We start from the raw sequence: 57,671 nt of genomic DNA, 5'->3' as shown, positions 1-57,671 counted from the left end.
GTTTAAGAACGTAAAGCAAGTTGAACAAAATCTCCAAGCTATTCATACTAAGCCATTTACTGAAAAAGAACACATACGGATAGGAAGCTTTTATGAAAACAGTGTGAAACGTTATATTCGGGGAGCTTATTAAGAGGAACTACTTTTTCTTGTTCATTTGAACCGGAAAAAGTAGTTTTTTTTGTTTTCTCTAATAGGACAGGAGAAATGAAAAAGTAAGTCCTTTTTCATATAAAAAATCTGAAATAATATGAATGTATCATACTATTGGTATAGAAAAAATGTAGACATTTTGTGAATTATAAATACAAAACGCTCTATAAATGCTGATGTATCAATGTTTCTTAAATAAAATCCAGAATGGAAATTATTTCTTAATAATATTCTTTGTTTACTTTTCCTGATCATCTATTGTACTATATAGATGTTGGAGGTTAGAGGTCAGACATCTTAAGCCCCCATGATAAAAATATATTTTTTTAAATGTAGTGAAAGCGTTTCCTGCTGTTTTGAAAAAATGTTAAAGAATGGGGAGTTAATTATGGATAAACAAATGTTAATTAACGAAGCAATTACGGCTCGTACACAAGCGTATACACCTTACTCTAAGTTCAAAGTTGGAGCGGCTGTGCTGACAGAGGACGGACGTGTGTATCAGGGGTCAAACATTGAAAACGCTTCATACGGTCTAACAAATTGTGCGGAGCGGACGGCCATTTTCAAAGCCGTTTCAGAAGGTACAAGAAAGATAAAAGCAATAGCAATTGTTGCAGACACTGAAGGACCTGTTTCACCATGTGGAGCTTGTCGACAAGTTATTGCTGAATTCAGTGATAACGATACAAAAATCTTTTTGACTAATTTAAAAGGTGACACAGTAGAGACGACGATCCAAGAAGTATTACCTGGGTCTTTCTCAGCTTCAGACATGGAAGTTTAATATCGGTATTTTATATTTACGTAATAGGTAGAAACTAATAATTATACACCGGGGGTAACTCATGAGTTATTTAATAGCGATTTTCGGACTAATTGTCGTTTTTGGACTTGCTTTTCTTGCTAGCAGCGACCGTAAAAAGATTAAAATAAAACCAATTATTATTATGGTTGTTATCCAGATCATTTTAGCTTTCTTGTTACTGAATACGAAGTTTGGATATGTAGTCATTAAGGCATTTGCAGGTGTCTTCGGTAAGCTTTTAGAGTATGCAGCAGTTGGTGTCAACTTTGTATTTGGCGGGATTGCCAACGGGGGAGAAGCTCCATTCTTCCTAACGGTACTGCTTCCTATCGTATTCATTTCTGTATTAATTGGTATCTTCCAATACCTAAAAATTCTTCCTTTCATTATGAAATGGATTGGATTCGTACTTAGCAAAGTTAATGGTATGGGTAAACTTGAATCCTATAACGCTGTAGCATCTGCTATGGTCGGGCAGTCTGAAGTCTTTATCACAGTGAAAAAACAACTTGGTCAACTATCAGAGCAGCGTCTTTACACCTTGTGTGCTTCTGCTATGTCAACCGTTTCTATGTCAATCGTTGGTGCTTATATGACCATGATTGAACCCAAATATGTAGTTACAGCTATTGTTATTAACCTGTTTGGTGGTTTCATCATCTCTTCAATCATCAATCCGTATACCGTTTCTGAGGAAGAAGACATCTTAGTTGTTCAAGACGATGAGAAACAATCGTTCTTCGAAATGATTGGTGAATATATTATGGATGGCTTCAAGGTAGCGGTCATTGTTGCTGCGATGCTAATCGGCTTTGTTGCCTTAATGGCAGGAATCAATGGTTTGTTCGATATGATCTTTGGAATCAGCTTCCAAGAAATTCTTGGATATATCTTCTCTCCTTTTGCCATGTTGATGGGTATTCCAGCAGCAGAAGCAGTTAAAGCGGGGGGCATCATGGCAACGAAACTAGTAACCAATGAATTTGTTGCGATGCTAGACTTAACGAAAGCAGCTTCAGAACTAAGTTCAAAATCAATTGGTATCATCTCTGTGTTCCTTGTCTCATTTGCAAACTTCTCTTCAATCGGAATCATTTCCGGTGCAGTAAAAGGATTGCATGAAAAGCAAGGTAATGTAGTAGCACGCTTTGGTATTAAACTTCTTTACGGTGCAACTTTGGTAAGTATCCTAACATCTATCATTGTTAGTCTGATTATCAAATAATAATAATTGACAAACTTTAGTAGATAATAAGAGCATCTCTCTTTCGAATAGAAGGAGAGTGCTTTTTCTTTTTTAATTCATCTAGAAAATTCATCATAAAAGGGGGTATTTGTGAAAAGTATTCTTTTCACAAAGCGCTATATGGGTACAATAGGATTATTTTTATCAGGAGCGGTGTTATTTTTAAACGGACTATTTCTGATTGGTAAAGCAGACGGAAAAAGTATTGCCTACTTTAATTTATTCGTAGGTGCGATTCAAACGATTTCTCCTTTATACTTGGTATTCGTGTCAGACCAAACGAACTGGACACTTTATAATTACTCCAGTATCTTCTTATTCGGATTAACGTATCTGTTTTTAGCTGTAACAATTATTAAAGATCTTAATGGCAATGGACTAGGTTATTTTTCATTATGGGTAGCGATTATATCTGTCGTTTACACATTAGTATCGATTATTCAATTTGGTGATATCGCTAACGCCATAACATGGGCATTTTGGGCGTACCTATGGTTCCTGTTCTATCTTTCTATGTCATGCGGGAAAGACATTGACGCATATACAGGCAAAGTTGCTATTGTTCTCTCGTGGGTGACCCTGACCATTCCGTCTATGTTTACCATGACCGGAATTTCTAAAGAGCCAGCAGCTCAGTTTATCTGGTATGCACTCGCAATCGCGTCCATTCTATACTTCCTAATCTTAAATATAAACAAAGGCCGTGAGAAACAACTGGCTTCTAAATAAAATAAGGCTGTTACATGGGAATTCCCATGTAACAGCCTATTTTTTTCGACATATTTACCTTTATTCTATTGTAGGTGCTGTAGGTGTTTAACAACAAATTAAGGGGAACGTAGGAAAAGATGAGACATGAGTGTCCGATTTTCGACAGGCACTAGCAAATGCTGCTGTATTGACTAGGGATAAGAAGGGATAGTACTATTTTAATAACTACTTGACCAACCATACATGTAAGCGCTTACTAAAAAGGAGGTATGTTATGAGAGCATTAGTAATGGAAGAACTGAAAAAACCGCTCGTAATTAGGGATATGCCCGATCCAGAATGTGCAGACGATGGTGTGGTTATAAAGGTCGAAGCAAATGGGGTTTGCAGGAGTGATTGGCATGCATGGCAAGGAGATTGGGATTGGATTGGCATAAAGCTGCCATTACCACATATTTTAGGTCATGAATTTTCAGGAATCATTGAAGAAGCAGGAAAAAATGTTAAGAATTTTAAAAAAGGTGACCGAGTAATTGCTCCATTTACCATTGGGGATGGCACCTGCCCTTATTGTCAAAGCGGTCATCATAACATATGCGAAAATATCCAGCTGCTAGGTTTCTCGACTTGGGGCGGTTACGGCAGGTACACGGCTGTTCCTAGTGCGGATATTAATTTAGTAAAGTTACCCGATTCGATTGGCTTTGTTGAAGCTGCAGGTATGGGGTGTCGGTTTATGACGGCATTTCACGGGATAACAGATCAAGCGAAGGTTACTGGAGGGGAATGGGTAACGGTACATGGCTGCGGTGGTGTAGGACTGTCTGCAATCCAGATTGCGAGCGCATTAGGAGCCAATGTTATTGCAGTCGATATTGGAGAGGACAAGCTAAACCTTGCTAAGCAGTTAGGTGCAGTTGCAGCGATTAATGCCAAAGACGGTCATACAACAGAAGCTATACGTGAAATAACGAAGGGAGGAGCCCATGTTTCCGTAGATGCTTTAGGCATTACACAGACTTGTCAGGCAGCAATCAACGGGTTGCGTAAAAGAGGACGACACTTGCAAATTGGTCTTACATCTCGTGATGAGGAAGGAATGATTCCACTTCCAATTGATTTTATTGTTCAGTCTGAGATCCAGTTAATTGGTTCGCTCGGCATGCAGCCTTCACGATATCCGAGCATGCTGAGTATGGTAGAGTCAGGTAAATTGAAACCAGGTTCATTAGTTACCAAAACCATCTCGCTTGATGAAGTACCAAAAGTATTCGATGAAATGGATACATTTCAAAACCTTGGCGTGACTGTCGTCGATAAATGGGAAGTTAAAGCGACCGTTTAATAGGCAGGCTTAGAATAAGCAAAGGGAAGACACTTTGCTTATTCTAACGTTTTGATAAGTATTCAAATATACTATTTTTTTGGTCTAACACCGTGATTTTTGGCATATTTGCTTTAATTAACTATATCAATATAGTTAATTTTCCATAAAATAGTGAGGTTAATGACCCGTGTTATCATTTTATCTCCCTAATTAGAGGATTAATTCTTTCTAAGCCTATCAATGTCTTATATAATTAAGTTGTTAAAACGATCTAACTGTAAGGAGCGAATAAAATGTGGAAACTGGTCAATGGTCACTTAACTCAGACAACCGATACATCTAGAGTGAAATTTAGAACGAATATTAGCAAATCCATATTAGAGGAATTAGATACGCTGGCTCAAACACATGATACGCATGTTAACTACTTACTAGAAACAGGCTTGCAGCATGTTTTATCACAAGGTGTAATCACGTATAATAAAGAACTGCGTCCCAAGGACCGTGTTCAATTTAAAACAACGTATGATCAAGAACTATTAGTGAACTTGAAAGAATTCGCGAAGAGCCATCATGTATTCATCAATGATGTCATCGAATATAGCGTTAATTACATTGATATTGAAAAAAGTAAAAATAGCAGTTATAAACATAGAATAGAGTAGGAGAATTACTTCATTTATTCTATTTCATACAACGCCCCGAACATAATATATATTATAGGAAGTTAATTTTTTTATCTCTATAATATCTCATATCACAAGAATACTCTTAATATTGAGACAGAATGAAAATTTTGAGATGTTCAGTCTTTATGCAAACTTACTCAGCAATTTTAATTACCTGTTATTCAGCAGCTAAAACGGATTTAAGACGGTTTGATTATAATCAGCATTCCTTCATTCAGTAATTGATACATTTAAGCTGACAAATAATTGGGTTGCCATACTTATCAGCATTTAATATCATTGTATGCCGCTTAGATATACCTTTAAATTCTCATAGAGCTCTTTTTGGCGTATTTCGGATACATTTAGAACATTTACCCTAATTTATCTTTAAAACGTTCTATGCGCCTGTATTTAACGTTTCTTGATATTAACACACCATTTGGTTGCGCTCTTTTTATTTTTTTTAGGCTTAGCCATTTGCCTTGGCAATTCTTCTTAAGATTCATATGTTATACATATACTGTCTATTTTTAAGGAGTCGATCTATGTGACTACACGATATCTTGGCATCGTTATTCCTAAAAACGATTATGATAAGATGCTTAACCCAGATAAAGATACCGCTGTAATGTTTTCAATATTTGAGCAAACAGCTAAACGGATTGGGATTACTCCCTGCTATTTTAAATTGTTTCAAATTAAACCGAATCAAGATACGATTGATGCCTATGTCTTGGGTGAAGATGGGTACTTTCTTATGAACGTCCCTTCCCCCAAGGTCATATACACACGTGTTTTAGACTATTTACCGTCTTCTAAAAAACATATCCGCTCTCTGCAGGAAAGTGGGATTAAAGTGTTTAATGTCCCCAATTATGATGTAGAAAAATACACGATTCATCAGATTTTGTATCGTGATCCCTCCCTCCGGCCTTATCTGCCTCATACTGAATTGCTAACGCCTGAAACGCTGCTCATGATGATGCAAAAGTATGATAAATTGTTTCTAAAGCCGAATTACGGAGAATGCGGCCGAGGTGCGATGAAGCTGGAGAAGAACAGGGATGGCTGGGTGCTATCTTATAAAATAAAAGGTAGTATAGTGCTGAAAAAGCGTTTTTTTAAACACACTCCTTCGAAAATTATTTTTTCTCGTATGGAAAAAACGCAGTATTTGATTCAGGAATATATTCCGCTTGCAAAATACTATAACAAACCTTTTGACATGCGAGTCGCCGCTCAGAAAGATGAACACGGGATCTTTCAGGTATCGGCTATCATGTGCAAGGTTGCAGGTAGTGATGATTATCTAACAAATGGCGCACATGGCGGCAAGACGTATCGACTTGCTGAAATCGCTGAGGTCACGAATCCATCTATTCCATATGAAGTTCTGGAAAGTAAAATTACTTCGTTTGGGATTTATATTGCTGAATACATGAACACAGTTTATCCTCACATTGCCGATTTAGGATTCGATATTGGCGTTACCAAGAAAGGTAAACCGTATTTTGTAGAATGTAATTTTATTAGTGATTATGTTGGCGGCCTAATTAAAAACGGAGAGATTTTACACAAAGATTTTCTTCCGATCTTTTCGACGCCGATCGAATATGCCGGTTATTTGTTTACTAAGTATGATTTAACATAAAAAAACTGCCATTTTTCCCTTTGGCAGTTTTTTTACTATTCAATGATTAAGCAGCTGCTTCATAACATCCTTATAGGAACTTCGCATAGAGGTCTTCATTAAAATGATACTATCTTCAGTAGCATGTCGGATTAATAGCTTCATGAGCTCTTTTTTACTGCGGGCATGATGAATGTGTGATTCGTTCATTCCTAATTCTGCAGCTTTTTCTCCAATTTGATTCGCATCTTTACCGACAGTGATCAGGACATTAGTCTGATTGGCAACAACTAGTTCACCAATTTTCTGATGTTCAATTAGTGTGTGTTCCCCCATCTCGGCGACATTACCTAATACAGCAACTGTCCGTTTTCCATTTGAGGTTTCCCTCAGTACTTCAAGTGCTGCCTCAATAGAAGTAGTATTTGTATTCCAGGTATCATCAATTACTAAACAATTGCGTATGCCTTTATGGAACTCTAAGTGACTTCTGACGTGTCGAAAATCATTTAGCCGTTCAATGGCCGTTTCGATCGGTACACCGGCTTCTGTGACCGCTGCAAAGGCTGCAAGGGCATTATACACATTATGAGTCCCATACCCTGGTACAAAACAAGTGAATTTCCGTTTTCCATAAAAGAGGATAAAGTCCATCCCGTGTCTTTCATGGTTAAAGTCTATTTCGCCAGCCCGAAAATGAGCATTGGTGCTTTTTCCAAAGAAAAGAATACGGCCTTTAAACTGTTTGAGCGGGATGCGTTGACTATATTCGTCGTCGGTGTTCAAGATGATGGTCCCGTGCTCTCCAACTGCATTAAGCATTTGGATTTTTTCTTTAAAATACGCATCTTGACTTTTAAAGTCCTCCATATGATCCGTACTTATCTTTGTAATAATCCCAATAGTGGGTCGGAAATGTCGAGCGGAATGCCAAAGTTGATTTGGTCCGGCAACGCCCATTTCCATTACGGCAGCATCGGTATCTTCATCAAACTGTACTAGATAATGAAGATTCCGCTCTAACGCATTATGACTAAGAAGCGTTTTCACGACTTTTTTATCTCCAAGCATAGAAGCAATCATTTCTTTTGTTGTTGTTTTTCCTGATGTACCTGTGACACCAATTACCGGGATGGTAAATTGGCTGCGGTAATACTTTATAAACGCCCAATAAGCTTTCATAACGGCTCCTACCTTTATAAGGGTTACCCCCTTCCCCATATACTTCAGAACGGAAGCATGTGAGGATACTAATGTACAAGTACTTAAGTCTTTTGGAAGAGTAAAGTGCTTTTTGGGATCAAAAAAAATTAAGGAGTGTTTTTTTATTTGGTGCCTCGGGTGGCTGACAACATGTTTAATTAACTGATGAGGATTTCCTGATACCACAGTTCCCTGCAAAACCGGAAGCACCTGGTCAACTTGCAACGTTTTCATGAGTACCCAACTCTCTTTTTTATCATTTGGTATTATCTTATTTCCAAGCGATAAAAAGCGTTTCATTAAAACCACCCATTTTACGTTTTGATTCATACCTGCACAGACCATTTATTGTTACTTACATATACTAGTCAGGAAACTACTGAGATTAGGTCTCCTCCAAATAGGATGACTTTATATAAAAGCGAGGGAAAACGGATGTATCGGATCTTACCCATTGAATCAGATAAAAATACGATTATCCTGCCCTACCATTCTGAACTAGCTGCTGAGTTAACGGATGGTCAAGAAATCCTCCTCGAATATGGACAAAAAACGCATTCTGTACATGTGAATCCTTCTAAAGCGCTTGAAGCAGATCATCTTCTGGTGTCAGCCGATATACTCAAACAAATGAAAATACCGCTTACGTCTGCTTATTGTTTACGTGTTGAGCGAAATAAGCTCATTATTGGACCTTATATCGGGATTTTAGCTGACTTATCAGGTGAAGTATTAGCTGAATTAGTTACGACTCTCTCAAGCTTTTTAACTTATTATCATAGAATTGGTGGTACAGTCGTAGCATTTGCTCTAGATGGTGTGAATACAAATAAACAGGAAATCCAAGGGTATATTTATGAACCTGAAACAAAAAAGTGGATTCCTGGTACGTATACCTACCCCGCTTCTGTTCTTTCTATAACCGAAGCAAGCCTTACTAATAAATGGGATAATTTCACCAAGGTCATGCTGCATTTTAAACAAGGCCTAGGATCAGCCGTTTTCAATTACCCCATATTTTCGAAATGGGATATGTATAAATTGCTTAAACCTAGGTATGAAAATCATTTGCCTGAAACGAAGGTCTACATGGATCCGCAAACGATAAAAGAAATGATTGAAAAGCATCAGACCATCTATATTAAGCCTATCCATGGACGGCTCGGCAGGTATATTTTCCAAGCAGAAAAGAGTTCTTCCGGGTATACGATTCGCTATAAAATGAAACGGAAGCCTAAGGTACGTTCATATCGGACTGAAAAATCCTTTTTATTATTTTTTCAGAAGCTGATCAACCCAGGAGACTATTTAATTCAAGCAACGATCCCGCTGATGCGCCATAATCAAAGCTTAATTGATTTTAGGGTAATGATGGCTAAGAATCATCAAGGCGAATGGCAAACCAGCGGCATTTTTGCTAGATATGGTGCAAGCGGCAGCATTGTGAGTAATATAACAGCAGGCGGGCGAGCGGAACTAGCGGATAAGACCTTGAAAAAGGTTTGGAAGTTAAATAACAAACAAATCTCAGAAGTAAAGCAGACGATTATCGAACTATGCAGAAATGTATTAGCTGTAATCGAAGCTGAAGGCTATCATTGCGGCAATATTGGGGTCGATATTGGGATTGATCAAGACCTAGCTTTATCCATTATTGAAATTAATAATCAAAATCCAGATCCGTATATTGCTAAACGAGCAAAACGTTCACCTGAATTTTATAAACACAGGTATTTAAATATGATGTATGCTAAAAAGCTGGCTGGATTTTAATTAGTAAAAAAGCTTGAGTGACTGTCACTTAAGCTTTTTCTTACTCCCTCCCTTCTTTCAAACAAAAAACGCCTTTTACAGTAGTCTGCAAAAGGCGTTTCCACTACATATTACTCTTCAGACGCTTAAGAATTCGTTCATAATCGTCTCGATCAATCCCTGGAGCAAATTCTTCAGGTACTGCTGGCAAATCTGGCGGCGGAGCACCTTTAGGCATCCCATCAATGACGATTAATGGTTCACCTGTTTCAGGATTCGGCCCTTTCCAGATTTGTTTCATATCTAAATACTCTTTTTCTCCCCATGTATATAGGACATTATAGAGTCCTTGGTCCATAAATTTCTTTGCATGATCAAACTTATTGTTACTTAGATCAGGTACGGGCAGCATCTTCCCTACTTCCACGCCTGTTGCGACTTCAAGTGCTTTGGCATACGCAATAATATGGGTGCCGCCGCGGACTAACAGATAACCAATCATTTCTCTTGCCACTGGATGGTCTGTCATTTCATAGACCCGCATTTTATGTGTTCGAGCCCCAATTTCTAATAAATAATTCGCAAGTAAATCGGATACGAGATTCCCTGAGTTATTGACGTACTCACCGTTCCATGGCCGGCCCATCGCATCACCAGGGTATGCTGTTTGAGCTGTAGCGGTAAAATGAAGCGGATAATTAGAATGCTTCCCATTTTGCAGTGGTGCAATGTCAGGATCTCCAGGAAACGTATTTCCATATGAAAGTAAATTAATCGCCGTGGCTACTAATTCAACATGGCCGAATTCTTCTGCTGTAATACTGGCAATGATGTCGTAGAAGGGCTTGAAGTTTTTTCTGTCACGAAAATTGAACGATTGGAACATATAATTGTTCAATGTAGACATTTCTCCGAATTTGCCGCCCATTAGATCCTGAACGGCTGCGGCTGCTTTCATGTCGCCGTGTTTAGGCATTGGCAATTCTATCGCAATTCGATTAACACGCTTAATCATAACTTCCCTCCCCAAATAGTAACCGGACACTCGTTCCATACATATGCAGGGAAAAGTAGGACTATGACTAATTTAACTTGGTGAAACCCATACAATTTGCTGTGTTCTAATAAAAAACGGCGATCCACCCATATTGACTACAATATGATCTGGTTTAACATCCTGTAAGACACCAGTAACAGAACCTTTGGCCGTTTGAACAATCACATTTTTTCCTATAATACCCGTCAATGTTTGATACACATAGGGATCTGTAAGGGTCCACTTCATATTATCCATAACGCTCATCTCCTTTGGGCTGCTTCGTTTCTGAGTCAGTATATGCAGCACAGAGGTAAATAGGTATTATTCTTTTTGCGGAAGTTGAGCTAAAAATTGTTGACAAACCGAAGGGGAATCCAGTCTAGCCGCTACATAAGGAGGTAAAATATTTTCTCCTTGATCAAGCGGCAGGCCTAACCAAAAGTATTGACGGTCAATCATGATAAATGGAAAAGCGATGCTCGAGTGAACAGCAAAATCCGGTGTTAAACGTGTTTGCTGATCGCTGATAACGGTAAGTTTGACCGATGGCTTTCTGCTGTTTATCGCTTGTATCCAATCTGGTGTCAGAACAGATTGATTTGGAAGTGAAATCACGATGCTTTCTCGGGCATTTTTCACATCAATAAAAACAGGTTCTAGTTTTCGGGCATGCATCCAGTTAAGTTTCGGATGATGGTGTTGAATCCACTTTCCGATTTCAACGTTCGTAATGCTTTGTCCAGCCGCTTGTTGATAGTCAACGAGCTGCCTTAGTACCTTTCCTTTGTATACAGTTTTCTTAAGGAATGACGTGTCACTAACTTGAATGAATTTTCCTTTTGTTCTAGTAATCGCTACATTGATCAGCCGCTCACTGTCTTTACCAGTCAGCAGCATACCTGCTCGTTGTTCAGGATAACTATCAACCGTGTCAAAGATCATCACATCCCGCTCACTCCCTTGGAAACGATGAACCGTTGCCGCAATAATATCGGCATGAGATCGTTCTTCCTGGTATACATCATCAAGCAGCTGAGTCATTAAAGCCGCTTGTGCGCGATAAGGGGAAACATAGCCGATGGATCGTGCGCCCCCCATATACGCTTCATGAATCAGCTGAAACGAAATAAATAACTGCCATGGATTCATTTTGGACTTGGAGGTCCGTTCTGAAAGACAATGAGAGCCAGAATGGCTTGTATCAAGTAAAATGGCTGCTTGATTTGGGAACGGGCTGGCTGTCATGATGCCGCCGCGTTTTTTAGCGGTATCCGGATGGTCACCGACTAAATTATTATAAATATATCGATTGGTAAACGCTGAAATGTCTGGATGCATCCGCCGCTGCTCCTTGAGTAAAAATAAATGTGGATGAAGCGTACCGGTTTTGACCGATTCCGCTACGCCTGTACTGTGAAAAATATCTTCTTTGAGCCAGGTAGTGACTAGCGGATGACGTCCTGAAGCAATCGGGGGCAGCTGTTTAAAATCTCCACAGACGATAAGGTTTTTAGCCAGTGACGAAGCAAAAGCAACCTGTGGGACATAGGCCATACTCGCTTCATCCAGAATGACTATGTCGAATTCCGTTTCATAAAGTGTTTGGTCACTCGCCGCTTTCGCAAGCGTGGTACCAAGGATCTTCGCCTCTTTTACTAACTCCATCTCTTTTTGACGAATCTTCTCAAGGACTCGAACCAGTTTTTTCTCTAGATCGATTAGCTTTTCTGAATCACGTTTGCTAAATGAACTAGAAAGATCTTGTTTTAAGTGCATTTTTTCGTCGACTAAACCTTCTTTATCATCTATTAAATCAGGAGCGTTCATTTTCAGAAGCTGTGAAGTAATGATGTCAGGATGTCCTGATAAAACGTCGCCGACTTGCGTACCATAGCGAAGAATTTCTCCTTCTTTAAACCGCTTTTTTTTCTTTACAAAGGCTGATAGTTCTTCCATTAACACATCGACCGCTTGATTGCTGTGCGATAAAAGCAGAATCCTTTTTCCTTTAAAGTAATGATTGGCTGCAACTCGAGCCAGTGTATAGGTTTTTCCTGTACCCGGAGGTCCCCAGACAAACGTAATCGGATTGTATTTCGAGCGGACAAACAACTCACGCAGACTGGTTGAGTCTTCTTCTGCAATCGGATGCTTAGGAGGCATAGAGGGATCCATTAATCGTTTAACTCGAATCCGTTTTTGTTTGCTTTTTTTTATTTCATCAAGGCGTGAGATTAAATGATCGAGAAGTTCCCATGGATCGTGATAAAGAAAGGCTTCACTAATTAAATCGCCTAAAGACTTCTCGAAGGAGAGGATGATGCTTTTCCCCTCGGATGAAAGGACACGTCCCTCCTGTTCTATCCCTCCCCAAACCAATCGAATTTGGGAGCCTACTGGTACACGAATAGAGACAGTCGATTCAAAATAATAACTGAACAAATCGCTGCTGGACAGCAGGTGGCCGTTACTGATTCGATAACGAGTACTGCCATACTTCTTCACATGTTGTATTTCAATTTGAAGGGCTTTTTGCCATTCTTTAATATATTCTACAGTTGAGTTCATTTTTTCTCTTCCTTTACAAAATCAAGGCTCAATCACTGTGGATTGAGCCTTTTGGTTACTACACTATACCATTATTTTTACTGCTTCTCTTCCATGAGTTCGGAAAATTCATTGACGAGTTCGTTGAAAATACCCATTGCATGTTTAATGGTTTCCGGCTTCGTTAAATCAACACCTGCTTTTTTGAGTAAGTCAAGCGGGTACTCAGAGCTTCCACTCTTTAAAAAGTTCAGGTACGACGTTAATGCTGCTTGATCTCCAGAGAGAATTTTGTCAGCAATGGTTATAGCAGAGGCATAGCCTGTTGCATACTTGTAAACGTAAAAATGCCGATAGAAATGCGGAATCCGTGACCAGCCGTATTTGACCTCTTCATCAAATATCATCTCATCCCCATTGTATTGTTTAAAGATTCCTGCGTAGATATCATTAAATACTTCCACTGTTAACGGTTCATCATTCTCCGCCTTTTCATGGACAATTTTCTCGAACTCGGCAAACATGACTTGTGTAAAGAACGTTCCTTTAAAACTGTCAATGAAATGATTAATTAAGTGTTTCTTCTTTTGGGCGTCCGTTGTCGTGTTAAGCAAATAACGAATTAATAAAATTTCATTAACGGTTGAAGCAACTTCCGCAACAAAAATAGAGTAGCCCGCACTGATTTGCGGCTGGTAGTTTGAACTGAAATAAGAATGCATGCCATGTCCGCACTCATGTGCCAACGTAAATAGACTATCCAGGTCATCGTGGTGATTTAAAAGAATAAACGGATGAACGCCATAAAGGCCAAGGTTATAAGCGCCTGAACGCTTACCTGGTGTTTCACGTACATCTAGATAGCGTTTTTCTCTAAATTCAGCAAGAGTTGCTACATATTCTTCACCGAGTGGTTTTAACGCTTCAAGCATGATTTCATACGCTTGATCATAGGAAATCTCTTCTTTAGCATCTTGAACAAGTGGAACATTCATATCATATTGATGCAATTCAGCTACGCCTAAGAGTTGCTTCCGAAGCTTAATGTACGCATGCATGGGAGCAATATTCTCTTTCGTTGCTGCAATAAGGTTATCATAGACTTCTTTTGGAACTTGGTCAGAAAATAATGATTTTTCTAGGGCAGAAGGATAATTTCTCGTTTTAGACAACGCAACATTATTTCGTACCGATGCAGATAAAGTTGATGCAATCGTATTTTTAAGCTGGACATAGGGCTTGTAGTAAGCATGATAGGCTTCCTTTCGTTTAGCCCGATCTGGATCTTCAATTAATTTTGTATACATACCACGGGTAAGTTCGATTTTTTCACCATCATCATTGGTTACTTTCCCAAATTTAATATCCGCATTATTAATCATGCCAAATGTTTTCTGTGGAGCCCCAAATGCTTCGCTGATTTGAGAGAGAATCGCTTCTTGATCTTTGTTTAGGACATGGGATTTAAACCGGTAAGAATCCAGTAAATCATCTTCAAAATATTTTAGACCTTCTACTTCCGCAATATAGCTTTTTAGTGTTGATTCCTCAAGACTTAATAAAAACGGCATGAAAAACGAGGAAGCCTGGCTGATTTTACGACCCAATTGCCCTGCCCGCTCTAACAAAGCTTGGCTCGAGGAGGAACGTGTATCCAAATCAACAGAAAGCATGGCATAGACATACACTTTTTTATAGGTATAGCCTAACTCCTCGCTTAATGATAAATAATCAAATAAAGCTTGAGCAGACGGAATATTGTCTTCATATTTACTAAGTTTCTTTGTTAACGTACTAATTTGGTTGAAATCTTCTTCCCAACGGATTTGGTCTGGATAGATATCTTCTAAACGCCATTTCTCAGCTGTATTTACTTCTTCTCTTGTTTTATATGTAGTCATTTTAGTGTACTCCTCCATTCATTAATCTACTTTTATTATAAAGCACGAAAGTTAGCCCTGCCTAATTTTCATTCTGTCCTCACTTCCTTAATAGGTAAAAAAAGGATTGATTAATCAAGAAAATGGTGTAAAATTACACTATATTAGATATAAGGAGATTCTCATTTGAAAAAAATCGTACTGATTAGCTATTTAGTAATCTTTGCTTTATCGGTCACTGCCTATCAAAGCAAGCTTTCATCACCAATCGTAGAGGATAAGGGTCGTCTGCTTCCCGTAGCATTAAAATCGATTACTTCAGGAACGACGGATCAGGAATTGCAGCAGCTCGTTAAAAAAGCAGGAAAAAATGACGATAAACTGTCTATCGCAGGGATGCAGCACAGTCAAGGTGGTCAAACGCTGTATCCTGACGCCGTAATGATTGATATGAAGCCCTATAATAAAATCCTGTCTTTTAATCCCGATCAAAAAACCATTACTGTGCAAAGTGGAGCCACTTGGGATGATATTCAAACGTATATTAATCCTTATCATCTCGCTCTTAAAGTTACACAATCACAAAATATTTTTACTGTTGGCGGCTCACTTAGTGTGAATGTTCATGGCCGGGATATTCGTCATCATGCCCTAATAGAAACCGTTCAGTCATTTCGACTCTTGACGGCAGAAGGAAATATTCTTCAGGTTAGCAGACAGGAAAATCAAGAATTATTTACGTCTGTGATTGGCGGGTATGGACTGTTTGGGATAATTCTCGACGTGACGCTTGAGTTGACGGACGATGAACTTTATCAATACGAAACGAAAAAGATACATTACCGGGAATATGATTCGTATTTTACCAAAGAAGTGCTCGCAAACAATCAAGTGAAAATGCATTTAGCCAGACTATCTGTCGCCCCCGAGAGTTTTTTGACTGACATGTATCTAACCAATTATCTGCTTGCACCTGATCAAACAGTATTAAAGGAATACGATTCCTTAAAAAGAGATTCAATCATTGCGTTACCAAAGTTCTTTCTTGGACTTGCTCGATTAAGTGATGCTGGCAAGAATATCTTTTGGAATGTCCAGCGTACGTATACGTTGAAAACAGATGGAAAGTTTATTTCGAGAAATAATAGTATGCGCTCTGATTCAACATTTATGGATTACGACCATCCTGATAAAACGGAAACCCTGCAAGAATACTTTGTTCCAGTGGATGAGTTTGCAAATTATATTGATGACCTGCGAAACATGCTTGAAAAGGAGAAAGATTTTAATCTGCTTAATATCACCGTCCGCTATGTAGAAAAAAACGAAGAAGCCGTGATGTCCTATGCGAAAGAAGATATGTTTGCACTAGTTATGCTGATTAATCAGGGAACCTCAAAAAAAGCTGTTAATGAAACAGAAGCGGTGATTCAAAAGATGATTGATCTAACACTCGCTCATCAAGGCAGTTATTATCTCCCTTATTACAGCTATCCTTCTTCCTCACAATTAAGAGAAGCTTATCCAAGAACGGAAGAATTTTTTACATTAAAGCATAAGTATGACCCGGAGGAACGTTTTATGAATCTGTTTTATAAGGAGTATCAAGAATGAATTATCGTCGTTTTGTCTTATATCAGGGAACGATTAGCATGGCCAGCAGTATGATCTTCCCTTTTTATATTTTGGTATTAAAAAATGCCGGAAACAATTATGCGCAATTTGGCTGGGCTTATGGGTTATTTGCCTTAACTTCCGCTTTAACTTATCCATTCATCGGTAGACTGGCTGACCAGGTGGGCGATAAAGTACTTCTGCTTGTTTATTCTTGGGCAATGGCACTCGTGTTATTGTTCTTTCCCCTAGTTGAAGAGGTTTGGCAAGTCTATCTTTTACAAATAATGATGGGCGTTCTCGGCGCGGTTCAGAAGAATTCCGAAAAAACGGTCCTAGCACGTCATGTTGATAAAGAAAAGGCCGGGAGAGAGATTGGACGATATCATGTCTGGACTTCGGTTGGAGCAGCCGCAGCGGTAATTGCTACAGGGTATCTTGTCGATTTTCTGACGATTGGAACGATCTTTTATCTTGCTTCACTTGTCTATTTATGGAGCGGTTTCTATATCCTAAGAAAAGAAAAAGCAGCAACTGCATCTTGAGCAGTGCTGCTTTTTCTTTTCTTAACTGTCTTTATGGTGGAAGGGACACTTCCCTTGGATTGGCTCACTGTCATCTCCAATAAAGAATTGCTTCCATTCGTTATGTTCAGGATCACCATAATGAGAAATATCAGGGTGAGTCGGTAAATGGTCCCACTTCTCTACTCGTTCTCTTACTTTTTCCCGAGACATGATTCCGCCTTTTTCCGTTCCTTCTAGACCCTCAAATATTTTTCGAGGTTGAAAGCCGAGAACAAGGCTGTTCCCAAGGTCACGTGTTTTTCTTTGTTTATAGGCCGGTGCGTTACCAAAGATAAAGATTGGCTCGCCATCAAAGTGGAAGTCCCATAAAAAGTGCTCCGGGTCTTTTGGTTTTTCTTCAGGCCATTCTTTCGGATCATGTTCGTGTAAATATTGAAGAATGTCCCAAAAGTTTTTTCGATAATGTTCAAGATCCCCTTCTACCGGTTCTGGTTCAACAAATACGAAAAGACCATGCCGTATGTAGGGTGGTTCATTAAAGAGCTTAAGAAAGTTTTCGACTGCGCTAGGGAGGTTAGAGTAATCATCACGGGTAATATAGGCGTAACGAAGCTCTCCCTTATTTTCCGCTTTCATGCCGAAGTAGCATGGAAAAGTTTTATCAGTCACTGTATCATGAAAAGTTTGGTACTCTTTTATTACCCATTCGGGAACGATTTCTGGATTAGTCATATCTTCTTTTCGTAAAAGTGTATTTTTCATTGTAAGCATGCAATCTTCTCCTTTTGGTATCAGATAATTTTAGATACCCGTACTTCCGATGTTTGAAACAGCCAAAAAAAAGGACTCATGGATGCGAGTCCTTTATCTTATGATATGAGTTGAGTAATATGATTATACTTCTACTTCTTCCTGTACACCATAATCGGAGATTTCTGATTTGTAAACTTCTTCGATCTTTTTGCCTCTTGCACGCGAGAGAATCTCCATACGCAGAGAAAGCTGACGCATCGTAAAATTCATACTGGCATCAGGATCCGCTCCAAATGGGTGTTCTTCGCTATTTTTCGTTCCTTCTTTATTTAGTTGTATGGCATAAGGAGTCAGTTCGCCCATCTTTTGAGCAACTAAGTCGTAAATATGCGGATGCTCACAGATGATCCGCTGAATTAAGAACGTTCCGTAGGCAATATGACGTGACTCATCTCGTTTGATTAGACTCATTCCTTTAGTCAGCCCAGGCATCAACCCTGACTTTTCAAGTGAGTTATGAATACCGAAATATGCTGTTTCAGCTAAAACGGCTTCGATAAACATGTTATAAACAGTAGAAGCTTCAGCGATTGCCTCTGGAGATGTGTCTGTCAGAAGTTTTTCCATAGCGGTTGGCAGCATATCGTAAAAAACTTCTTTAAATTTATCAGAATGATGAATGGTTAAATCTCCTGTTTCCCCAATCGTATTTAAGAAAATTCGAAAGAATTCAGTGTGTTTAGCTTCTTCAAACAAAAAGGTTGTGAGGTACATTTCTTCTTCAATCCGTCCCTCTTTAGCAATTGCCATAATGAGCGGCAGGAGATCAAGTGTGACTGCTTCTTCCCCAGCTTGAAACTGAGAAATAAGTTGAAGAATATTTTCCCTTTGAGGTTCCGTCATTTTTTTCCAATCTTCGATATCTCTGCTGAAATCAATATCACATGGATTCCAGATTCCAAATTTCTTGGCTTTTTGATAAAGTCTGAAGGGCATTGAATCTTCACGTAATCCTAATGCGCTTGTGGTTTGCATTTTTTCATGTACCATATTACTAATCCCCCTTTGAATTCCTACCTACCAGAAAATTGTAAGTGCTTACAATTTATTGTACTATTGAATTAGCATGTAACCAATTACTGAAAATGTAGGGAGGGAAACTGTCGAATGATGGAAGGTCATCTTCAGGATTTTCTAAAAAAAATCCAAATCCAATCGGATATGAAAAAGAAATCCGAATTAATTGTCTGGGGATGCAGCGTCTACTTCCCATTCCAGCGTGCATGTATTTTTAGTTATTCACCATTTTCGTCATCCATTGAAGGGATCTACCTCGTTGAAAAAAAGCAAATTTCAACCCTCAATCGCATAAAAACAGATGTTCATAGTATTCCACCTATTTATCGAGCTGTTACCCAAAACACCCCTTTGTTTATTAACTCACACGAAACACAAGCCGCTTTTCCTGAACAGATTATCAACGAATATAATCTTACTTCTGTGATTGTTATTCCCATTACTATTTTAAATGTTTCAACAGGGTTTCTTTTGCTCGATGGATTTGATGGATCGACAGAATTACTTCATCAGCTTATCAGTCAATTATCACAGTATGCTACGTTAGCTGCAGCGCCCTTGGTCGTAACATCAGGAACACTTAGCAAACGAGAATCAGAGGTCTTACAATATCTTGCGAACGGGTACGACATTAATGGAATAGCAGAACAGCTTTTTATTAGTAAGTATACCGTTCGCGATTACTTGAGTTCTGCCGTTCGGAAACTGGGTGTCCGTCACCGGTCTGAAGCAGTTGCTGTCGGTATACGCAGCGGTATGATTGTGTAAACGAAAAAAGAAGCCTGCAAAGCAAGTGCAGGCTTCTTTTTTCACTTTTAATTTTGTATTACTTTTTGCTCCACCTTAGTGATCCAGTTAAACGGATCATCACTTCTTCCATTTTGGATATCTGTTAAGGTATCATAGAGTTTTTTTGACAGCTCGCCAGTTTTCCCATTTTGTACAGATAACTTTTCTCCCTGCCAGAGGAATTCGCCGATTGGTGAGATTACAGCAGCGGTCCCCGTACCAAAGGCCTCTTCTAAAGTGCCCGCTTTTTGTGCTTGGTACACTTCATCCATAGATACTTTTCGTTCAGAAACAGGAATGTTCCAATGATGAAGTAATTCTAAAATGGAATCTCTTGTAACACCCGGAAGGATGCTTCCATTAAGGGCCGGTGTTACCACTTCTCCATTAATTTTAAAGAAAACGTTCATACTGCCTACTTCTTCAATATACTTCTTCTCAATTCCATCGAGCCATAAAACTTGTGCATAGCCATCTTTATCAGAAACTTCTTGGGCTTTTAAACTAGACGCATAATTGCCGCCTGTTTTAGCTTCACCGGTTCCTCCATTTACAGCACGAGTAAATGCTTGTTCAACTGCAATTCGAATTGGATGAATACCTTCTTTATAATAAGAGCCGACTGGTGACATAATGACGATGAATTGATAACGGTCTGAAGGCGCTACACCTAAATACGGTTCAGTTGCAATCACAAAAGGACGAATATAAAGAGAGGTTCCTTCTGCATCAGGAATCCAATCCTGGTCAACACGAATCAATTCTTTCAATGCTTCCAAGGCTTTATCTACATCAATGGGCGGAATACATAAACGTTCATTCGATTTATTTAACCGCTGGAAGTTCTTCTCGGGACGAAAAAGGAAAATCTCTTTGTCACTCGTCAAATATGCTTTAAGTCCTTCAAAAACGGACTGACCATAATGAAAAATCATAGCTGAGGGATCTAGCGTAATCTTTTGATACGGAACGATTCTCGGATCATGCCATCCTTGGCCAGTTATGTAATCCATAATAAACATATGGTCTGTAAAAACCTTGCCAAACTCTAGTTTGTCAGCTTGCGGTTTTGTTTTCTTAGTTGTACTTAGCGTGATCTCCATATCGATTTCCTTCATTACTAAAACCCCTTGTTGAATAAATTTAGTAGTGCTTTTAAAACTATAGTTTATTTTACTCCTTCTTTCAACGATGTTTCAAGTGCTAATCACAAAATTTTCGGAATTTTTTAATCTTTTATCAAAAATATCCAGTTGTATAAAAAAAAGAAACCCTTGTCTTACTAGACTGTGGTCTCTTTTCTCTGTATTACGTCAAAAATTCCATTAATGCTTGATATTGATGACTGGCTTCCTTATAGCCTTGATCATATAATCGGTTAAGTTTACTTGGATTTCGTTCAATTCGAGCGACCTCAATTTTCTCTGACGGCCGAATGACAAATACGTTTCCCTTTCTTTCTTGTTCTTCTATATATGACACGGTCTCATTATATACTTGATGACGACGGGCAATGGCTGTAAGCAATCCTTGATAAGGAGCATATTTACGTTTTAGATACCAGCTAAAGGATTGCGGTCCTTTCATATACCCTTTATTTCGCGTTAAAATGACTACATTCTTTTTATAGTCATCTTTTTCAGCTTTTAAGAGCGGAATAGGATCAGCAATCCCTCCATCTAATAAACTTAGACCTTGATAAGAGATAATTGGAGCCATAAGCGGCAACGAGCTAGATGCCCTGATAATCGTTAGTATATCCTGATGATAGGTAGTTTTATCAAAGTAAACAGGTTCTCCTGTCATACAATCCGTCGTGCCGACAATAAATTCGTCTGAAGCTTGGTTAAAGGTAGTGAAATCAAATGGGACAAGTTCATTGGGCAGCTTGTTAAAGATAAAATCCATCCCAAGCAATTCACCTTTACGTAATAAGTTTTTCACAGACATATATTCAGGATGACGGATATAGTCAATATTTACGATCTTATTGCGATCGATTTGTCGTGCAACATAAGAAGATCCATTGCAGGCACCAGCCGATACTCCGATGACATAAGGAAGATAGATGTCCTTTTCCATTAAGAATCGAAGGACTCCTCCAGTAAAGACTCCGCGCATCCCGCCGCCTTCTAAAACCAATCCTGTTTTTTTCATTTTTTTTCGCCTCTTTTAATGATAAATAGTAGGAATAAATTGTATCATAGATCTTCTTTTTATACTGAATTCAGGATTGTAGGGATGAAATCTCTGTATTTCTCCTGCTTTCAGGCTATTTTTCAGGGTTAAAGTTTACCATGACGTACAGAAAGGGAAGTATGTAAGACAAACATCATTTTTGTGGAGGGCATGCCAAGTGTGGATACATAAACCGTTTTTTCAATATGCAACAGGAATTATTTTAACCATTTTAATTATCCTTTTATTTGGGAAAATAGATTACTTTCTCTGGCCATTTCAAAAAACAATTGCCACTATTTTCTTTCCCGTCGCGATTACCGGCCTTCTATATTATATTAGCAGACCGATTGTTAAATTCTTAGGGCGATACATGCCTAAGCTGGCAAGTATCATTCTTGTTTTCACGATTGTTTTAAGTTTACTTACGCTAGGCACCTATTTCGCTGGTCCTGTGCTAAGTGATCAGCTGGGGAATTTATCAGAAGAATTCCCGGATAAAATGGACAAATTTACAGAAACATCAGAAAAGACGCTGAAGGACCACGATTTTGGTTTGCTTCAAAATGAAGATCTACGGCAAAAAGCAGTTGATTCTGGTCAAAAGCTGCTAACAAGTATGAGTGGGAACTTAATGACTGTCTTCTCTACCATAACTAGTATCGCGACTGTTCTCATCATCGTCCCTTTTCTGCTGTTTTACTTTTTAAAAGATGATGACAAGCTTCGCCCATTTCTACTGAAGTATATTCCTAATGAAGTTGAAGATGAAGGAAACGTAATTTTAAAAGATGTCGACAAGACTCTCTCCGCTTACATCATCGGGCAAACAATTATTGCGCTCGCAGATGGAATTATGATGTATATTGGTTATGTTATTATTGGTCTTGATTACGCGTTGATACTAGCGCTGTTTGCGATGTGTCTAATTATTGTTCCTTTTTTAGGACCATTTCTTGGTGTCATCCCCGCTGTACTCGTTGGTCTTCAACAAGATCCAATGATGGCTGTAAAGGTATTAGTGATTCTATTGGTGGTCCAGCAATTAGAGGGAAACCTGATTACTCCTAATGTCATGGGAAAAAGATTAAATATTCATCCCGTGACGGTTATTCTTCTCTTACTCGCAGCGGGAACCTTATATGGCTTTATTGGTATATTAATTGCCATCCCGCTTTACGCAGTGATTAAAACGCTTGTGAAGAACTTCCGCAAATTCTATCGACTGCGGCAGGGACCGCATAAAATATAAAAAAAAGAGGAAAGCAATTTGCTTTCCTCTTTTTTCTGTTAGTTTGCCTGGATAATCCGTTCTGGACATGTATATACATTTAAAGATGAATGACGGACAAATCCAATCGTTGTAATACCAAGTTCTTCGGCCGCTTGTAAGGCAAGCTCTGTCGGCGCTGATTTTGAAACGACGATTTCACAGCCAATCTTAGCTACTTTCAAGAGAATTTCTGAAGAAATCCGACCGCTGAATACTAACACTTTATTACGGATTTCAATGTTGTTTTTTAAGCAATAGCCGTAAATTTTATCAAGGGCATTGTGACGGCCAATATCCATACGGGTAATCGTATTACCTTCCAAATCACATAAGGCTGCATTATGAACACCGCCGGTTTTTTTAAAAACGTCAGCAGAACCTTGAAGATTATTCATTAAAGTAAAACAATCATCAGGCGTTACTTTAATTGTAATCGCATCCATTTTTTTCGCCGTTAGGGCATCATTTACAAAGACGAATCCCTGTCTGCTCATCCCGCAGCAAGAGGTGATGTAGCGCTTGTTTTGGAAATTTTGATAAAAGGGATTAATTTTGGAAATGGTCACATGCACATATCCCTCGTTTTCTTGTACCCAAATATTTTCAATTTCTTCATATCTTTTAATAATTCCTTCGGATGCAAGGTAGCCTATCACCATATCTTCAATATATTCAGGTGAACAAACCATCGTAACAAACTCCTCACCGTTTATTTTTACGGTTACAGCGTATTCCGTTACAATTCGGTCTTCAATCCACTCTCCATTCCCATTTTCAAAATGAAGGACATTCCGTTTAATCTCGATAGGTTTCATGACTGTCCCTCCTTAGAACCGCTAATAGGTCGATCAAATACAAAAACCGATACGCCAATATCTTCCTCAATTTTAATATCAGAAAATAAATGGACAAGTTTTGCCTCCATGAGCTCGTTCATTCCCTCTGGCGTCTTATCTTTATAGATATCCTGTATTAATGTGGTCCTAGCGGCATGAACCATATTACGGCCATCATCAGAACGTGCAATAAATTTTTCAGTAGGTGTTAGATTTCCGTAGAGTGTAGAAATCACCATGTTATCGACAAACACGGTCTGAATTCGTTCGGGACCTTTTCCGAACAGATCTTTTCGGAGTTTTCTTATAATATCATTAAACTCATGAACTCTTTTAGACATCTCTGTACCTCTTTTCCCCTATATACAATAAGTCTACAGTATTATCCTACTAGGTATACTGTCTATTTGTAAAAGGCTTTATCTTAAAAAGTTTATTATTTGTTTTACTGGGATAATTCCTAATTGTGCGACTTTTTTATTAGTTTAAATGTACTTAAAGTCTTTTTGGAATTATTATTGTTTAATCAAGAAACTAGTTGTATAATAACCATTGTTGGTCTCTTGGTAATTCCTAAATTGTCAAGAGTCTATCATGTGAACTTTCTTAAGATATCTGGATTGGTACTTTAGTAAGATCTGCTAATGAACTATTCCACCATATACTTCACTGATGCCCCAAGTGGGTTTCTGTGTTGTATATGGTGGTTTTTTATTTTTTATACGAAAGAGGTTTAACGATGGAAACAAACTATGTCACCGTCACGATTAATAATCAGCAGTTTTTTGCCGAGGAAGGCAAAACTGTCGTACAAATCCTAAATGAAAATAAAATTGAACATCCGCAAATTTGCTATGTTCCTGAAGTTGACCCGATTCAAACATGTGATACGTGTATTGTCTCAATTGATGGAAAACTAGCCCGTTCTTGCTCAACCGTTGCTAAAGAAGGCATGGTTATTGACCTTCAAGCACCTGCTGCCAAAGAAGCACGTACGGAAGCAATGGACCGCATTCTTGAAAACCATCTGCTTTATTGTACCGTTTGTGATAACAACAACGGTAACTGTAAGCTACATAATACGGCTGAAATGATGGAAATAGCACATCAGGAATATCCTTATACACCAAAGGTAACGCCTGTTGATGTCGATATGACGCATCCCTTCTACCGCTATGATGCCAATCAGTGTATTGCGTGTGGCCAGTGTGTTGAGGTATGTCAAAGTCTACAAGTTAACGAAACACTATCAATTGACTGGGAAGCTGAACGTCCACGTGTAATCTGGGATGCAGGTGTTTCCATTAATGAATCTTCATGTGTCGGCTGTGGTCAGTGTGTAACGATCTGTCCATGTAATGCTTTAATGGAAAAATCGATGCTCGGTGAAGCTGGATTTATGACAGGTCTTGAGGAAGATATTCTTACTCCGATGATCGATTTAATTAAAACAGTTGAACCAGATTACACCACGATTTTTGCTGTTTCTGAAGTTGAAGCGGCTATGCGTGAAGAACGTACCAAGAAAACGAAAACAGTATGTACCTTCTGTGGTGTAGGCTGTTCATTCGAGGTTTGGACGAAGGATCGTAAAATATTGAAAGTTCAACCTTCACATGACGCACCTGTTAATGCCATCTCTACTTGTGTAAAAGGTAAATTCGGCTGGGATTTCGTCAATTCAAAAGAACGTTTAACTAAACCATTAATCCGTAAAAACGGCGAATTTGTCGAAGCATCATGGGATGAAGCATTAGATCTTGTTGCGAGCAAATTAGGTTCTATTAAGCAAGAATACGGAAAAGGTTCTGTCGGCTTCATTTCATCTTCTAAGATTACGAATGAAGAGAACTATGTGATACAAAAAATGGCACGTCAAGTATTCGAAACGAATGATGTTGATAACTGCTCTCGCTACTGTCAAGCACCTGCTACTGACGGATTGTTCCGCACAGTCGGAATGGGCGGAGATGCTGGAACGATTAAAGATATTGCAAAAGCTGGATTGGTCATCATTGTCGGTGCAAACCCAGCAGAAGGACATCCAGTTCTAGCTACACGTGTAAAACGTGCGCATAAACTTCATGGACAAAAATTAATTGTGTCAGATCTACGTAAAAACGAGATGGCTGAACGATCTGATCTCTTTGTTCGTCCAAAACAAGGTACTGACCAAGTATGGTTAATGGCTGTTACGAAATACATGATTGATCAAGGCTGGCATGATGCAGACTTCATAACAGAAAACGTTAACTTCTTTGAAGATTATTCGAAGAGCCTTGAAAAATATACATTAGAATATGCAGAAAAGGTTACCGGCATTTCACAAGCTACCATTATTAACATTGCCGAAATGGTCCGTGATGCGGATGGTACATGTATCCTTTGGGGCATGGGCGTAACACAAAATACAGGTGGTTCAGATACATCCGCTGCTATTTCAAACTTATTATTAGCAACAGGTAACTATCGTCGTCCAGGAGCTGGTGCATATCCACTTCGTGGTCACAATAACGTTCAAGGTGCTTGTGATATGGGAACTCTTCCAGGCTGGTTACCAGGATATCAACATATTACAGATGATGCAGCTCGTGCTAAGTTCGAAAAAGCATATGGCGTAACAATTGATGGAAAACCTGGTTTAGACAATATTCAAATGCTTAAATCAATTGATGAAGGCAAGATGAAAGCTATGTTCTTAGCTGGTGAAGATATGGCTCTCGTTGATTCTAACGCGAACCATGTACATGATGTTTTATCTAAACTTGATTTCTTCGTTGTACAAGATATCTTCTTATCAAGAACAGCTCAATATGCAGATGTTGTTTTACCGGCAGCTCCATCGCTAGAAAAAGATGGTACCTTTACGAATACAGAACGTCGTGTTCAACGTTTATATCAAGTACTGCCAACATTGGGTGATTCAAAACCTGACTGGTGGATTGTTCAAGAAATTGCTAATCGTTTAGGTGCTGGCTGGAATTACTCACACCCAAGTGATATTTATGATGAAATGGCAAGCCTCTCTCCTCTCTTCAGCGGTGCCAATTATGAAGTACTTGAAGGTTGGAATAGTTTCTTATGGGGCAGCAATGAAGGGGTAAGCACACCGCTGTTATATGTGGATGGCTTTAACTTCCCTGATAAGAAAGCTCGCTTCGCTATTGCAGATTGGGTCTTACCTGCTCAATTTGAAGATCAATACGATCTGTATATTAACAATGGCCGGATGCTTGAACATTTCCATGAAGGAAATATGACGAATAAATCAGAAGGTATTCAAAGAAAAGTTCCTGAAATTTTTGTGGAAGTTTCTCCTGAATTAGCTGACGAACGTGGAATTAGTACTGGTTCAGTTATCCGTTTAGTTTCACCTTATGGAGCGCTTAAATTACCGGTATTAGTAACTGATCGCGTGAGTGGAAACGAACTATTCTTACCGATGAATTCAACGAAAAAGGATTCAGCAATTAACTTCCTAACAGGTCCAGCAGTTGACCATCGTACGCATACGCCTGCCTATAAGCAGACGAAGGTCCGGATGGAAGTTATCCAAGCAAAAGGCGGAGAATCTCCACTTCCTGCTAACAATCCGCGTAATAAAAAACGTAACCCGCAAAATGGTGTTGAAGTTCAACGCAAATGGGCACGTGAAGGTTATGTTGAACTAACAAATTATCAAGAGGTGTAATTTACAATGGCAGAACCGATTTCGTTTATTAGAAAAAATATTCCTACTGAAGAAGAAATTCAACAACAAAAGCTTGATGAATTAAAATCACTGCTTACAGACAACGAAGAATCCCTTAATAAGATAATGGGGATTGTCGGTGAACTTAACTCAATGGGTGTTCTTGAAGCTGCTGAAAAGATGATTCTAGCAAAAGAACAAATTACTAAAATAGCATTAGGTCAAGTCACTCGTGAACCTGTAACCAATCTGATGAATACAGTCATGGGAGCAACTGGTGCTTTAATGGCTGCTGATCCTGAAAAAACAACCACTCTTGTTAAAAGTACGGTGGCTGGAATTGAATCAGGCAGTGACTTCTTAAAAACCGATAAACAAATTCGTATCCGCGATTTAATGAAAGTAATGAAAGATCCAGACATTAATCGTACATTAGGATTTGGCATCCATTTCTTAAAAGGAATGGGCCAAGAATTAAAAAAGCAAGACAAATAAAGTAACAGATTACTAGTATGGATTCGGGGTATCAGTTTTGTGCCCCGGTCCTTTTCTTTGGGTAATAATTATCAATTTAGGGTAATCCCCTTTTGCAAAGGGATTATATAAATACTTAGATCAAACTTAGGAGGCAATACAATGGGATTTCAAACCCCGCAGCAAATATCACAAATTGCTGCCGATAATGGCGTAAAAAAAGCTTCATTATCTTTAACTGCAATGCTTATATTAGGATTTTTAGGAGGAGCCTTTATTTCAATTGGTTACCTGCTCTCCATCCGAATCACTGCAGGACTTCCTGCAGAATGGGCAACACTTGGTAATCTAATCGGAGGAGCCGTCTTTCCAATCGGACTTATATTAATTGTTATCGCTGGCGGTGAATTGATTACAGGAAACATGATGTCAGTAGCTATGGGATTTTTCACAAAAAGAGTTACACTATCTAAATTAATGTCTAACTGGATCATCATCACCGTGGCTAATTTCGTTGGTGCCCTATTTGTTGCTTATGTGTTTGGCCATTTAGTTGGTTTAACAGAGACAGAACCATATTTGCATAAGACAATTGCAACTGCACAGGCAAAAGTCGATGCAAGTTTTATCCAAGCGTTATTATCTGGAATCGGCTGTAACTGGCTTGTTGGTTTAGCGATTTGGATGGCGTATAGTGCGGAAGATATTTCTGGAAAGATTCTTGCTATCTGGTTCCCAATCATGGCCTTTGTTGCCATCGGATTCCAGCACGTTGTAGCCAACATGTTTGTTATTCCTGCTGCGATATTTGCTGGAAGCAGCATCAGCTGGGGAGATTATTTCAATAACTTTGTTCCTGTATTTATCGGTAATGCGATTGGTGGAGCCATATTCGTTTCAGCAGCTTATTGGGGTTCATACCTTAAAAATGCTCCGTTAAGCGAAGCAGCAAAAAATCAAAAGAAAAAAGCAAGCTAAACAAAAACGACCCCCTGGGTCGTTTTTTTTAACGTTAATTTTGAGTCTTCCCCTTCACCCAATGCATGATTTTATAGATAAAGGAACGCTTCTTTGGCTTTTCTACTGGTTTTTGAATAATTGGTCTGGTGAGTGCTATATCTTCAAGATCAATAGCATCTTCTACCGCAAGAACTAAACCAATCTCTGTTTCCGCTTCTTTATTCATAACTAGTTTGTAGGGAATTTTATTTTCCACCGCTGCATCGACATACTTTTTTAAATACGCATAATCAATATCCGCATTCAGCAGCAAGGTGGATTCATTATATGTTTTCATTCGTTTAATCAATTCACGATAGATGGTCTTCTCATGCACCTGCCCCTGTGTCAATACGGCTACGACGCGCTCTCTAAAGGTTCCTAGGTATTTTTTGCGTTCTGCTGGTTTAAGCTCCTTGGCTCCGAAAATTCCTTGTTGTAAAATATCGTCTACGTTTTTGTTACTCATAAGGCCCTCCCTTTGTTTCCAGGTTATTCTTATATTGTATCCTGTTTCCGCCCATTTTGTGCACTCATATTAACGTTGTAAAAAATACGTCGGAATTTCTGGGTTTATTTATGAAGCATTTTACCATGTTTTGGATATATACTGTTTTTATAGGCATTGTGCATCGGTTCAATCTGGGGGGAGAAAAACATTGTGAACCGCTTATTATTGATTATAAAAAGAGGTTATCATCTCAGATTCGTATCATAAGATAAATAGACATATTTTTATTAAAGGACGGGGATCAATGAAGAAATTAGTTTTATTGTCTATTGTCTCTATTTTATCCTGCTTTCTATTGTTTGGGGGAAAAACAACAGAAGCCGCTTCTGGAAAAAAACAATTAATTATCATCAACAAGTCTACGAATCAACTAGCCTTCTATGAAAATAATCAGCTGCAACGTTCTTTTTCAGTTGGTACCGGACGTCAGGCATCATACACTCCAGAGGGTACGTTTAAAATTGTTAAAAAAATTGTTAACCGTCCCTATTATAAGGGAAAAATTAAAGGCGGAGATCCAAGAAATCCATTAGGGAAAAGATGGTTGGGTATTAATGCAAGACAAACAAAGGGCGATACCTATGCGATCCATGGAAACAGCAATCCTTCATCTATTGGGAAATATGTAAGTTCAGGCTGTATTAGAATGTATAATGACGATGTAGTATGGCTTTATGGTAAAGTAAAATACAATACTCCTGTTATTATTACTACATCTTCGAAGACATTTACCGCTATTGCCGCCTCTAAAGGCTACCAGGTAAAGGGAAATCCTGCAAGTAAAGCGGTTAGTATAGGCGGGGTATTAAAGAAAGGCAGCTCGGGGCCGCGAGTTGTTACCTTACAAAAGAAATTAGAAAAACTAGGCTATCGCACAAACGGGATTGATGGGTTCTTTGGTCCAGGAACTGAAAAGGCCGTAAAGAGCTTTCAAAAAGCTAAGAAATTGAAAGCAGATGGAATTGTAGGCGGCTCGACTAAAAAAGCGTTAGGACTATGAACGCTAGCAAACCCCGCCCAGTCTGAGCGGGGTTTGTTTTTTCCTCTCTTGGTATTTCATCCCTTCTGAATGTGTTTTATGGTATAATTTGAAGGAATGTTCGTAAGTTATTGCTATTATCTTTTTTAACAGGAGGTTTTCTCTATGGATGACGTATTAGTTCTCTCCATTAAAATTCTATTAATCGTAGGATTCATTGCTGTTTTTGCCATTCTTGGATTTATTAGAGGCGAAGAATAAACGAACCAGGTACATATAAGAAAGGCTGCATGTCTACAGAGACATGCAGCCTTTTTTTAGTATAGATAATGAATTAACACATCTTTTGAATAATACAAAACAAGCAAACTCAACAGTGCCATGACAACGGCTTCGCCTTTATCACCTGTTCTTATCGTTAAGGGAAATCGTATCGTCAGTTTCAAGGGATATAGGAGTTTAATGCCGTTTTTAGTAGCCGCATCTAAAAGTAAATGACTTACCATTCCGATGAGGATTCCCACACGAATTCCTTCATTGGTTGTTAAGAAAGCAACCAGCATATTGATTAAGATTAAGAACAAAAGACTATGCGTAATGGTACGATGTCCGAAGAGTTTATTGATTAGTTTAGATAATCCTTTAAATCTACGGCCAATTTTACTGCCGCTATGGCAAATGTCCGGTAGTAAAGCCCCAATCGCTCCTGCTGAAATAAATAAAAGTGGATCATATGTATTCGTATGTGTAAGGATAATGGTTGCGGCAACACCGCCCATTAGATGTGTTTTTCCAGTCATTTGATGTGCGCCTCTCTTAGGTGTCTTCTTAGTTAGTTCGTTGTTGTTTGATCTAACCCATTCCGGACAGCATATAACGCAGCTTGTGTGCGGTCCTGAAGGCAGAGTTTTGAAAGAATATTAGATATATGCGTTTTTACGGTCTTTTCTGTAATAAAAAGAGCGGCTGCAATCTCCTTGTTGCTTTTACCTAAGGTAATTTCCTTAAGCACTTCTTTTTCTCGTTTCGTTAATTCTTGAATAGGCGAAGGTTCTTTTTGTCCTTGCAGGTAGGATAACAGACTGGATGTGACTTTAGGGTCAAGTTGTTTCTCCCCTTGATAGAGAGAGCGTATTGCGGTAACAAGCTGATCAGGGTCACTGTCCTTAAATTGATAGCCTGAGGCTCCTGCTTCGAGTGCCGGAATTACATGATCCTTATCCGAGAAGCTTGTCAAAATCATAATCTTAGCTTTTGGGTTTTCTGCAAGTATCGCTTTCGTTGCTTCAATGCCATCCAGTACAGGCATGGATAAATCCATAAGAATAATATCAGGATTTAATGTTTTCGCAAGTTCGACCGCGATCAAACCGTTTTCCGCTTCACCTATTATTTCTAGATCTTTTTGTGTGCCTAAGAACAGATGGAGCCCTTTTCGAACAATATGATGGTCATCTGCAAGTATGAGTCGTATTTTCACGTATATGCCCTCTTCCTAAAAGGGAATCATTACATTAATGCTTGTACCCTTCCCTAGTAAACTAGTTAAAGTAAACTCCCCTCCTGCTGCATCTGTTCGTTCACGCAGACTTTGAAGTCCAAGTGTTGGGAACACAGCAGACGGATTATAGCAAAACCCTTCACCAGGATCTGTAATGGTCATTTCCACCCTCTTGCTGCTTAGTTGGATGAATAGGTTTACGTTGGTTTGTCCTGAATGCTTTTTGCAATTATTAAAGGCTTCTTGGCCAATTCGCCAAAGGATTTCTTCGATATGTGCGGGCAGTATAGATACCCCAGTCATACTGCTGGTCACGTCTAACCCAAGTGTCTTTCCATATGCATTTAACGCACTGACGATCCCATTTTCTAAGCCTTCAGGTCGCAGCTGCCAGATTAATGCTTTCATTTCAGCCTGCGCCTGAGATGTGATTTTTTGTATGTTCTGCAGAATGTTTCTTTGTTCTGTAAGGTCATTCACTGTCTCTCCTGCTCGTGCTAACAAATTAACAGAGAATAGCAGCTGTTGTACTGAATCATGTAAGTCCTTTGCCAGGCGGTTACGCTCGCCTATAAGAGCAAGCTCACGCATGTGTTCGGTCAATTTGATTCGTTTAATACTATTGCCAATCTGGTAAGCTACTGATTCTAAAAGGGCCAATTCTTCAGCGCGAAAGTAACCTTTACCTTGTGAAGCAATATTTAGAATCCCAAATTGTTCATCGCCAGAGGTGAGGGGTACGGAAGCATGATGGGTTAATCCATACGTGTCGCCCTGTTTTAAGTCAATGGCCTTCTCTAGCCGCTTACACTCCATAATGTTACTCGCCCTATTTAGTTTTTGATGATTAAATTTATCTACACACCAACAGGTTCCCTTGCACATAGGAGAATAATCATCAAGTGTAAGAGCTGGCGGAAGTGTGTCCGATGCTTCAAGTGTTTGATTTCCTTTAGCATCAATGAAAAAAATCCATCCTGTTTGAAAGCCGGTCACATTAAGTAATTTTGATAGAACATTTTTCAGTGTGATGCGTAAATCCGTTCCGGCATTTAACGTTTCTGAAATCTCTTTTAACACGAGTAATTCTTTTAAATGCTTAGTTTCATTCAAATTCGACACCTACTCACTAGATGTCTTTAATTATACCTTTTTAAAAGGCATTTTTGGAGAATTTTATAAAAGCTGTCCATGTTTTTACAAAATAAAAAAGCATGATTATGTAGTCATGCTTTGTAGAGGTTATCCGTTAGGTCAAGAATTCGATCAATATCAAAAGTGTCAATATGTATGCTGTCATCAGCGATTTCTTCCGTGGCTGCTAAAAGCTGGTCAATATCTATAGTTGCCATCCTAGCACCTCCCACTTAGCTTTAGTCCCTAGTCTCTTTTACCCTAGTTGTCCTATTACTAAACATTTCGAGGTGAATTTTTTATTTTTGAGGGTTAAGCATGTGGTTTAATAATTGTCATCTGTTTGTTATATAGGAAATTTTTTTGATATTTTTTTACAATAAGCCTGCACCGCTGATCAGTGAGCTGTATTTTGTTTGATTTTATCCAAAACACGTGAAAAAGTAGCAATCTCTTCTTCATTTATTCCTACGAGAATTTCCTCATTGAATATTTTTTCTATGAGAGGAAAAAGCTCTAGGCTAAGCTGTTTGCCGCTTTCTGTTATGTAGATTAGAAACGACCGTCTATCTTCTTTGTTAGGTTTACGTTCCATTAAACGCTTTCTTTCAAGAATATCTAATATTCTCGTTAGAGTCGCTTGATCTTTTTCAGAGGTGGAGGACAGCTCTTTCTGGGTAACTCCGTCATTTTCCCCAAGTCTCTTTAAAACCGTCCATTGCTCTGGAGTAATATCATAATCTTTTAAATGGACACTTAGGCGCCGAAATATATTTTTACTCGTTTGTGTGATACCTCTGCCGATAGCATCATCATAAGACTTCGTTATCATAAGGGACAATCCTTTCATGGGTGATTGAACTATTTCAATCGTACCATTATTATCAGTTTACTTCTATCTATTAAATGGATGTGTGGATTAAAGGGTTGGCGTAGAGGTAACATCTATCCAGAAGCATAAGCAGCAAAGACCAGGGTCATACCATTTCCTGTGTTATAAGCTTGGATTAAAAAACTTGTCGGTTTTGCTATTCCTATTTATAGCTATTATGTTTCCAGCGGAGAGCTGCTGTAGTCCACCTTCACGTGATTCATCTCCTCCACTGTTCCACCTGGAGCCCGTATTCCCGCTGTTGCTGTCCTTTGTCTTCCCTAATAAGTTAGGCTAGTACTTTTTTGCTTCACTTTTCTCAACCTCTAAAGTATCAGCTGTTAACATCTCGATTAAAACCGCGATACCGTGTCCCCTGATAACTGAGCGTACCACGGTCCCCATCAGCCAACATTCCATATTCCTGCCCTTTTATTTGAAACTCTTTTCGGTCCCCATTTTCTGTCTCAAAGGTAATGTAATACCAAGTGCTTGCTGAAGAATCGCCGCTGCCTCCGCTGACTTTGGTTCTTTTGGTTAGAACTTGTGCATGTGTAGTTACTTGAGGCTGTTTGTTATTAAAAGAATACTGTCTAATCGATCCTACCACAAGAAAAAGAAAGAATCCGATTACCAAAGCTAATATGATAAAAAAAACCACGAAGAAGGGTTCAAAACCGGGTTCAAAACCTGAATCAATCTCGCTCATAAATAAGTCCTCCGTCCTTTTTTATAACAAAAGAAGATACCCAACTACTTTCAGCTGAGTATCCATGAGCAATCTTGCTCTCGGTTTTAAAAAAGCTGTTCTACGTATTCGCTGGAACCGTCAGTAACAGGTTCAGTCATTTGTTCCATTGTCAGAAGTTGTTTAGCGCTTTCAACGGATTGGTTAGTTGTCTCCTGAATTGTTATTTCCATCCCATCCACCTCGCTATAGTCTATTCATAGCAGGGCTTGGGTGGTGTCATGAATTAAATCGATGTATTTTCTTCGTAATACATCGATTTTGAAGGATTAAAGCTCGCAATTAATAGAACAATTGCTAAGCCTAGTGCGATTGCAGCAAAGAGAAAGCATACCAATTGGAGAGAAAAAAGTTCAGCTGCAGCTCCAACTAGCAGAGTTAGAATAATTTGTACAGCCGCTTGAATGAGTTCGGCCAGACTCCCAAAACGACCCATAATCGATACGGGTACATTCCTTTGAAAAAAGGTGGCATACCCTGTATTGCCAAATGCCATGAAAAAACCTAGGAAAACGAATGAAAGAGTTGCTGTTATGAAATCGTCAGATAGATAAAATGAGAGATACCCAATTTGAGTGAATAGCATCCCCACTCCAAGATATAGACGTGTAGAAAGCTTGTTAGCCAATAATGCGCCGCAAGCTGCCCCTGCAAGGGCCCCTGCACCCGTTAAACTCACGATTAATCCGTAACTTTGATCAGACAAAAGTAAATGCGTTTTGATAAAGGTGGCTTCTTGAGAATCTAATGAAAAATTAATGAGCATGGTCATTTGAAACAAAAAGTAAATAAGCATGAAATACTTCGTTCCTTTTGCAAAATCAGCGATGACTCGATAATCATTGATCAACATAGGCAAACGGATGGGTTCTTTTCTATGCTCTAGTTCGTTATCAACATTTGGCAGAAAGAAGATGATGAGTGCACAGAGAAGAAACGTAACTCCGTTAATAAAAATACAGATATCTGTGCTGGTAGACATGATCAGTAATCCCGCGATAGCAGGACCTAGTAAAAAGGCTCCGGACCCGGTCATACTCATCAGTGAGTTAAATCGTTTTCTCTGTTCACTTGGGACAAGTTTGGTCATGTAGACGGAAGAACTAGGGCCAAAAAAAGCACCTGCAATACTAATAAGTAACAATACGGAATAAATCGACCATAATGATGGCATAAAAGGGATAACAAAGATGAGTATCCCTCTGATAATATCGACAGTTATCATCACCTGTCGTTTGTTAACCCTGTCAATTAGACTGCCTGCCCAGGTATTTGTCAGTAAGATAGCTATCGGTCTGATGACGTAAAGACCGGCTACTGCCGCAGCAGACCCGGTTAAATTCAAAATAGATATGTTTATCGCAATCAAATAAATCCAATTTCCTAAATTAGAGATACCGATTCCGCTAATTAGTAAAATAGGATATTTCCAGTTCCCCATATGGGCCTCCTTAAGAGTTGACGCTCAAGAATAAAGTGGAAAAAATCCGGCTCATAGAATCTGAGCCGGGTAGGTTAGATATTTTTAGCTTCTAGGCGGCGGGATATAACAGATAATGTGTAATTAACCGCAAAATACATAAAGGCGATAAATAGTAAGATCGGCGCGAGATATCCAGAGTTTTGACCATAGATCACCTGTGCATGATGAGTAAGTTCTGGCAGAGAGATAATGACACATAATGAAGTATCCTTCAGCAGGGAAATGAACTGACTAACAAGCGGCGGTACCATACGTCGTAATGCTTGTGGTAAAACGATATACCGAAGGGTTTGGAAATTACTTAATCCAGAAGATCGTCCCGCTTCAATTTGACCTTTGTCAATTGAGTTAAGCCCACTTCGGATGATTTCAGATATCATCGCTGCTTCAAAGATTGTCAGTGCAACAATGGCAGCAGGAATCTTCTCCATACTTATACCGATTTCCGGCAGTGCAAAAAATGTAAATAGGATAATTAAGAGTAATGGAAGGTTCCGAATCGTCTCAACCATTACCGCAAATACTTGCGAAAGAACAGGAACCTTAGCATAACGGACGGTTCCTACTGCCCCCGCAATAAAAAAGCTCAAAATAATAGCGAAAAAGGCAACTTGAAGGGTCACTCCAAAGCCTTCTAATAAGAATTTAATATTGACCCATGTATAAGCTCCAGCAAAATCCATCGTTATCCCTCCTTCAATTATTCTTAGCCAGGCGTTTTTCCAGCTGCCCTACGCCAAGACTTAAAGGAATGGTAAGGACTAAATAAAACATAGCGACAAAGATATATGTATCAAAAACGACAAATGTTCTTGCTGAGATTAAATCAGCTTGATACATTAATTCTCCACCGGCAATGACAGCTATAATCGATGAATTTTTCACAAGATTGATAAATTGATTACCCAGCGGCGGAATAACGATTTTAATTGCCTGTGGTAAAATAATATTCCACATCGCCTGCGGATAGGTAAGTCCTGAAGACCTAGCTGCTTCCATCTGGCCTTTAGGTACAGACTGGATGCCGGCACGGATTGCCTCAGCGATAAAGGCAGCCGTATAGATGGTTAATGCCATTGTCCCTGCAGCCAATCCAGGAATTCTGAATACGAGAAAAATAAAGAAGGCAATAACAAGCAGTGGAATGTTACGGATAAATTCTACATAAGCCGTCCCAATCCAATTAATCGGCTTAAATGGAGCAATCCGAAAAATTGCAATTAAAGTCCCAAGCACTAAGCTGCAGATAAGAGCAATTAGACTGGCAATAATCGTATTTTTTAATCCTTCTAAAAACATATCCATGTTGTTGGTAAGTATCGAAAAATCCAAATTTCATCAACCCCTTTAACGAATCAGGATGAGCGGTTTTCGCCCATCCTGAAAAGCTTGACTAATACAATTAATTATTAGCTTTAATCCACTTGTCTTTAATTTCATCATACTTTCCAGAATCCTTTAGAGCTTTCAGCGCCTTGTTTAGTTCTTTTACAAAATCCTCATTGCCTTTTTTAACAGCAATGCCGTATGGTTCCTCTGTAAAAGTTCCCCCAACTAATTCATAAGACGGATCTTCATCAACCATGCCGTAAAGGATCGAATCATCCGTTGTTAGTGCATCCCCTTGTTTTGCTTTTAATGCAGCAAATGCTTCTGTATAGTTTTCGAATTCCAGAACTTTAGCATCTGGTGCTTTTTCACGGATATTTACCGCTGAGGTCGATCCTTTAACAGCTAGGACCTTTTTGCCCTTAAGCGTATCTATTCCTGTAATATCACTGCCCTTTTTCACTAACAATGATTGTCCAGCATCAAAATATACATCGGTGAAATCTACTTCTTTCTTCCGTTCCTCAGAAATCGTCATTGTTGCGACAATAGCGTCGATTTTCCCTGTGTTAAGAAGTTGAATCCTCGTTTTCGAGGTTACCTCTTCAAAGGCAACTTTTGTTTCATCGCCAAGGATTTCGTTGGCCAGTGCTTTGGCGATATCGATATCAAAGCCTTCCACATCACCCGTACCTGGATCTTTTAAACCAAATAGCCGCGTGTCATTTTTAACGCCGAACACAATTTTATCCTTATCTTTAATTTGTGCTAAAACCCCTTCATCCCCGCTTTTTTTTCCTTCATCTTTCCCGCATCCTGATAGAACAAGTGCAGCCATTAGTGGAACAATTGCTAATTTCACCCATTTGTTTTGTACAAACATATTCGTACCCCCTGTTTTTTTTAATGATTTAAAATACGACTGAGAAATAATTGTGCCCGTTCTTCCTTCGGGTTCTCATAGAATTCAGCCGGAATTGCTTCTTCTAAAATTTGTCCTTGGTCCATAAACACGATTCTGTCTGCCACTTCTTTAGCAAACCCCATTTCGTGTGTCACAACCACCATGGTCATTCCCTCTAAGGCTAATGCTTTCATAACATCAAGCACCTCACCAATCATCTCAGGATCCAAGGCAGAAGTTGGTTCATCGAAAAGCATGATTTCTGGATTCATGGCAAGACCTCTGGCAATAGCTACACGCTGCTGCTGTCCGCCTGAAAGCTGTGCTGGGTATGAATCTGCTTTTTCAGAAATACCGACTTTATCTAGATATTTTCTAGCAATTTTCTTCGCTTCTTCCTCCGATTGACCTAGCACTTTCATGGGAGCAAGTGTGATGTTCTCAAGAACAGTCTTATGTGGATATAAATGAAAGTGCTGAAATACCATTCCAATTTCTGTGCGTAGTTTATTGATATCCGTTTTTTTGTCTCCAACTGAGAGATTATTAACGGTCAACACACCATTTGAAATGGTTTCTAAGCGGTTAATGCAGCGAAGCAGGGTACTTTTCCCTGAACCAGATGGACCGATTACCACAACGACTTCCCCTTTGTTTATGGTAAGATTAATATCTTTTAACACATGGAAGTCGCCAAAGTACTTGTTCACTTTTTCAAAATTGATCATACTTTCTCTCCTTTCAAAGCAAAAATATATGTAGAGTTCTCCTTCATTCACTAACAAAAAACTTTTAATTTTTTATTTTGTGAATTTTTTAAATATAGTAAATTATATTCATATATTGGATAATTAGTCAATCTTCACTTTTTATAGGTCGTAAGGTACTCTATAAACTCATTTTTCTAAAATTCGACATAAAACTAAGAAATCCTGCATTCATATGAATTTATTTAAGCATCTTTTAATCTAGTAAAGTCTTACACTATTAGTTTATGCAGACTTGTACTCGATATATCCTAACGACAGTGGTTATAAATTTTCCTACAAAAAAACAGCCTCATCGTGACGGCTGTTTTCCTCTTATTTCTCTACCTTTGCATCTTCAAATGGTGCGTAGTATTGGTTCTTTGGTGCAAGCATGTCAGTATCTGATGCCCTTTGTTCATTATTAACCGTATAGTGCCCGGATGGAAAGAAATCGAACAAACCGCTGTTTTTGTGGAGTTCTAAAAAATATTCATACAAATCATCCATTAACTGCTCATGTTGTTTGCATTCTATGATATCGCCGCATTCATCTAGTTCAAAGTTTTCATCAATTGCATCTTGAAGTTCTACATGGTTAGCTGCAGTGATATACAAATCTACATCCCCGCAATCCATACATAATAGATAACCTTCTTCACGTACTTCTTCATAAGACTCTTGTACGATATCCTTCAATAGTTTCTCAATCTTTTCTTGGTTTTTTAATGTCATGTTTGTTTGCAGCATATGCTACCCTCCAAATTCCATTTATCATACTGCTATGAGTATTTTTGTTCAAGACTCCCTCTATTGTAAAACTCTTATGCAGAAAAATCATATTTTAGGATTCTAGATCAGACATACTTTTTGCAGAATTTCTTTCAAAAAAGTGAATTTAGGAGAATTTTAGCTGTTTTTGCGCTTTCCCAAGAAATAATTACCCATTCCATCATATCGTTTACTCATAACGCAATGACTCAATTGGGTTAAGTTTCGCTGCCTTATTCGCGGGAAGAAGACCAAAAACAATTCCAATGATCATCGAAAATACGACACCGCCAAGAACTACCTGCCAAGAGATTAAGGAAGGCCAGCCGGCAAAGAAAGAAATTAGAGCGGATGTACCCCACCCAATCAATATACCCACTATCCCACCGATTAATGTTAAGGTCATTGATTCGATTAAAAATTGGGTAAGCACCTGTTTCCTTGTTGCTCCAAGCGCCATTCGAATGCCAATTTCTCGTGTCCGTTCCGTAACGGATACAAGCATGATATTCATAACACCGATACCACCGACGAATAAGGAAATACCAGCAATACTTCCGATGATTAATGTCATGATGTTGGTAATCTGTCCTATGCCTTGAGCAATTTCCTCCATATTAATGACTTGATAGGAATCCTCTGTACCATGAAGAAGATTAACCTTTCTGGCAGCTGTTTGCCCAATCTGTTTGATTTGGTCAGCAGACTCTGCTTGTAACGTTATTTGCGTAATGTCATTTTTAGCAAAAATTGTTTTCCAGGTGTTGTATGGAAGGTAGGCTTCAACTGATCCGAAAGCTAATAAGCCAGTTGGTTTCTCTAATACACCAATGATTTCAACAGGCTGCGCACCAATTCGAATGATTTCTCCAATAGGTGATTTGCCTTCAAAGAGTTCTTCCTGCATAAAGGAACTAATCAGAGTAACTCGGCGGCCGCTGATGAAATCTGAGGCTGAAAATCCTCGTCCTTTTGCTATTTCAATATCATTTACATCGAGGTAAGCTTGGTTTATACCAATTGCCGAGCTGTCCGAGTTTTTTTCACGAAAGCGAACTGTTGAAAAGGCAGAGCTCGTTGCCACAACTTGCTTTACACCAGGAATCGTTTCCACAACACGAATATCTTCTTGGGAAAAGGGGGCTTGATTATAGATGTTTGGATTGGCAGCAATTTCTTCGTTCGATGGCTGATAAAACAGTTCAATCGTGTTGCCTGAACCGGCAATTTGTGATTTCAACATTGCTTCCCCGCCTTGACCGATTGCGACAACGATAATAACTGCTCCAACACCAATAATAATCCCAAGCATTGTTAACAGCGATCGCAGCTTATGAGCCTTTAACGAACTAACTGCCATGAGCAGATTTTCCATTACGCTCATGTGATTCCTCCTGATCCAGAGATAATTCGTCCATCTCTGACGGTAATGGTCCGCTTTGCATAAGAGGCAATTTCTGCTTCATGGGTAACAAGGATAATGGTAGCTCCTTCATCATTCAACTTCGAAAACTGCTCCATAATTGTCTCACTTGTTTTTGAATCCAGAGCTCCAGTTGGTTCATCCGCTAGAAGTAACTTCGGCTCATTAACAATGGCTCGGGCTATTGCAACCCGTTGTTTTTGTCCACCCGAAAGGGCATTTGGCAAATGGTCCATTCGATCAGTTAGTCCAACCTTTCTTAAGGCTTCTTCGGAACGATCTCGTCGTTCTTTCTTCGAGATGCCAGCATAAATCATCGGCAGTTCAACATTTTTCAGTGCCGATAATCTCGGTAGTAATTGAAAATGCTGAAACACAAAACCAATTGATGAATTTCGTATACGTGCTAATTCTTCATCTTTATAAGATGCAACGTTTTCTCCAGCAAAATAATAATTTCCGCTCGTTGGTGTATCCAAACAGCCGATCAAATTCATTAGTGTTGATTTACCTGAACCTGATGGACCCATGATTGCTGCAAATTCGCCTGTCTGAATGGTCAGATTGATGTGTGATAAGACATGTAGATCTTCTTTTGCTATTTTATAGGATTTGATAATATTCTCCATGATAATCATTGTATATCCACTTCCATACCGTCCTTTACGTTTGCAGCATCTGCAGCCACTCTTTCCTTACTTGAAACACCGCTTAGTACTTCCAGCTGATCCTTTGCCGTAATTCCAATAGTCACTTCCTGTTTAGCGGCTTCCTGATTCTTTAGTTTATAAACGTACTGTTTTCCCTTTTCTTCAAATACTGATTCCATGGGCACGACTAGTGCTTCTTTTGATTCTGTTTCAATTTCCATAAAGAGCTGGAACCCAGGCTTCAAAATATCATTGCTTTTCAACCGAACGGTGATAGGGTATTGTACAGCTTGTTCACTTCCCTGAACGGTTGTATTCTTATCAGGGAGTGCAGCGATATGTGAGATTTCCCCAAACCACTCCTTATCTGATACAGCATCAGATTTTAGTGTAACAGCCTGCTTATTCTTCACTTTAAGTGTGTCATATTCTGAAAGGACCCCTTTTACCACCATGCTGTCAAGACTGCCTATTCTAATGAAAGGCTCGGTATTCCCTGGAAAACCTTCTGCTTGTGCTTGATCAATCGACAGGATGGTTCCTGTGATTCGACTACTGATGGTTAACTCTTTTTGTTGTTTTCTTAGCATGTCCTGCTTTAGCTTCAGCTGCTTTAAATCAAGGTTTGCCATTTTTTGTTCCGATGAGAGCTGCTGACGTTCAGGCTTAATTAGTTTCTCAGTTTCTTTTTTACTTAGTTGTTTTAGGCTGTCTTTTTCTTTTTCTTTAAGATCTGCAACTTGTTGGTTAAGTTGATTTATCTTAATGGCCGCCGACGCAATCGCTAATTCATTTTGGTCGTATTCAAGTTCCATTTGAGGGTTCTCAAGTGTTGCAAGTACTTGTCCTTTTTTTACTGTTTGTCCTTCTTTCACCGTAATCTTCTTTATTTCTCCCCTATCAGCTGAATAAAAAATGTCCTGAGTACTTTCTAATTCTACCGTTCCGGGAATCATCAAAAGCGAAGAGATGTTTTCAGTTTGAACCGTAACAGCCTTGACTTCAGGTGTTACAGCAAATGCTTGACGATACACGCTTATTCCGATCATTAGGGTGATTGCGAGGGTAAGACTGATACCAATCCATACCTTCTTTCTCATGAGGTCAGACCGGTGAAAAGAGTTCCCATAAAGGCTAGACCAACGGAAAAAAGTAAGGTAAGAATGACAACTACCCATGAAGCCGTTTTCGAAAAGTCAGCCGTTTTTTGGAGTCCGAATCCTAATAGTACAGCGGACCAAATTGAAAACAATTCAATCGAGCCTAAAACAGCTGAATCGCTGTTTAGCACACCCGCAAGACTGGTGAAATAAATGGTTGATGATTGATCAATAGCTATACCCACAGCTGTATTTAAAATAAGACCGAGGGCAGAAATGACCATGAGGTGAATATTCATAGAAAATAACTGCTTGAACGTTACACCTGATCGAACAATTTTGGCAATAAGTAATAAAATGACGCTGGAGAATAATGCACCTAGACCAGCACTTAAAATACCCGTAATCACGGCGGTTACTTTACCGATTAATATGGCGATATCAAGCTCTTCCCCGCTTAAATCCAACCCTTCATAAATCTGATCCATTGTGAAAGTCGTTAACCACATGCCAATAATAAACAAACCAGTGACAATGGTTAAGGCCATTGCAAATGCAGGATTATACCGCATTTTCACGAATTGTGCCGACGGGCTCCCAATCATCCCGAGTATGGATGGTTTTTCCTTTTCATTTTCATTGACTTGTTTGACAGTTTCCATTAGTAACACTCCTCTATAAAATTTTTTTCCATACTAGTTTTACGGAAATGATTGGAAAAAGTTTCAAATAAAAAATCACTATAACTCTTTTTAAGAGTAGTAGTGATTTACTAATCAAATAATGAAGTTCAGGAGGATGGGCAGCGTCACTAAGCTCAAAATCGTACTGAATAAGGTCGTACTTGAAACAAATTCCGGATCTGTATCAAACTGCATCGCATACAGCGTGGTGTTAGCTGCTGTAGGCATAGCGGCCATAATGACCATGATTTGTTTAACAAGGTCATCTACTGGAAGAATGAGTGTTAGACCGTATGCGATTAATGGAGAGATGACAAGTTTTAGAGTCAGCGATAATGATAATTTACGATAAGCTAATTTTTTAACAGAAATGTTCGCAAGCTGCATGCCTAGGGTAAGCATAATGGTTGGAATCGCGGCATCTGCAACGAGATTAACAGCTTCTACTAATGATTGTGATAAGGTAATAGAAAAATAGTGAAATACACCTCCAATGATCCCCCCGTATACGATTGGCATCCGCCGTACAGCAAGGATTGCTGATTGAACTCCATCCCCACCTGGGCTTCCCTTCGCTGCATAATAGATCCCGACTGTACACATCACTACCTGTTGAATCACCATTAAGATAATCGCATAATCAAGTCCTGCAGCTCCAAATAATAAAAAGACAACAGGTGTACCGTAATTTCCATTATTCATGAATGAAGAAGCCAGTATCATCGCACAGGTATCGCGTACGGAATAGTTCTTAATAAAAGCCACTGCATAAACAATGCTAATCAGTGCAAAGCATAGACCAAATGTATAGATAGCGAGATACCCATATGATGCATTAAATTCAGTGTTGTAAAAGGTGCGGAAAACTAAAACGGGTGACATTAAATAAAGTGCCATCGTGGAAATGGTTTTGGTATCAAAATGAAACTTCTTTTGACCGATGAACCCAAGAACGAAAATACTAAAAATCGGTAGAATTACACCTAAAAACTCCATAAAATCACCTTGCATTCAGTAAGATACCTAACCTTATCAAAGATTCTGAAATTTGTAAAAGTAATTGCGTACTTTTCATTTTTTAAAATTAATTTTCTGTTTTTTTGATTCATTACATTATTGTATGGTATAGTAATTTTTAAAAAATTATGGAGGTAAACGGTACAAAATGTACGCTTACCAGCTTTCTTGTATGTAGGTTTTTCTGACAAATATTTAGAGTGAACAAGGGGGCTATATGATGAATGCAGCAATGTTATCAAGGAGAATTTCGGTAGCGGCTGGCAAGGAGCCCGCTGATTATGTTATTAAAAATGGAAAAGTTGTCGATGTCTTTAATGGGGAAATCTATGAAGCGGATGTAGCGGTTGTAGATGGCTATTTTGCCGGAATAGGATTCTTTCATGGCAAAACAACCATTGATGCAAAAGGAAAATATATCTCTCCATCTTTCATTGATGGCCATGTTCATATTGAATCCACCATGGTGTGCCCTGCGGAATTTGCTAAAGTACAACTCTTACATGGAGTCACTACAGTGGTAACAGATCCACATGAAATAGCCAATGTTGCTGGAATTACCGGTATTGAATTCATGCTTGAGACAACAGAAGGGATTCCGCTTGATGTTTACTTTATGCTTCCCTCCTGCGTTCCTGCAACATCGTTTGAACACGCTGGAGCAAAACTTGAAAGTGATGATCTCCGTCCTTTTTATCAACATCCTCGAGTACTCGGTCTTGCTGAGGTAATGAACTTTCCCGCTGTCTTGAACGGTGACCCCTCTATGGTCGCAAAATTAACTGACGCCCATTTGGCAAATAAAAAAATTGATGGTCATGCTGCTGGGCTCACGGAAGAACAATTAAATGTTTATACCGCTGCCGGTATACAAACGGATCATGAATGCACAACTGCTGAAGAAGCCAGGGCTCGTCTCCGTAAAGGGATGTACTTGATGCTTCGGGAAGGTACAGCTGCAAAGGATGTGAGAAATCTCCTTCCTGCTGTTACAAGTAAGAATGCACATCGCTGTCTATTTGTCACTGATGATCGCCATCTGGATGATATTTTACAAGAAGGCAGCATCGACCATAACGTACGTCTCTCTATTAAGGAAGGAATTCCAGCAACAACCGCTATTCAAATGGCAACACTAAATGCAGCAGAATGTTTTGGATTAAAGGAGATTGGAGCCATAGCCGGCGGGTATAAAGCAGATTTTCTTCTTTTAACGGATCTTGATGACATTGTCATTGATTCCGTTTATAAAAATGGGAAACTGGTGATGGAAAAAGGGGAACTTATTAATTCCGCTGAATCGACCCTCCCGACTTCTGTAAATGAACTGATGAATAGTATTCACTTTCCAACTTTGAAGGAATCTGATTTACATATTCCTCTCACTGGTCATACAGCGAATATTATTACCATTATCCCTAACAGCCTACTTACGATTCACGACAAAGCCGAAGTAACACGTGATGAAATAGGAAACTTCCTTCCTTCAACAGAACTGGACTTACTCAAACTAGCTGTAGTGGAACGACATCATAACACTGGACAAATTGGGCTGGGAATTGTAAAAGGCCTGGGACTTACTTCAGGCGCCATTGCAACAACCGTTTCTCATGATTCACACAACCTGATGACCGCAGGTGTAAATGACTTAGATATGTTAATGGCTTCACAGGAAATTAAAGATATGCAAGGGGGGCTGGTTGTCGTTGATGGTGGAAAGGTGATTGCACGTCTTAACCTTCCAATTGCCGGATTGATGTCGACCAAAAGCTATGATGATGTGTATACTTCTTTGGAAGAATTGAATGCGGCCTTATTGACAATTGGCGCTTCACAACACTTCAATCCTTTTTTAACACTTGCTTTTCTTGCCCTTCCGGTTATACCAGAACTTAAGCTAACCGTTCAAGGCCTGTTTAGTGTAAGCAGCTTTCAGCATATACCAGTTGATATCAATGAAAAGGAATAAATAGCTCCTTCCATAAAAAAAGAGACGGTCCACTAGGTCATCTTCATGACTAGCGACAGTCTCTTTACCCTGCTAATTTAGTTAGACATTGCGTTAAATTTGTTACACTTTCCCCCAATTGCAACCTAAGCTGTTCGTTGGTCCAAGGGGTTTTATTGTTTTCCAAATCACTGACAATTAAGGCGATCATCCATGTCGAAAAGACAGCTGAGTAGAGATAATATTCCCTTCTAAAGGACCTAGCTTTTAATTGCGGTGAACCATCCAGATAAGTGGTTAATAACGTTTCCCGTATTTCAGTGGTCATGGATTTAGGAAACACTGGATGCGACATATCAATGACATGATACAAATCCCAAAAAGGGCTATTTAAATGAGCATGCTCCCAATCGAAGACGACGACCCGATTACCGATATAGGCATAATTCCCAAGATGAAGATCACCGTGGGATAATACGGGAGGAATCGTAAATGTGAAGTCCTTAATCAAGGTATACATATTCATCATGCTTGCTTCTTCCACATGTAATTCGCTGAGTATGCGCAGAATGTCTGTTTTATTCTGAAAAAGATCACACACTACTTCTTCAATGAAGGGCTTTGGACCAATTAATTCTGCTCCGTTTAGATAATCCGTTGACATCCTGTGCCAACCTGACATTAAATGAATGACCTCACAGGCTGCTTTCTCATTAAACGTATGTGACAGTTTCCCGAGATCTTCAAGAACAATCCAACTTTTCTGTTCTTCTGTTTGAACAGAATGGGCGAGGATTTTTGGATAAATAGATGGCAGCTTAGTAAGGATATGCTCGTAAACCCATAATTCCTTACCAAACTGCTTCTGATTAGTCAGCGGTTTAAAAATATAGCTGTCATCGGCCGTAAAGATACGCTCAACACTCTGGCCATTCATTCCTTTATAGATATATTCTCTTTTTACAATTTGCACCCCGTTTAGGAAGGGAAACTGTTCTACTGGTTGACAACTGCTCATGGGTACACCCCGTTTTACACTTACTTTTTAAAAGTTAATTATACAGATAAAGATTCTAGATTTCCATAAGATATGTGTTAGTAATCGTTATAGATGGGTAAATAATAAATTCAAGAGCTGAGGCTGCTTCTTTGATAGAGACTTATGGTAAAATTAACACATCCACATACAAGGAGGAACTTTATTATGGCTATCTATACGGGATATATTGGTACGTACACAAAGGGTGACAGTAAAGGGGTTTACAGCTTTACACTTGATACAGAAAGTAAAAAGGTTGAAAACATTAAGCTTGCAGCGGAGCTAGGAAGTCCTACATATGTAACAATTAGTAAAGACGGGAAAACATTATATGCCGTGGACAAACAAAATGATAAAGGCGGAATCACTTCCTTCAACATTGATGCTGATACAGCAGCTCTTACTCAATTAAGTACACACGTTTCTGGAAGCGGTTCTCCGTGTCACGTTAGTGTCGACAGCGGCAAACAATATGTGGTCACAGCCAATTATCATAATGGAAAAATAGAACTTTATAAAACAAATATAGAAGGAAAAACATCCGCGATTGTCTCTATGAATCAGCATTCCGGATCAGGACCGAACACTGAACGTCAAGATGGTCCGCATGCACATTTTTCAGGATTTACTCCAGATGAAAAATATATAGTTGCTGTAGATCTTGGTACGGATGAAATTATCACGTATGAAATTAAAGAAGATCAACTACACGTAGTAAATGTTCTTGCTGTGAAACCGGGAAGCGGACCTCGTCATATTGAATTTCATCCAAATGGAAAATTCGCATATGTAATGACGGAACTTAGCAACGAAGTGATTGCCCTAGCGTATAACCCTGAAAACGGAGTCTTTACGGAGCTTCATTATATTTCAGCAATCCCTGCTGATTTTACAGAAAACAGCCAAGGCAGTGCCATTCACGTATCTCCTGATGGGAAATTTGTTTATGCTGGAAACCGAGGACATAATAGTATTGCGGTCTTTAGTGTAACAGAAGAAACCGGTGAATTGACCTTTATTGAACATGTCTCTTCTGCAGGAGATTGGCCTCGGGATTTTGAAATCGATCCGAGCGGACAATTTATTGTTAGTTCAAATCAAGAGTCAAGTAACCTTGTCCTCTATGCTCGTGATACCGAAACAGGAAAGCTTTCTTTGCTTGGAAGTGATCTGCCTGTTCCTTATCCTGTATGTGTGAAATTTTTAAAGAGTTAATAGACTTAAAGCTGACTGCTCGATGGTCAGCTTTTTTTCTTGTAAGTAAATTCACGGATTACACAGGAATTTTGCTCGTAAGTATGGAATTCAGATAGTGATACAGTTTTTTAAAGTACTCATCAGAAGACCTCCCTACAATCATTGAAGGATTGTTCTAAGAGGATACAAAGGAGATAAACCCATGACAAAAAGAACCTTACTACTTACGCATGATGTAGATGCAGCTATTCTTTCAGAAATTCAAGCTATTATCCCTGAATGGGAAGTTACGGCTAGTCGTGATCCCGAGGTGTGGGAAGGTAGGTTGAACGATGCGGAGATTATCGCTGGATGGAACAAGCGCTTAAGGGAACCCGTAATAAGTGCAGGCTCTAAGGTACGTTGGATTCAAACTTGGAGTGCAGGAGTGAATAACCTCCCATTAACAGAATTACAGCAGAAAGAAGTAGTCGTTACAAGTGCTAACGGTGTTCATGCGTTCCCTATTTCAGAAACCATCTTTGGACTGATGCTGGCCTTAACCCGTAAAATTGATACATATGTTAAAAATCAGCAGCAAAAGAAATGGCATCATGCTAATATGAAGCTTGAAATTCACGGCAAGACAATCGGAATTATTGGTGTCGGTGCTATAGGCAGTGAAACAGCAAAGATTGCAAAAGCCTTCGGTATGACTGTGCTTGGAATCCGCCACTCAGGAAAAGATGCAGAAAATGTAGATGAAATGCGAACACCAAATCAGTTAAATGAAGTATTGTCGCGTTGCGATTATGTTGTTGTGACCCTTCCACTCACTGAGGAGACCAAACACATGTTTAAAGCGGAACAATTTGAACAAATGAAGGATACAGCATACTTCATAAATATTGGCCGCGGTCCTATTGTTGTCGAAGCGGATCTTATCAATGCATTGAATACTGGCCAAATTGCTGGTGCTGGATTGGATGTATTTGAAGTAGAGCCCCTGCCGGAGAATAACCCACTTTGGGATCTTGAACAAGTGATCATTACCCCTCATACGTCCGGTTCAACTGAGTTCTATGACCAGAGGCTGCTGCAAGATATTTTCATTCCTAATTTAAAGAAGTATATCGAGGGTGAACAACCTGCGATTAACCTGCTTGACTATTCGAAAGGATATTAAGGAGTAAAGCCTTATCTGCATGTAAAACTGTACCCTATAGAGTAGACACTTAGAAAATGTCTACTCTATAGGGTATTTTTGTTACACCCCCCATTAAGTTTTTTAGTAACTAGGTGCCGCTTGTTAACAGCCAGCTATAGCTGTAACAACCCGATTTACTAAGGATGACAAAGTCGGCTCCCATTTTTTTATATAGAGTAGAATATTGTTGATCATGAGTGACAACAAACAACTTATAAGGTTTGAACTCTATAAATACTCTTACAAGATTTATTCCATCTAACAGAGTATTAGGGAATAGATAAACACAGTTAGCCTGCAATGATTTATGAACCATTATTCCATCACAGTCCTTCAGGTTACTTGTAGGCTTAAACCACTCTTCATCATAGTCTAAAGTTTCTAAGTCACTTGTATCCGTGTGGGTGGCCCCTATACTTTTCTTTACAGATTTAAATAATTTTCCTTTTCCAACAAGCAGTACTTTTCCCATACAATCCACCCCATTAGTACTTTCTCTTATTAATTCTCAATCTGCATTCTTTCTATGAAAGAGAAGCCTGCCTGTTGAAAATATAAAAAATAGACCAATGCTTACTCTTTCCCCATGTATGCCGCTAAGCATCCCAGCGTTAACCAATAAGATTCAAACATTGATTAGTAGATACATAGCAAAGCAAACCTATAAAAGTAGAGAAAAGTACTCATTGGTTTACTTAACTCCTAGCGATCATGTGCTTCCTTTGCGTGTCTGTCCTCTATGTTCCTTTTTCCTATTTTTCTTATATATGCTACTCAATCCTTGTTTTTTTATGGTAGTCTTTTTTTACATTCTAAGTTGTTTATTTATCTTCTTATCTATAGAAAAGCTTTGTGAAAAGCCGAATATATTCTTTGTACTATTGAACTAATGTAAAACCGCCTCTTTTAGAAGGACGTCAAAACCAAAAACACTGTGAAGGGTCCGTACTGCTCTTTCTGACATATCTTCGGGAATAATACAGGAAACCTTCATTTCTGAATGGCTAACCATCTTAATCGGAATATGCTCGGAAGCCAATGCTGTAAACATTCTTGCAGTTGCTTCGGGATTTGAGACCATTCCTGATCCAACGATAGAAACTTTCGCTAAACCTACTTCCGTATTGAGTTCTTCAAACGCGAGTGTTGTCTTATTGGATTCGAGTAAATCCAATGTACGTCCCAAATCTTCTATCGAAACAGTAAAGGACAAGTTAGTTAACGAAAGTTCATCTGAGCACTGGGTTATGATATCTACATCAATATGGGATTTCACCAAAATTGTAAATAAAGAAGATAATGCATCAAATTTTTTAATTGTAATTTTCGCGATATGATCTTTGTGAGTCACTCCGCATACCAACTTTGCTTCCATATCCACATCCCCCTCTATTAAGGTTCCCTCTTCATCAGAAAAACTAGATCTTACCATTAACCGAACATTATATTTTTTCGCACACTCTACCGCACGGGGATGTAAGACACTCGCGCCTAATGTCGCCAATTCCATCATTTCATCTAAGGATATCCTAACTAATTTCTTGGCTGTAGGCACAATACGTGGATTGGCAGAAAAGACTCCGGAAACATCTGTATAAATTTCACATAAGTCAGCCTTAATGCTGGCAGCCAGCGCAACTGCAGTTGTATCCGAACCCCCCCGACCCAGAGTAGTAACTTCTCCGTCTTCCGTAATTCCCTGAAACCCTGCCACAATGACTATGGTACCTTTTCGAACAAGATTTACTATTTTATCGCTGTGAATATGGACGATTCTCGCTCTATTGTGAACGGTATCTGTCATAATCCCAGCTTGCCATCCTGTTAAAGAAACAGCAGGATAGCCTTTACTTATCAAAGCCATAGCAAGTAAGGATATGGAAACCTGTTCGCCTGTTGCTAACAGCATATCCATTTCTCTTCCCGCTGGGTTGGGAGACAATCGCTCCGCCATATCTACTAATGAATTGGTGGATTGACCCATCGCTGAAACAACCACGACTACATCATTACCTTTATTTTTCGCCTCCACTATACGTTCTGTTACCATCAGAATTCTATCAATACTTCCAACCGAGGTGCCGCCGAATTTTTGCACGATAAGTGGCAATATTCATCTTCCCCTCTATCTAATTATCCCACCCATTTTACCCTTTAATTAAATCCGTAAATACGGTACAAACGATAAAACGTATCATTAGCAAAACATGTACGTTTATCGGGACTTCTTGGTCCACACACCCTCTATGAACCCCCGTTCCTGCTATTGATTGCCCTTGATACTAGCTTGATAGCGCAATAGATGTAACGCCTTGTCTTGAATCCATACCTGGTCAAGCTTAAGACAATCGGCATCCTTCAAATGGACACCTTTGAAGTCCACATGCATGTTGGCTCTTTCCGCTTCAGCAGGATTGTGATCTTGTAGGTGACTTAACTCCTGTACCCATTCCTCATATTGATCGTCTGAGACAATGCGTTGATTCATGCGATAATCGATATAGCAAAGAACCAGCACCTGCCTCCTTCGCCTGATAATCTGGGCGACGATATCCATGTCAATACCATTATCATCTAGCAGATTAAACGGTTCCTCAAAATTCATCATACTACCCCATCTTCCCTAATAAACTATTATTCTGGTCACATTCCTTCAGGTTTCTTGCAGGCTTAATCCCTTTTCCTCATTGAATTTGTACCGTTCCAATGACTTCTCGATTGATAGTTAACTGTTGTAAACAACAAATAGACCAATGCTTACTTTTCCCCTTGATAGGCAATGTAATATCCATCCATGTCCGAGTGGTGATACAGGTCTCGGAACCTTGTATGTTTTACAAAAACCATAAAATTAGAGAAAAGCAATCATTGATCTACTTAACGCCCAGCAAGCTTTACGCTCTCTTTGCGTTCTGTCATCCATGATAGTATTCGATTTATAGGCATAATAAAAAGACCTATGTTAGTGTCAGAACGGTTTAGCTGTAAAAAAAGCAACAACAAAAGCCTCCTGATCAAGGCGGTCTTTATGACCTCCTTCGCTTTAGCCGACGAAGTTAGCTGACGGGTAGGATGGCGAAAGAGTTTCTCATCCCTTTTGCAAATGCAAAATTAACCCCAAAATAGTGGTTCCTCCGTTCTCAATACGTGAGATTAGGCCGCAATTAAATTGTATTTTATTGGAATTATCATACTCCCATCCTTCATCACTTGTAAACCCCCATGGGATAGTAAATATGCTCAAAATCATCCATATTCATTCGTTTTCATTTAATTTCATGGCTAAAACACTATATATTTCTATAAAACTTACTATTTCAAGTTATATTAATCATTATTTCAAATTGGATGAACAAGAATTTAGATTGGAATATCATAGTGATATCAAAAAACGTAGGAACGACTAGGAGTATTTATTGTGAAAGTTGGAAGGGCGACTCTTATCGCCCAAATCCGACAAATTACTTTGTAAGCGTTGATTAGAGAGTGATCTTTTCCGTATTGCACTTGTTTTAGTAAAGTATTTAAAAAGTATGCGAGAATACCAGTTTGACCATAATCGTGTAACACCTCTCTATTACTGGATGAACTGCTTCGTTTGATTGATTAGTTGCAGTATCGAGGTATGATCAAAAGCTTTCTTTGTCAAATCAGTCATTTTCAGTTTAGGATAAGAGTGTAACTCTCCGATAGATTGATCGTTTACAAACCAATCATTTATAGGTAAATAAGATAAAGCAGCATCAGTCCACGCATCTTGCAAAACGGGACTATAAAGTCGGTTTCTTTTATTTGTAGAAAAAACACCGCTCCAGTAATCCGAACGTGAACCAGAGTGCGGAACGTCACAAGAAAATTCGAGACATCCCTGCAACACATTTATATCCTGAAATAAAAGCCGATAGAGTTTTTTACCGATAAGAATTCTACTTTTCGGATCTGCAAATCGTTTAACGACTAAACCTGTCAATCTTGTCAGCTCATATTTTTTTTGCTGATACGGAAACAGAACCATTGTGAACCCCAAGTTCTCTTGCAGTTGAAAATCAAGTCGTTTCATGATTTGACTATGTGGAGGTCGTGTTATCAAACGCTGCTCTAGCATCTGCTGTTCATTAATAATCATTGCAATCGTTAGTAATGAAGATTTTCTATTATGAATAAACAGGTCCCATATCGGATGCATAAAGCGAGATACATGAAAAATAGCAAGGAATTTACTCAAGTCGATTCGTTGCTTCACCGCATAACTATATAGCAACAACTGTGGATAAGCATCGGCAAAAATGGCTGCATTAGCGTCTTCTAGAAAATAGAAAAACTTCTTTCGCTCTGTTTCTGTGAAAAGGTGGTTCATTAAATCGCTCTTAAGATCAGTCATATGGTAACCACCGTTACGAGATACAAAATGGGCAAGCAATGCCCAATGAATCTCAGGGTGTTTAATATAAAAAGACAAATAAGCTTCTGTTCGTGTGAGATTATTACGATTATATTTCGTGGTTTCAGCTCGAATGGCTTTAATTATTTTCGTTTCATTTGGAAGCAAAGCGATACTGTGCTCACTAGGTTGTTCATATTCAAACAATAATTTCTGTTTAAGTTCTTCAAACTCTTTTACAGGTAATACTGTTTCATTTTCTTGTGTATCAAAGAACTGAAGGAAGCACGATTTCAACTTAATAACTCTTCCTCCTCTCAACAAACAACCTTTTCTTTTATATATGTAGAAACAATTTTTTGGCCGCTTATACCATGGCGAAAATACAAAAAAAAGTCATCCTCGAAAGGATGACTTTTAGGGTTATCTAGTTTTTGTGCTAATTGCTTGTTCCCATAGGAGTCGATTACTGCTGTCAGGATCATGTTCCACTCGGCTTTCACGATCAAATAGCAAGGTTGTTCGTTTATCTAAGTCATACGGCGGCCAGTGAACCATGCTTTGTTCATCTGGATTCCCTGTTCGAATAAAAGCAATCCAGGCTTGGTGAATTTGATCGGCTAGTAACTGTTCTTCAGGTGATCCGGCAAGAAACGGTACGGATTTGCGAAGATTATTCCAAACAAATAAGAGCTCGAGTGCATGAAAGGCTTTCATTTTCCCTTCAAAAATAGGGCTTTCATAATCAAATCGATACATCCAGACGGGTGCTCCTTGCTTGATCTGTTGTTCAGCTAGTTGAATTGAAGGATAAGTAAATAAATTGAACGTCATCACTTGATCATAAAGTTCATGAGTTAACGGTGACTCTTTAAAAGAAGGGAAAAGTTGTGACCAAACAGAACCCAGTGATTGTTCAAAACGTGTACGTATTTCTTTCTCGTCGATCGTACGCCAGCTTTGATCAAAAAAGCTGAACAAATTATGTTCATCACGGTTTGTTCCAATTAATATGGGAATATTTTTGGAACTGCCAGCTGCGAGTGCTTGATCAGGATTTTGAGGCAGATACTCACCATCTACAGTCGGACACCATGTTGTGACATCGGCTGCTGCCTCTAAAAGATTATCAACGGGAAGGTCTTCTAAACGTGATAAATCGTTTTCTGTTAGTTGTAATTGATTTAAAATACGTTTAGCTGTATCTGTTGCTTTTTGTTTTGTTTGATACATATTTGGTGGACAGCTTTGTAAAATTGCTTGTTGAAAGAGGCCCTTAGCTGAAGGCATGGCAAGTAAAGCAGCAACACTCATAGCTCCAGCTGATTCACCAGCAACGGTAATTTTATTCGGATCTCCCCCAAATGCTGTAATATTATCATGTATCCACTCCAAGGCAGCAATCTGATCAAGAATACCGCAATTTCCAGAAGCTGCATATCTTTCTCCCCCTAGTTCTCCTAAATGAAGAAAACCCAAGATGCCTAGACGATAGTTGAGGGTAACAACAACGATATCCCCCATTTCCGCAAACGATTCACCGTTATATGCTGGAGAAGAACCTGAGCCATTAGTAAAGGCACCTCCGTGAATCCAGACTAATACGGGCCGTCGTTTTTCATCCGGTGATGGCGACCAGATATTAAGATAGAGACAATCTTCACTTGAATCCATTGGGTTGTCACCTAAAAACTTCATAATTTCACGGCTTTTTTGTACTGACACGCTACTGAAATCTACTGTCTCTCGCACGCCTTGCCAAGAATCAGGTTTTTCTGGAGCCATAAAACGAAGTTTGCCTAAAGGGGGTTTAGCATAAGGTATTCCTTTCCAAACTAAAACATTGCCCACTGATTTTCCATTGATTGAACCATTGGTCGTTTTAACTAATGCATCATCAGTCATCGATCTATCCCCTCTCTTCTATCAGACTAGGATTTCTTCAAGTAGTTCGACATCGATTCCTTAATTCCCTTTAACTGGTAAATCATTTTCTTATTGATAAACATTTGAGTATGAAGTGTTAACATGCGATGAGATTTAATAAATATTCTATCGAGGTTATTCTTGAAATAAAGGTTTAGTTTTGTTCTTATTATTCGTTTTTTACGTAACTCAAAAATACCTGCAGGGGTATATGCGTTAATAAAAAATTACCTTGCTCTTCCCCCCCATAGAAAAAAGGTCGATTTCGCTATGAAATCGACCTTTTAACACACTTATAGTTGTTTCTTTTTCCAAAATCCAAGTAACAGTGCTGTAATTAAGGAACCGATTACAATGGCAAGTAAGTAAAGAACTGGGTGATTAACCAATGGGATAACAAAGATTCCACCGTGAGGCGCCGGTAAAGTAATTTTAAAAGCCATGGATAAACCACCAGCTGTTGCCGCGCCAATTACACTGCTGACAATAACACGAATTGGATCCGCCGCGGCAAAAGGAATCGCTCCTTCTGTAATAAAAGATGCACCCATAAAGTAATTCGTAAATCCTGATTTTCTTTCTAGTTCACTGAATTTATGTTTGAAGAATGTGGTAGCTAATGCAATACCCAGCGGTGGTACCATCCCCCCTGCCATAACGGCGGCATGTGGTCCAAAACTTTGCGCTTCAATGGCAGCGATGCCAAATGTAAATGCCGCTTTATTAAGTGGGCCGCCCATATCGACTGCCATCATTCCAGCAAGCAGAATGCCTAAAAGAATCGCATTTGAACCGGATAAACTTTCAAGCCAACTTGTTAACCCCTGATTAAGTAATGTTACCGGTTCATTTATCACCATAATCATGAGTAAGCCTGTAATTAACATCCCGAAAACAGGATAGAGTAGTACGGGTTTAATCCCTTCAAACGCCTGTGGTAATTTTGAAAACAGCTTTTTTAAGCTT

General features: G+C 39.0%; 56 protein-coding genes and 1 riboswitch (1 of these 57 running past the window's edge). Of the genes, 19 read left to right on the top strand and 37 right to left on the bottom strand.

The annotated features are described in order from the left end of the window. The 7 genes from MHI18_RS21410 to MHI18_RS21380 all read left to right on the top strand — a co-directional run. On the top strand, positions 1–133 hold the 3' end of the coding sequence (locus MHI18_RS21410; protein WP_340850403.1) for an aldo/keto reductase. It extends 851 nt beyond the left edge of the window; 133 of the gene's 984 nt are visible here — the last part of the coding sequence; its start codon lies beyond the left edge, outside the window; the stop codon is at positions 131–133. Between the two features lie 384 nt (positions 134–517). Beyond that, positions 518–940 carry a cytidine deaminase gene (locus tag MHI18_RS21405; RefSeq protein WP_340850402.1) on the top strand — a complete coding sequence of 141 codons (423 nt, stop codon included), beginning with the start codon at positions 518–520 and terminating at the stop codon, positions 938–940. A gap of 61 nt (positions 941–1,001) precedes the next feature. Further along, on the top strand, positions 1,002–2,186 hold the full coding sequence (locus MHI18_RS21400) for a NupC/NupG family nucleoside CNT transporter (RefSeq protein ID WP_340850401.1): 1,185 nt from the start codon (positions 1,002–1,004) through the stop codon (positions 2,184–2,186). A 141-nt stretch (positions 2,187–2,327) separates the two neighbouring features. Then, the gene (locus tag MHI18_RS21395) at positions 2,328–2,936 is read left to right on the top strand and encodes an AmiS/UreI family transporter (protein WP_340850472.1); all 609 of its coding nucleotides are present in this window, start codon (positions 2,328–2,330) and stop codon (positions 2,934–2,936) included. A gap of 256 nt (positions 2,937–3,192) precedes the next feature. Beyond that, positions 3,193–4,263 (top strand): zinc-dependent alcohol dehydrogenase family protein, encoded by a 1,071-nt coding sequence (locus tag MHI18_RS21390; protein ID WP_340850400.1) that lies wholly within the window; start codon positions 3,193–3,195, stop codon positions 4,261–4,263. Between the two features lie 275 nt (positions 4,264–4,538). Beyond that, positions 4,539–4,910, top strand: a complete 372-nt coding sequence (locus tag MHI18_RS21385) for an rRNA methyltransferase (RefSeq protein WP_340850399.1) — start codon at positions 4,539–4,541, stop codon at positions 4,908–4,910. Between the two features lie 553 nt (positions 4,911–5,463). After that, positions 5,464–6,567, top strand: coding sequence for a YheC/YheD family protein (locus MHI18_RS21380; RefSeq protein WP_340850398.1), 1,104 nt, complete (start codon positions 5,464–5,466; stop codon positions 6,565–6,567). A gap of 39 nt (positions 6,568–6,606) precedes the next feature. Here the strand turns inward: MHI18_RS21380 and MHI18_RS21375 are convergent, their stop codons facing one another. Then, the gene (locus MHI18_RS21375; RefSeq protein WP_340850397.1) at positions 6,607–8,049 is read right to left on the bottom strand and encodes a Mur ligase family protein; all 1,443 of its coding nucleotides are present in this window, start codon (positions 8,047–8,049) and stop codon (positions 6,607–6,609) included. A gap of 105 nt (positions 8,050–8,154) precedes the next feature. Between MHI18_RS21375 and MHI18_RS21370 the strand changes: the two genes are divergently transcribed. Further along, positions 8,155–9,522 (top strand): YheC/YheD family endospore coat-associated protein, encoded by a 1,368-nt coding sequence (locus MHI18_RS21370; protein ID WP_340850396.1) that lies wholly within the window; start codon positions 8,155–8,157, stop codon positions 9,520–9,522. 103 nt (positions 9,523–9,625) lie between these two features. Here MHI18_RS21370 and MHI18_RS21365 read toward each other — a convergent pair whose 3' ends face one another. The 4 genes from MHI18_RS21365 to pepF form a co-directional block, all read right to left on the bottom strand. Next, positions 9,626–10,516 carry a manganese catalase family protein gene (locus MHI18_RS21365; protein ID WP_340850395.1) on the bottom strand — a complete coding sequence of 297 codons (891 nt, stop codon included), beginning with the start codon at positions 10,514–10,516 and terminating at the stop codon, positions 9,626–9,628. Positions 10,517–10,588: 72 nt separating this feature from the next. Then, positions 10,589–10,795 carry a YuzF family protein gene (locus tag MHI18_RS21360; RefSeq protein WP_201647903.1) on the bottom strand — a complete coding sequence of 69 codons (207 nt, stop codon included), beginning with the start codon at positions 10,793–10,795 and terminating at the stop codon, positions 10,589–10,591. A gap of 66 nt (positions 10,796–10,861) precedes the next feature. After that, complete coding sequence (locus tag MHI18_RS21355; RefSeq protein WP_340850394.1) at positions 10,862–13,108, bottom strand: DEAD/DEAH box helicase; 2,247 nt, start codon at positions 13,106–13,108, stop codon at positions 10,862–10,864. A gap of 77 nt (positions 13,109–13,185) precedes the next feature. Beyond that, complete coding sequence (gene pepF, locus MHI18_RS21350) at positions 13,186–14,988, bottom strand: oligoendopeptidase F (protein ID WP_340850393.1); 1,803 nt, start codon at positions 14,986–14,988, stop codon at positions 13,186–13,188. A 174-nt stretch (positions 14,989–15,162) separates the two neighbouring features. On the opposite strand from pepF, the gene MHI18_RS21345 reads away from it, so the two are divergent. Both MHI18_RS21345 and MHI18_RS21340 read left to right on the top strand, forming a co-directional pair. Next, positions 15,163–16,581 (top strand): FAD-binding oxidoreductase, encoded by a 1,419-nt coding sequence (locus MHI18_RS21345; protein ID WP_340850471.1) that lies wholly within the window; start codon positions 15,163–15,165, stop codon positions 16,579–16,581. Then, positions 16,578–17,126 (top strand): MFS transporter, encoded by a 549-nt coding sequence (locus MHI18_RS21340; RefSeq protein ID WP_340850392.1) that lies wholly within the window; start codon positions 16,578–16,580, stop codon positions 17,124–17,126. The genes MHI18_RS21345 and MHI18_RS21340 overlap by 4 nt, the downstream gene beginning before the upstream one ends. Positions 17,127–17,147: 21 nt before the next feature. On the opposite strand, the gene MHI18_RS21335 is transcribed toward MHI18_RS21340, so the two are convergent. Both MHI18_RS21335 and MHI18_RS21330 read right to left on the bottom strand, forming a co-directional pair. Next, positions 17,148–17,879 (bottom strand): YqcI/YcgG family protein, encoded by a 732-nt coding sequence (locus tag MHI18_RS21335; protein WP_340850391.1) that lies wholly within the window; start codon positions 17,877–17,879, stop codon positions 17,148–17,150. 123 nt (positions 17,880–18,002) lie between these two features. Further along, positions 18,003–18,911 carry a R2-like ligand-binding oxidase gene (locus MHI18_RS21330; protein WP_340850390.1) on the bottom strand — a complete coding sequence of 303 codons (909 nt, stop codon included), beginning with the start codon at positions 18,909–18,911 and terminating at the stop codon, positions 18,003–18,005. A 117-nt stretch (positions 18,912–19,028) separates the two neighbouring features. Between MHI18_RS21330 and MHI18_RS21325 the strand changes: the two genes are divergently transcribed. Continuing rightward, positions 19,029–19,706, top strand: a complete 678-nt coding sequence (locus tag MHI18_RS21325; RefSeq protein WP_340850389.1) for a response regulator transcription factor — start codon at positions 19,029–19,031, stop codon at positions 19,704–19,706. A gap of 47 nt (positions 19,707–19,753) precedes the next feature. On the opposite strand, the gene MHI18_RS21320 is transcribed toward MHI18_RS21325, so the two are convergent. Both MHI18_RS21320 and MHI18_RS21315 read right to left on the bottom strand, forming a co-directional pair. After that, the gene (locus MHI18_RS21320) at positions 19,754–20,845 is read right to left on the bottom strand and encodes a branched-chain amino acid aminotransferase (protein WP_340850388.1); all 1,092 of its coding nucleotides are present in this window, start codon (positions 20,843–20,845) and stop codon (positions 19,754–19,756) included. Positions 20,846–21,035: 190 nt separating this feature from the next. Further along, positions 21,036–21,884, bottom strand: coding sequence for a patatin-like phospholipase family protein (locus MHI18_RS21315; protein ID WP_340850387.1), 849 nt, complete (start codon positions 21,882–21,884; stop codon positions 21,036–21,038). A gap of 199 nt (positions 21,885–22,083) precedes the next feature. Between MHI18_RS21315 and MHI18_RS21310 the strand changes: the two genes are divergently transcribed. Beyond that, positions 22,084–23,157 carry an AI-2E family transporter gene (locus MHI18_RS21310; RefSeq protein WP_340850386.1) on the top strand — a complete coding sequence of 358 codons (1,074 nt, stop codon included), beginning with the start codon at positions 22,084–22,086 and terminating at the stop codon, positions 23,155–23,157. A gap of 38 nt (positions 23,158–23,195) precedes the next feature. Here the strand turns inward: MHI18_RS21310 and fdhD are convergent, their stop codons facing one another. Both fdhD and MHI18_RS21300 read right to left on the bottom strand, forming a co-directional pair. Next, the gene (gene fdhD, locus MHI18_RS21305; RefSeq protein WP_340850385.1) at positions 23,196–23,993 is read right to left on the bottom strand and encodes a formate dehydrogenase accessory sulfurtransferase FdhD; all 798 of its coding nucleotides are present in this window, start codon (positions 23,991–23,993) and stop codon (positions 23,196–23,198) included. Beyond that, positions 23,990–24,355 (bottom strand): DUF2294 domain-containing protein, encoded by a 366-nt coding sequence (locus MHI18_RS21300; protein ID WP_340850384.1) that lies wholly within the window; start codon positions 24,353–24,355, stop codon positions 23,990–23,992. The genes fdhD and MHI18_RS21300 overlap by 4 nt, the downstream gene beginning before the upstream one ends. A gap of 398 nt (positions 24,356–24,753) precedes the next feature. On the opposite strand from MHI18_RS21300, the gene fdhF reads away from it, so the two are divergent. From fdhF to MHI18_RS21285, 3 genes are all read left to right on the top strand, one after another. Further along, positions 24,754–27,705 carry a formate dehydrogenase subunit alpha gene (fdhF, locus tag MHI18_RS21295; RefSeq protein ID WP_340850383.1) on the top strand — a complete coding sequence of 984 codons (2,952 nt, stop codon included), beginning with the start codon at positions 24,754–24,756 and terminating at the stop codon, positions 27,703–27,705. Between the two features lie 6 nt (positions 27,706–27,711). Further along, positions 27,712–28,200, top strand: coding sequence for a DUF1641 domain-containing protein (locus MHI18_RS21290; protein ID WP_340850382.1), 489 nt, complete (start codon positions 27,712–27,714; stop codon positions 28,198–28,200). Between the two features lie 141 nt (positions 28,201–28,341). Then, the gene (locus MHI18_RS21285) at positions 28,342–29,157 is read left to right on the top strand and encodes a formate/nitrite transporter family protein (RefSeq protein WP_340850381.1); all 816 of its coding nucleotides are present in this window, start codon (positions 28,342–28,344) and stop codon (positions 29,155–29,157) included. A gap of 34 nt (positions 29,158–29,191) precedes the next feature. On the opposite strand, the gene MHI18_RS21280 is transcribed toward MHI18_RS21285, so the two are convergent. Next, a complete protein-coding gene (locus MHI18_RS21280; RefSeq protein WP_340850380.1) occupies positions 29,192–29,647 on the bottom strand; it encodes a YueI family protein in 456 nt (151 codons plus the stop codon). A 286-nt stretch (positions 29,648–29,933) separates the two neighbouring features. Between MHI18_RS21280 and MHI18_RS21275 the strand changes: the two genes are divergently transcribed. After that, on the top strand, positions 29,934–30,689 hold the full coding sequence (locus MHI18_RS21275; RefSeq protein WP_340850379.1) for a L,D-transpeptidase family protein: 756 nt from the start codon (positions 29,934–29,936) through the stop codon (positions 30,687–30,689). A 296-nt stretch (positions 30,690–30,985) separates the two neighbouring features. On the opposite strand, the gene MHI18_RS21270 is transcribed toward MHI18_RS21275, so the two are convergent. From MHI18_RS21270 to MHI18_RS21185, 18 genes are all read right to left on the bottom strand, one after another. Next, positions 30,986–31,468 carry a metal-dependent hydrolase gene (locus tag MHI18_RS21270; RefSeq protein WP_340850378.1) on the bottom strand — a complete coding sequence of 161 codons (483 nt, stop codon included), beginning with the start codon at positions 31,466–31,468 and terminating at the stop codon, positions 30,986–30,988. A 32-nt stretch (positions 31,469–31,500) separates the two neighbouring features. Next, positions 31,501–32,148 (bottom strand): response regulator transcription factor, encoded by a 648-nt coding sequence (locus tag MHI18_RS21265; protein ID WP_340850377.1) that lies wholly within the window; start codon positions 32,146–32,148, stop codon positions 31,501–31,503. Positions 32,149–32,163: 15 nt separating this feature from the next. After that, positions 32,164–33,291, bottom strand: coding sequence for a GAF domain-containing sensor histidine kinase (locus tag MHI18_RS21260; protein ID WP_340850376.1), 1,128 nt, complete (start codon positions 33,289–33,291; stop codon positions 32,164–32,166). Positions 33,292–33,395: 104 nt separating this feature from the next. Continuing rightward, positions 33,396–33,521, bottom strand: a complete 126-nt coding sequence (locus MHI18_RS21255) for a hypothetical protein (protein ID WP_340850375.1) — start codon at positions 33,519–33,521, stop codon at positions 33,396–33,398. A 179-nt stretch (positions 33,522–33,700) separates the two neighbouring features. After that, positions 33,701–34,135 (bottom strand): MarR family winged helix-turn-helix transcriptional regulator, encoded by a 435-nt coding sequence (locus MHI18_RS21250; protein ID WP_340850374.1) that lies wholly within the window; start codon positions 34,133–34,135, stop codon positions 33,701–33,703. Positions 34,136–34,508: 373 nt separating this feature from the next. Then, positions 34,509–34,883, bottom strand: coding sequence for a DUF2500 domain-containing protein (locus MHI18_RS21245; protein ID WP_340850373.1), 375 nt, complete (start codon positions 34,881–34,883; stop codon positions 34,509–34,511). An 86-nt stretch (positions 34,884–34,969) separates the two neighbouring features. Then, positions 34,970–35,095, bottom strand: a complete 126-nt coding sequence (locus MHI18_RS21240; protein WP_340850372.1) for a hypothetical protein — start codon at positions 35,093–35,095, stop codon at positions 34,970–34,972. Positions 35,096–35,148: 53 nt separating this feature from the next. Then, the gene (locus MHI18_RS21235) at positions 35,149–36,363 is read right to left on the bottom strand and encodes an MFS transporter (protein ID WP_340850371.1); all 1,215 of its coding nucleotides are present in this window, start codon (positions 36,361–36,363) and stop codon (positions 35,149–35,151) included. A 74-nt stretch (positions 36,364–36,437) separates the two neighbouring features. Continuing rightward, entirely contained in the window at positions 36,438–37,088 is a 651-nt protein-coding gene (locus MHI18_RS21230; RefSeq protein ID WP_340850370.1) for an amino acid ABC transporter permease, read from the bottom strand. A 13-nt stretch (positions 37,089–37,101) separates the two neighbouring features. Further along, positions 37,102–37,710, bottom strand: coding sequence for an amino acid ABC transporter permease (locus MHI18_RS21225; RefSeq protein WP_340850470.1), 609 nt, complete (start codon positions 37,708–37,710; stop codon positions 37,102–37,104). A 97-nt stretch (positions 37,711–37,807) separates the two neighbouring features. Then, positions 37,808–38,617, bottom strand: a complete 810-nt coding sequence (locus MHI18_RS21220; protein WP_340850369.1) for a transporter substrate-binding domain-containing protein — start codon at positions 38,615–38,617, stop codon at positions 37,808–37,810. 20 nt (positions 38,618–38,637) lie between these two features. Further along, a complete protein-coding gene (locus MHI18_RS21215; protein WP_340850368.1) occupies positions 38,638–39,366 on the bottom strand; it encodes an amino acid ABC transporter ATP-binding protein in 729 nt (242 codons plus the stop codon). Positions 39,367–39,720: 354 nt separating this feature from the next. Next, a complete protein-coding gene (locus MHI18_RS21210) occupies positions 39,721–40,134 on the bottom strand; it encodes a hypothetical protein (protein ID WP_340850367.1) in 414 nt (137 codons plus the stop codon). Between the two features lie 211 nt (positions 40,135–40,345). After that, complete coding sequence (locus MHI18_RS21205; RefSeq protein WP_340850366.1) at positions 40,346–41,539, bottom strand: ABC transporter permease; 1,194 nt, start codon at positions 41,537–41,539, stop codon at positions 40,346–40,348. Then, complete coding sequence (locus tag MHI18_RS21200; RefSeq protein WP_340850365.1) at positions 41,536–42,216, bottom strand: ABC transporter ATP-binding protein; 681 nt, start codon at positions 42,214–42,216, stop codon at positions 41,536–41,538. Before MHI18_RS21200 ends, MHI18_RS21205 begins: the two co-directional genes overlap by 4 nt. Continuing rightward, on the bottom strand, positions 42,213–43,328 hold the full coding sequence (locus tag MHI18_RS21195) for an efflux RND transporter periplasmic adaptor subunit (RefSeq protein WP_340850364.1): 1,116 nt from the start codon (positions 43,326–43,328) through the stop codon (positions 42,213–42,215). The genes MHI18_RS21200 and MHI18_RS21195 overlap by 4 nt, the downstream gene beginning before the upstream one ends. Continuing rightward, positions 43,325–43,990, bottom strand: coding sequence for a YIP1 family protein (locus tag MHI18_RS21190; RefSeq protein WP_340850363.1), 666 nt, complete (start codon positions 43,988–43,990; stop codon positions 43,325–43,327). Before MHI18_RS21190 ends, MHI18_RS21195 begins: the two co-directional genes overlap by 4 nt. Positions 43,991–44,104: 114 nt before the next feature. Next, complete coding sequence (locus tag MHI18_RS21185; RefSeq protein WP_340850362.1) at positions 44,105–45,007, bottom strand: AEC family transporter; 903 nt, start codon at positions 45,005–45,007, stop codon at positions 44,105–44,107. A 241-nt stretch (positions 45,008–45,248) separates the two neighbouring features. On the opposite strand from MHI18_RS21185, the gene ade reads away from it, so the two are divergent. Then, a complete protein-coding gene (gene ade, locus MHI18_RS21180) occupies positions 45,249–46,997 on the top strand; it encodes an adenine deaminase (protein WP_340850361.1) in 1,749 nt (582 codons plus the stop codon). A gap of 64 nt (positions 46,998–47,061) precedes the next feature. Here the strand turns inward: ade and MHI18_RS21175 are convergent, their stop codons facing one another. Continuing rightward, complete coding sequence (locus MHI18_RS21175) at positions 47,062–47,994, bottom strand: phosphotransferase (RefSeq protein WP_340850360.1); 933 nt, start codon at positions 47,992–47,994, stop codon at positions 47,062–47,064. A 186-nt stretch (positions 47,995–48,180) separates the two neighbouring features. Here MHI18_RS21175 and MHI18_RS21170 point away from each other — a divergent pair, with 186 nt between their 5' ends. Both MHI18_RS21170 and MHI18_RS21165 read left to right on the top strand, forming a co-directional pair. Beyond that, a complete protein-coding gene (locus tag MHI18_RS21170; RefSeq protein WP_340850359.1) occupies positions 48,181–49,230 on the top strand; it encodes a lactonase family protein in 1,050 nt (349 codons plus the stop codon). Positions 49,231–49,414: 184 nt separating this feature from the next. Next, positions 49,415–50,377 carry a D-2-hydroxyacid dehydrogenase gene (locus tag MHI18_RS21165; protein WP_340850358.1) on the top strand — a complete coding sequence of 321 codons (963 nt, stop codon included), beginning with the start codon at positions 49,415–49,417 and terminating at the stop codon, positions 50,375–50,377. A gap of 109 nt (positions 50,378–50,486) precedes the next feature. Here MHI18_RS21165 and MHI18_RS21160 read toward each other — a convergent pair whose 3' ends face one another. From MHI18_RS21160 to MHI18_RS21135, 6 genes are all read right to left on the bottom strand, one after another. After that, complete coding sequence (locus MHI18_RS21160; protein WP_340850357.1) at positions 50,487–50,870, bottom strand: hypothetical protein; 384 nt, start codon at positions 50,868–50,870, stop codon at positions 50,487–50,489. A 414-nt stretch (positions 50,871–51,284) separates the two neighbouring features. Further along, a complete protein-coding gene (locus MHI18_RS21155) occupies positions 51,285–52,508 on the bottom strand; it encodes an aspartate kinase (protein ID WP_340850356.1) in 1,224 nt (407 codons plus the stop codon). Between the two features lie 153 nt (positions 52,509–52,661). Then, on the bottom strand, positions 52,662–52,955 hold the full coding sequence (locus tag MHI18_RS21150) for a DNA ligase LigA-related protein (protein ID WP_445670055.1): 294 nt from the start codon (positions 52,953–52,955) through the stop codon (positions 52,662–52,664). 473 nt (positions 52,956–53,428) lie between these two features. Then, positions 53,429–53,568, bottom strand: a riboswitch (cyclic di-AMP (ydaO/yuaA leader). 407 nt (positions 53,569–53,975) lie between these two features. Further along, on the bottom strand, positions 53,976–55,076 hold the full coding sequence (locus MHI18_RS21145; protein WP_340850354.1) for a DUF2515 family protein: 1,101 nt from the start codon (positions 55,074–55,076) through the stop codon (positions 53,976–53,978). A 126-nt stretch (positions 55,077–55,202) separates the two neighbouring features. After that, positions 55,203–56,684, bottom strand: coding sequence for a carboxylesterase/lipase family protein (locus MHI18_RS21140; RefSeq protein ID WP_340850353.1), 1,482 nt, complete (start codon positions 56,682–56,684; stop codon positions 55,203–55,205). A gap of 314 nt (positions 56,685–56,998) precedes the next feature. Beyond that, the coding region (locus MHI18_RS21135; RefSeq protein ID WP_340850352.1) for a PTS fructose transporter subunit IIC at positions 56,999–57,671 on the bottom strand (673 nt) is incomplete at its 5' end.

This window comes from Peribacillus sp. FSL H8-0477, from assembly GCF_038002765.1.
Lineage (GTDB): Bacteria > Bacillota > Bacilli > Bacillales > DSM-1321 > Peribacillus.
The sequence above is the reverse complement of the archived record's forward strand: the minus strand, read 5'-3'. Positions and strand labels throughout refer to the sequence as shown.

Excerpts from the sequence above, each read along its gene's own strand:
- MHI18_RS21405 (WP_340850402.1), top strand. The coding sequence starts at position 518 with ATGTTAAAGAATGGGGAGTTAATTATGGATAAACAAATGTTAATTAAC.
- MHI18_RS21400 (WP_340850401.1), top strand. The coding sequence starts at position 1,002 with ATGAGTTATTTAATAGCGATTTTCGGACTAATTGTCGTTTTTGGACTT.
- MHI18_RS21395 (WP_340850472.1), top strand. The coding sequence starts at position 2,328 with ATGGGTACAATAGGATTATTTTTATCAGGAGCGGTGTTATTTTTAAAC.
- MHI18_RS21390 (WP_340850400.1), top strand. The coding sequence starts at position 3,193 with ATGAGAGCATTAGTAATGGAAGAACTGAAAAAACCGCTCGTAATTAGG.
- MHI18_RS21385 (WP_340850399.1), top strand. The coding sequence starts at position 4,539 with ATGTGGAAACTGGTCAATGGTCACTTAACTCAGACAACCGATACATCT.
- MHI18_RS21375 (WP_340850397.1), bottom strand. The coding sequence starts at position 8,049 with ATGAAACGCTTTTTATCGCTTGGAAATAAGATAATACCAAATGATAAA.
- MHI18_RS21370 (WP_340850396.1), top strand. The coding sequence starts at position 8,155 with ATGACTTTATATAAAAGCGAGGGAAAACGGATGTATCGGATCTTACCC.
- MHI18_RS21365 (WP_340850395.1), bottom strand. The coding sequence starts at position 10,516 with ATGATTAAGCGTGTTAATCGAATTGCGATAGAATTGCCAATGCCTAAA.
- MHI18_RS21360 (WP_201647903.1), bottom strand. The coding sequence starts at position 10,795 with ATGGATAATATGAAGTGGACCCTTACAGATCCCTATGTGTATCAAACA.
- MHI18_RS21355 (WP_340850394.1), bottom strand. The coding sequence starts at position 13,108 with ATGAACTCAACTGTAGAATATATTAAAGAATGGCAAAAAGCCCTTCAA.
- pepF (WP_340850393.1), bottom strand. The coding sequence starts at position 14,988 with ATGACTACATATAAAACAAGAGAAGAAGTAAATACAGCTGAGAAATGG.
- MHI18_RS21340 (WP_340850392.1), top strand. The coding sequence starts at position 16,578 with ATGAATTATCGTCGTTTTGTCTTATATCAGGGAACGATTAGCATGGCC.
- MHI18_RS21335 (WP_340850391.1), bottom strand. The coding sequence starts at position 17,879 with ATGCTTACAATGAAAAATACACTTTTACGAAAAGAAGATATGACTAAT.
- MHI18_RS21330 (WP_340850390.1), bottom strand. The coding sequence starts at position 18,911 with ATGGTACATGAAAAAATGCAAACCACAAGCGCATTAGGATTACGTGAA.
- MHI18_RS21325 (WP_340850389.1), top strand. The coding sequence starts at position 19,029 with ATGATGGAAGGTCATCTTCAGGATTTTCTAAAAAAAATCCAAATCCAA.
- MHI18_RS21320 (WP_340850388.1), bottom strand. The coding sequence starts at position 20,845 with ATGAAGGAAATCGATATGGAGATCACGCTAAGTACAACTAAGAAAACA.
- MHI18_RS21315 (WP_340850387.1), bottom strand. The coding sequence starts at position 21,884 with ATGAAAAAAACAGGATTGGTTTTAGAAGGCGGCGGGATGCGCGGAGTC.
- fdhD (WP_340850385.1), bottom strand. The coding sequence starts at position 23,993 with ATGAAACCTATCGAGATTAAACGGAATGTCCTTCATTTTGAAAATGGG.
- MHI18_RS21300 (WP_340850384.1), bottom strand. The coding sequence starts at position 24,355 with ATGTCTAAAAGAGTTCATGAGTTTAATGATATTATAAGAAAACTCCGA.
- fdhF (WP_340850383.1), top strand. The coding sequence starts at position 24,754 with ATGGAAACAAACTATGTCACCGTCACGATTAATAATCAGCAGTTTTTT.
- MHI18_RS21290 (WP_340850382.1), top strand. The coding sequence starts at position 27,712 with ATGGCAGAACCGATTTCGTTTATTAGAAAAAATATTCCTACTGAAGAA.
- MHI18_RS21285 (WP_340850381.1), top strand. The coding sequence starts at position 28,342 with ATGGGATTTCAAACCCCGCAGCAAATATCACAAATTGCTGCCGATAAT.
- MHI18_RS21280 (WP_340850380.1), bottom strand. The coding sequence starts at position 29,647 with ATGAGTAACAAAAACGTAGACGATATTTTACAACAAGGAATTTTCGGA.
- MHI18_RS21275 (WP_340850379.1), top strand. The coding sequence starts at position 29,934 with ATGAAGAAATTAGTTTTATTGTCTATTGTCTCTATTTTATCCTGCTTT.
- MHI18_RS21270 (WP_340850378.1), bottom strand. The coding sequence starts at position 31,468 with ATGACTGGAAAAACACATCTAATGGGCGGTGTTGCCGCAACCATTATC.
- MHI18_RS21255 (WP_340850375.1), bottom strand. The coding sequence starts at position 33,521 with ATGGCAACTATAGATATTGACCAGCTTTTAGCAGCCACGGAAGAAATC.
- MHI18_RS21250 (WP_340850374.1), bottom strand. The coding sequence starts at position 34,135 with ATGATAACGAAGTCTTATGATGATGCTATCGGCAGAGGTATCACACAA.
- MHI18_RS21245 (WP_340850373.1), bottom strand. The coding sequence starts at position 34,883 with ATGAGCGAGATTGATTCAGGTTTTGAACCCGGTTTTGAACCCTTCTTC.
- MHI18_RS21240 (WP_340850372.1), bottom strand. The coding sequence starts at position 35,095 with ATGGAAATAACAATTCAGGAGACAACTAACCAATCCGTTGAAAGCGCT.
- MHI18_RS21235 (WP_340850371.1), bottom strand. The coding sequence starts at position 36,363 with ATGGGGAACTGGAAATATCCTATTTTACTAATTAGCGGAATCGGTATC.
- MHI18_RS21230 (WP_340850370.1), bottom strand. The coding sequence starts at position 37,088 with ATGGATTTTGCTGGAGCTTATACATGGGTCAATATTAAATTCTTATTA.
- MHI18_RS21225 (WP_340850470.1), bottom strand. The coding sequence starts at position 37,710 with ATGGATATGTTTTTAGAAGGATTAAAAAATACGATTATTGCCAGTCTA.
- MHI18_RS21220 (WP_340850369.1), bottom strand. The coding sequence starts at position 38,617 with ATGTTTGTACAAAACAAATGGGTGAAATTAGCAATTGTTCCACTAATG.
- MHI18_RS21215 (WP_340850368.1), bottom strand. The coding sequence starts at position 39,366 with ATGATCAATTTTGAAAAAGTGAACAAGTACTTTGGCGACTTCCATGTG.
- MHI18_RS21210 (WP_340850367.1), bottom strand. The coding sequence starts at position 40,134 with ATGCTGCAAACAAACATGACATTAAAAAACCAAGAAAAGATTGAGAAA.
- MHI18_RS21205 (WP_340850366.1), bottom strand. The coding sequence starts at position 41,539 with ATGAGCGTAATGGAAAATCTGCTCATGGCAGTTAGTTCGTTAAAGGCT.
- MHI18_RS21200 (WP_340850365.1), bottom strand. The coding sequence starts at position 42,216 with ATGATTATCATGGAGAATATTATCAAATCCTATAAAATAGCAAAAGAA.
- MHI18_RS21195 (WP_340850364.1), bottom strand. The coding sequence starts at position 43,328 with ATGAGAAAGAAGGTATGGATTGGTATCAGTCTTACCCTCGCAATCACC.
- MHI18_RS21190 (WP_340850363.1), bottom strand. The coding sequence starts at position 43,990 with ATGGAAACTGTCAAACAAGTCAATGAAAATGAAAAGGAAAAACCATCC.
- MHI18_RS21185 (WP_340850362.1), bottom strand. The coding sequence starts at position 45,007 with ATGGAGTTTTTAGGTGTAATTCTACCGATTTTTAGTATTTTCGTTCTT.
- ade (WP_340850361.1), top strand. The coding sequence starts at position 45,249 with ATGAATGCAGCAATGTTATCAAGGAGAATTTCGGTAGCGGCTGGCAAG.
- MHI18_RS21175 (WP_340850360.1), bottom strand. The coding sequence starts at position 47,994 with ATGAGCAGTTGTCAACCAGTAGAACAGTTTCCCTTCCTAAACGGGGTG.
- MHI18_RS21170 (WP_340850359.1), top strand. The coding sequence starts at position 48,181 with ATGGCTATCTATACGGGATATATTGGTACGTACACAAAGGGTGACAGT.
- MHI18_RS21165 (WP_340850358.1), top strand. The coding sequence starts at position 49,415 with ATGACAAAAAGAACCTTACTACTTACGCATGATGTAGATGCAGCTATT.
- MHI18_RS21160 (WP_340850357.1), bottom strand. The coding sequence starts at position 50,870 with ATGGGAAAAGTACTGCTTGTTGGAAAAGGAAAATTATTTAAATCTGTA.
- MHI18_RS21150 (WP_445670055.1), bottom strand. The coding sequence starts at position 52,955 with ATGGATATCGTCGCCCAGATTATCAGGCGAAGGAGGCAGGTGCTGGTT.
- MHI18_RS21140 (WP_340850353.1), bottom strand. The coding sequence starts at position 56,684 with ATGACTGATGATGCATTAGTTAAAACGACCAATGGTTCAATCAATGGA.